This window comes from Streptomyces sp. NPDC026394, assembly GCF_055567735.1.
In genome coordinates this window covers 56,141-99,390 of record NZ_JBVHPX010000028.1, presented here as the reverse complement: position 1 = coordinate 99,390, position 43,250 = coordinate 56,141, and the positions used below count along the sequence as shown (strand labels likewise).

The window sequence follows — 43,250 nt, the reverse complement described above, 5'->3', positions numbered from 1 at the left end:
CCTCAGCCGTACGACCCGACACCACCCACGCACCAGCATCCGCAAGAGCCGCAACCGGCCCCGAATCAATGCCCTCGCTCCCCGCCCCGACCTCGACGTCGACCGCAGGGGCCTCCTCCAGAATCACGTGCGCGTTGGTACCGCTGATACCGAAGGCGGAGGTACCGGCCCGGCGCACCCGGTCGCCGTCGGACGGCCAGGCCACCGGCTCGGTGAGCAGCCGTACCTCACCGGACTCCCAGTCCACGTGCGGCGAGGGCTGTTCGGCGTGCAGGGTCTTCGGAAGCTGCTCGTGCCGCAGCGCCAGCAGCATTTTGATCAGGCCTGCCATGCCTGCGGCGGCCTGGGTGTGGCCGATGTTCGACTTCACCGAGCCCAGCCACAGCGGGCGGCCCTCGGGGCGCTCCTGGCCGTAGGTGGCCAGCAGGGCCTGGGCCTCGATCGGGTCGCCCAGCGGGGTGCCGGTGCCGTGTGCCTCCACCACGTCCACCTCGGCGCAGGTCAGTCCCGCGTTGGCCAGGGCGGCACGGATCACGCGCTGCTGCGAGGGACCGTTGGGGGCGGTCAGGCCGTTGGAGGCACCGTCCTGGTTGACGGCGGAGCCGCGGATGACGCCCAGGACCCGGTGGCCGTTGCGCCGGGCGTCGGAGAGCCGCTCCAGTACGACCATACCGGCGCCCTCGCCCATGCCCATGCCGTCGGCGTCGGCGGAGAACGCCTTGGAGCGGCCGTCCGCCGCCAGTCCACGCTGCCGGGCGAAGCCGACCATCTCCCAGGGAGTGGCCATCACCGCGACCCCGCCGACCAGGGCCAGCGGGCACTCCCCGGAGCGCAGGGCCTGGGCGGCGGTGTGCAGCGCCACCAGAGCCGAGGAGCAGGCGGTGTCCACCGTCAGCGCCGGGCCCTCCAGGCCTAGGACGTAGGAGACGCGGCCGGAGATGATGCTGGTCGCGTTTCCGGTGACCAGGTGGCCTTCCACCTGGGCCGCGCCGTCCTGGCCGCCGAGCTGCATGCTGGCCAGGCTGTAGTGGGAGGAGTAGCCGCCGATGAACACGCCGGTGCGCGAGCCGCGCAGGGTGGCGGGGTCCAGGCCGGCGGATTCCAGTGCCTCCCAGGACAGTTCCAGCATCAGACGCTGCTGCGGGTCCATGGCCAGCGCCTCGCGCGGGCTGATCCCGAAGAAGCCGGCGTCGAAGCCGGTGGCCTGGTGCAGGAATCCGCCTTCGCGGGTGTAGGAGGTGCCGGCGTGCGAGGGGTCGGGGTCGAACAGGGCGTCGGCGTCCCAGCCCCGGTCCTGCGGATAGCCGGAGATTCCCTCGCCGCCGGCGGCCAGCAGGCCCCAGAGGTCCTCGGGGGTGTTCACGTCGCCGGGGAAGCGGCAGCTCATGGCGACGACGGCGATCGGGTCGCGGTCGGTGTGGCCCGTGAGGTCCTGGGCCGGATCCAGGGTCGCGGCGGGGCCGGCGTCCGGGGAGCCGAGCAGCGTGGTGCGCAGGTGTGCGGCCAGGACCGTGGGGGTGGGGTGGTCGAACATCAGCGTCGCCGGGAGGCGCAGCGCGGTCCAGGCGGCGATGCGGTTGCGCAGTTCGACCGAGGTCAGCGAGTCGAAGCCCAGCTCGCTGAAGGCGCGGCCGGGTTCGACCTCGTCGAAGCCGGCGTGGCCGAGCACGGCGGCGGCCTCGGTGCGGATCCGGTCCACCAGCAGCCGGTCCTGCTCGGCCCGCGACAGTCCGGCCAGCCGCCGGGTCAGTTCGCCCGCGGCCGGCTGGGCGCCGCCGTCGGCATGCCGGGCCGTCTTGAGCTGCTGGACCTCTGCCAGATCGCGCAGCAGGGGGGCGTCCAGGGCCTGTTGCTGCCCGGGGGCGGCGGCGAAGGCGGCGAGGTCGAGGTCCATGACGGTCAGCACGGTGTCCGTGCCGGCCAGGGCGGTGCCCAGGGCCTGGACGGCCAGCTCGGGGTCGATCAGGACCTCCCAGCGGTTGCGGCGCAGCCGCTGCCGAGCCGCCTCGGTGGCCTGGGAGACGCCGTCGCCGGCCCAGGGGCCCCAGGCGATGGACAGGGCCGGCAGGCCGCGGGAGCGCCGGTTGTCGGCCAGGGCGTCCAGGAAGGCGTTGGCCGCGGCGTAGTTGGCCTGCCCGGCACCGCCGAAGGTGGCGGCCGCCGAGGAGAACAGTACGAAGGCGTCCAGGTCGCAGTCGGCGGTCAGGGTGTCCAGGTGGGCGGCGCCGGTGGCCTTGGCGGCCAGGGCGTTGGCCAGCCGGTCGGCGTCCAGCCGGTCCAGTACGCCGTCGTCCAGGACACCGGCCGTGTGCATGACGGCGGTCAGCGGCGGTCCGTCGGCGGCGATCCGGCCCAGGAGCGCGTCCAGTTGGGTGCGGTCCGCGCTGTCGCAGGCGCGGATCTCCACGGTGGTGCCGGCGGCGGCCACGTGCGCGGCGAGGGCGGCGGTACCCGGGGCTCCGGCGCCGGAGCGGCCGGTCAGCACCAGCCGCTGGGCGCCGCGGCCGGCCAGCCAGCGCGCCACGTGTCCGCCGACGGCACCGGTGCCGCCGGTGATCAGGACGGTACCGCGCGGGGTCCACGGCCGGACGGTGGCGGGTCGCGGGGCCCGGGCCAGCCTGCGGGCGAGGATGCCGGCGGGCCGGATGGCCACCTCGTCCTCCCCGCAGCCGGCCAGTACCGCGCACAGCCGGGCGGCGGCCCGCTCGTCCAGGGTCGCGGGCAGGTCGATCAGACCGCCCCAGCGCTCGGGCTGTTCCAGTGCCACGACCCGGCCCAGACCCCAGGTGGCCGCCTGTACGGGGCGGGTCAGCCGGTCGCCGGGGGCGGTGGCCACCGCGCCGGTGGTCGCCATCCACAGGGGCGCGCTGACGTCGGCATCGGACAGCGCTTGCAGCAGGGCCAGTGTGCCGGCCAGGCCGCCGGGAACCGCCGGGTGGCCTGCCAGCGGAGTCTCGTCCAGTCCCAGCAGCGACAGCACACCGGCCACCGGCGTCGGGGTGGAGGCGGGGCCTGCTTCGGACGGCGCGGTGTGGCCGGGGCGCAGGGCCTCGGTCAGGGCATCGGCCAGCGTGGCGCGCTCGGTGCCGGTGGCCACCTGGACCACCTGGGTCCGGGCGCCGCGCGCGGTCAGTGCGTCGGTGCACGCCTGGATGAGGTCCGCGGTGCCGGGGGCCGGTGCGGCGGGGGCCGCCACCAGCCAGGTGCCGGACGGGCGGGCCGGGGCCGGGTCGCTCAGCGGGCTCCAGCCGACCCGGTAGCGCCAGCCGGCGGTGACGTCGCGGTCCCGCTCGCGGCGCCGCCAGGCCGCCAGCGAGGCGAGGACCTCGCCGAAGGGCTGTGCGGCGTCCACGTCCAACGTGGCGGCGAGGCGGGGTGCGTCGCCGTCCTCGACGGCCGCCCAGAAGCGGGACTCGGCCTCGATGGCCGTACCGGGCTGGGCGGGGGCGAGGGCGGTGGGGCCGGCCGGGTGGTCGGCACCGAGCCAGTAACGCTGGTCGGCGAAGGCATAGGTGGGAAGCTCGATACGGCGACCGGCGGGCAGCACCCGGCGCCAGTCGACGGCGGTGCCGGCCACGTGCAACTGCGCCAAGGCCGCCAGCAGCCGCTGCGGGCCGCCGTGCTCCCGTTCCAGTGTCGCGGCGACCACCGGGGTGCCGGCCGTGGCCAGCTCCTGGAAGGTCTCGTCGATGGCGGCGGTGAGCACCGGCTGCGGGGAGACTTCGACGAAGGTGCCGTGGCCGGCCGCGGCCAGCTCCTGCACCGCCTGCTGGAAGCGCACGGTGTGGCGCAGGTTGGCGAACCAGTAGCCGGCGTCCAACTGGGGGCCGTCCACCCAGCGGCACTCGACGGTGGAGAACATCGGGGTGTGCCCGGCCTGCGGCCGGATGCCGGCCAGCCGCTCGGCCAGCGCCCCGGACAGCCGGTCCACCTCGGTCGAGTGCGCAACGAAGTCGCCGGCCGGGACCGGCCAGCGCATGGCGCGCCGGGCCGCCAGGGCGGCCCCGAACTCGGCCAGCGCCTGCGGCTGTCCGGAGACCACGGTGGTGGCGGGCCCGTTGACCGCGGCGACGGCCAGCCGGTCGCCCCAGGGCTCCATCAGTTCGCGTACGGCCGCGACGGGCATCACCACGGACAGCATCCCGCCGCTGGTGCCCAGGGCGGACAGCTCCTGGCTGCGTACTGCCACGACGGCGGCCGCGTCCGTGAGGGAGAGGATGCCGGCCACCGTGGCGGCGGCGATCTCCCCCTGGGAGTGGCCCACCACCGCGGCGGGGGTGACGCCCGCGGCCTCCCACACCGCGGCCAGTGCCACCATCACCGCCCACAGCAGCGGCTGCGCCACCTCGGCGCGTTCCAGTCCCGGCGCGCTGTCGGCGCCGGCCAGCGCTTCGGTCGGCGACCAGTGCACGTGCGGGGCCAGCGCCTCGGCGCACTGGGCGAAGCGTTCGGCGAACACCGGTGAGGTGGCCAGCAGTTCGCGTCCCATGCCGGCCCACTGGGCGCCCTGCCCGGGGAAGACGAAGACGGGCCCGGCCTCCTCGGCGCCCTCGGCGGCCGCGGTGGCGCCGGCGATCACCTGGGGGCTGCTCAGTCCGGCGGCGAGCGCGTCCAGTCCCGCGGTGAGTTTTGCACGGTCCTCGCCGCTCACCACGGCCCGGTACTCGTGCACCGTACGGGTGGTGGCCAGCGACCAGGCGACGTCCGCCACCTGCGCCCCGGGGTGGGCCGCCAGGTGCTCCGCCAGACGGGCCGCCTGCCGGCGCAGTCCGTCCGCCGTCCGCCCGGACACCAGCCAGGCGACGGGGCCGGGCGCCTCCAGCAGCGCGGGCGGTACCGCGGCCTGCGCGCCGTCACCGGACGCGCCGGTGGGCAGGGCGTGCAGGACCGGCAGTGCCTGGGCAGCCTCGGGTGCCTGCGAAGTCCCAGGGGACTGCGGGGCATCAGGAATCTCGGCAGCCTCGGGGGCCTCTTCGAGGATGAGGTGGGCGTTGGTGCCGCTGACGCCGAAGGAGGAGACACCGGCCCGGCGTGTCCGTTCGCCACCGGCCGGCCAGGGCTGCGCCTGGCTCAGCAGCCGTACCGCGCCCGCGGTCCAGTCGACGTGCGGCGAGGGCTGTTCGGCATGCAGGGTCTTCGGCAGCTGCTCGTGCTGGAGCGCCAGCACCATCTTGATCAGGCCGCTGATGCCGGCCGCACCCTGGGTGTGACCGATGTTGGACTTCACCGAACCCAGCCACAGCGGATCGCCCTCGCCGCGGTCCTGGCCGTAGGTGGCCAGCAGTGCCTGGGCTTCGATCGGGTCGCCCAGCGGGGTGCCCGAGCCGTGCGCCTCCACCACGTCCACCTCGGCGCAGGTCAGCGAGCAGCCGGCCAGCGCCTCCTGGATGACGCGCTGCTGCGCGGGGCCGTTGGGCGCGGTCAGCCCGTTGGACGCTCCGTCCTGGTTGACCGCCGAGCCGCGCACCACCGCGAGCACCGGGTGGCCGTTGCGCCGGGCCTGGGACAGGCGCTCCAGTACCACCATCCCGGCGCCCTCGGCGATGCCCATGCCGTCCGCGTCGGCGGCGAAGGACTTCGAGCGGCCGTCCGGGGCCAGTCCGCGCTGCTTGCTGACCCAGACGAACAGCTCCGGGGTCGAGGCGACGAACACGCCGCCGGCCAGCGCCAGTGTGCACTCCCCCGAGCGCAGCGCCTGCGCGGCCAGGTGGACCGCCACCAGCGCCGAGGAGCAGGCGGTGTCCACGGTGATCGCCGGGCCCTGGAGGCCCAGGGTGTAGGCGAGGCGGCCGGAGAGCACGCTGGTCGTGGTGCCGGTCAACAGGTGCGCCTCCAGGCCCTGGGCCGCCTGCGGCTGGGAGAGGCCGTAGCCGGAGAAGCTGGCGCCCGCGAACACGCCGGTACGGCTGCCGCGCAGGGAGCCGGGGACGATACCGCTGCGCTCCAGCGCCTCCCAGGAGGTGCCCAGCAGCAGCCGCTGCTGCGGGTCCATGGCGAGGGCCTCGCGCGGGCTGATCCCGAAGAAGCCGGCGTCGAAGCGGGTGGCGTCGTGGACGAAGCCGCCCTGACGCACATAGGCGGTACCCGGCGCGTCCGGGTCCGGATCGTAGAGGGCGTCGAGGTCCCATCCGCGGTCGGTCGGGAAGGCGCCGATCGCATCGGTGCCGCCGGCCAGCACCTGCCACAGGTCCTCGGGGGTCTTGACCCCTCCGGGGAAGCGGCAGCCCATGCCGACGACGACCACCGGGTCGTCCTCCTCCGCACCGGCCGTCACCGGGACCGTGACGGCGGCGTCGGCCCCGGCGGCCGGGCTGCCCAGCAGTTCGGCGGCCAGGTAGCCGGCCAGCACTCTGGGGCTGGGATAGTCGAAGAGCAGCGTGGCGGGCAGCGCCAGGCCGGTGGCGGTGGCCAGCCGGTTGCGCAGCTCCACCGCGGTCAGCGAGTCGAAACCCAGCTCGCTGAAGGCCCGCCCGCTGCCGACGGCCTGTACGGAGGAGTGTTCCAGCACGGCTGCCGCTTCGCCCCTGACCAGGTCGGTCAGGGTGCGCTGCTGCTCGGTGTCGCTCTGCCCGGCCAGTCGGCGCAGCAGCGAGCTGCGCGCCTCGGGGACGGTCTCCGCCTCCTCGGCGGTGCCGGCGGCCAGCGCCGCGGCGACCTCGGGCAGGCCGGCGATCAGCGGGCTGGGGCGGCGCAGTGTGAACGGCGGCGCGAACTGTGCCCAGTTGACATCCACCACCACCGGCCGGCTCTCGTCGCCGTCCAGAATCTGCGACAGCGCGCCGGTGGCCGCCCGGGGATCCAGCAGGCGCAGCCCGCGCCGCTCAAGCTGGACACCGTCGTCGCCGGTGGCGGTGGTGCCCGCGTTCCACGGGCCCCAGGCCACCGCCAGAGCGGCCAGGCCGCGGGCCCGCCGGTGCTCGGCCAGCGCCTCCAGATAGGCGTTGGCCGCGCTGAAGCCGGGCTGCCGACCGCCGCCCCACACGGCGGCGACCGAGGAGAACAGCACGAACGCGTCCAGGTCACAGCCGGCGGTCAGCTCGTCCAGCACCGCCGCCGAGCCCGCCTTGGCCGCCAGGACCACGGCCAGCTCCGCCGCGTCCAGGTCGTCCACCGGCGCACTGTCGACGATCTCCGCAAGATGCAACACCGTGGACAGCGCCGGTCCCCGGTCCCGCATCCACGCCAGTACTCCGGCCGTCTCGGCGCGGTCGCTGACGTCGCAGGCCACGACGTCCACCCCGGCGCCCGCGGCGGCCAGTTCGGCGGCGAGCGCCGCGACTCCCTCGTGCTCGGGGGCGCCGGTCAGTACCAACTGGGCGGCCCCGCGCCCGGCCGCCCAGCGCGCCACGCTCCCGCCGACCGCCGTGGTGCCGCCGGTGACCAGGACACTGCCACCCGGCCGCCATGGCCGGTCCGGCAGGACGGGCTGCGGGGCGTGGGTCAGCCGCCGGCCCAGGATGGCGGCCGCTCGGATCGCCACCTGGTCCTCACCACAGCCGGCCAGTACCGCGCCCAGCCGCGCCGCGATCTGCCCGTCCGGCCCGTCGAAGTCGGCGGGCAGGTCGACCAGACCGCCCCAGCGCTCGGGGTGCTCCAGACCGACGACCCGGCCCAGGCCCCACACCTGCGCTTGCAGCGGGCTGGTCGGCGCCTCGTCGGGGCCGGTGGCGACGGCTCCACGGGTGGCCACCCACAGTGGGGCGTCCACCTCGGCGTCGCCGAGGCCCTGCACCAGGGCGAGGGTGGCGGCCAGACCCACGGTCAGCGCCGGATGGCCCGGCATCGGCGTCTCGTCCAACGCCAGCAAGGACAGAACACCCGCGAACCCGTCCGCCGCCGACACAGCGCGGACCTGATCGGCCACCGCCTCACGGCCGGCAGCCCCGGCCATCTCCAGCACGACAACGTCCGCACCACGGGCGGACAGCACCGCACGGCACTGACGCGCCAACGCCCCGTCGACCTCCTGGGCCGGTACGAGCAGCAGCCAGCGGCCGGCCAACCGGGCCGGTACCGGGTCGGCCACCGGCGCCCAAGTGATCCGGTAGCGCCAGCTCTCGGTAGCCGAACGCTCCTGCTCGCGGCGCCGCCAGGATGCCAGCACCGGGAGAACCTCAAGCAGTTGCCGACGGTCCTCGACGGCCAACGTGTCCGCGAGACCCGAGAGGTCGCCGCCTTCGACGGCGGCCCAGAACCGTGCCTCCACCTCGGTGGGTGCCCCGTCCCCGCCGCCGACGGCGACGGAGGGCTCCAGCCAGTAACGGCGGTGCTGGAACGCGTAAGTCGGCAGCTCCACCACCTCACCGGCCGGCAACACCTTCCGCCAGTCCACCGGCAGCCCCGCCACATGCGCCTGCGCGAAGGCACGCAGCAGCCCGGCCGCACCGGCGTCGGTCTGCGTCAGCGTGCCGATGCTCAGCACCTGCGCTGTGACTGCGGCCGCGGCCTGGGCGGCACCCGTCTCCGTGCTGTGAGCAGTGCCTGTCTCCTGGGCAGTGCTCGCGTCCTGCGCGGTCTCGCTCACCGCGGCCGTCAGCACCGGATGCGGCGAGACCTCCACGAACGCCCCGTAACCCGCCGCCAGCAGACTGCGGACGGCCTCCTCGAAACGCACCGTCTGCCGCAGATTCGCGAACCAGTACCCCGCATCCACCTCCGGCCCGGCCAGCCACTGCCCCGTAACCGTCGAGACCATCGGAACCCGGCCCGCCCGCGGAACGATGCCCGACAGCTCCGCCTGAAGCCGGGCAGCCAGCGGCTCCACCGCCGGCGAATGCGCAACAAAATCCGTCGCCGGAATCCGCCAGCGCAGCACCTTCCGCGCCGCCAGCTCCCGCTCGAATCCAGCCAGCGCCTCCGCTTCTCCGGAGACCACCACCGACGCCGGGCCATTGACCGCAGCCACCGACAACCGCCCGTCGAAACCCGCCACCAACTCACGCACCGCACCAGCCGGCATCACCACCGACACCATCGCCCCAGCCACATCCAGCGACGACAACGCACGCGAACGCACCGCCACCACCCGCGCCGCATCCTCCAACGACAACATCCCCGCCACCGTCGCCGCAGCAATCTCCCCCTGCGAATGACCCACCACCGCATCCGGCACCACACCAGCCGCCTCCCACACCGCGGCCAACGACACCATCACCGCCCACAACGCAGGCTGAACAACCTCAGCCGCCTCCAACGCCGGAGCACCCTCCACACCCGCCAACACATCAGTCAGCGACCAGTCCACATACGGCGCCAACGCCACCGCACACTCATCAAGACGCGCCGCAAACAACGGCGACGAAGCCAACAACTCCCGCCCCATCCCCACCCACTGCGCACCCTGCCCCGCAAACACAAACACCGTACGACCCGTGGCCCGAGCAACCCCCGACACCACACCCGGCGACAACTCACCGGCCGCCAGGCCCCGTACCCCGTCCAACAGCCCCGTCCGGTCACCAGCCACGACCACACCCCGGTGCTCCAACACCGCCCGCGTAGCCGCCAACGACCACGCCACATCAACCGGACGCAACGCAGCACACCCAGCCGCCCACTCCCCCAACCGACCCGCCTGCGCAGCAAGACCCTCCGCAGACCGACCCGACACCAACCACGCCGACGCCCCACCCGCCGCAAGAACGGCAGGCACAGTGTCCGCCGACTGGGACACTTCGCCGGTATCGGCCGACTCGGCCGGGACCTCCGCCTCGCCCGCGTCCGTGGCCGGTCCGTCCTGTCCGGCCGGGTCCGTGGCCTCAACGACCTCCTCGGCCGGGGCCTCTTCCAGGATCACGTGCACGTTGGTGCCGCTCATCCCGAAACCGGAGACACCCGCCCGGCGCACCCGCTCGCCACTGGGCCACGGCACCGGCTCGGACAGCAGCCTGACCTCACCCGCCGACCAGTCCACATGCGGCGTCGGCTCGTCCACATGCAGCGTGCGCGGCAACTGCTCATGCTGAAGAGCAAGCACCGTCTTGATGACACCCGCAACACCGGCAGCAGCCTGCGTATGACCGATGTTGGACTTCACCGAACCCAGCCACAGCGGCCGACCCTCCGGCCGCTCCCGGCCGTAGGTGGCCAGGAGGGCCTCAGCCTCGATCGGGTCGCCCAGCCTGGTCGCCGAGCCGTGCGCCTCCACCACGTCCACGTCACCGGGCGTGAGACGGGCGTTGGCCAGCGCAGCACGGATCACCCGCTCCTGCGACGGACCGTTGGGCGCGGTCAGCCCGTTGGACGCACCGTCCTGGTTGATGGCACTGCCCCGCAGCACGGCAAGTACATGGTGGCCGTTGCGCCGCGCGTCGGAGAGCCGCTCGACCACCAGCAGGCCCACGCCCTCGGCCCAGCCCGAACCGTTCGCGTCCTGGCTGAAGGACTTGCAGCGTCCGTCGGCCGACATGCCCCGCTGCCGGGAGAATCCCACGAACACGGACGGCGCGGAGATCACCGTGGAACCGCCGGCCAGGGCCAGCGAGCACTCCCCCGCGCGCAGCGCCTGCGCGGCCATGTGCAGCGCCACCAGGGAAGAGGAACACGCGGTGTCCACCGTCACCGCCGGGCCCTCCAGGCCGAAGGTGAATGCCAGGCGGCCCGAGGTGACACTGGTGGAGACGCCGGTCAGCAGGTGGCCCTCAAGCCCCTGGGTCCTGACGGAGGGACCGGTGCCGTAACCCTGGCCGTAGGAGCCGGCGAACACACCGGTGGAGCTGCCGCGCAGCGCGTTCGCATCGATACCGGCCTGCTCCAGCGCCTCCCAGGCCACCTCCAGCAGCAGCCGCTGCTGCGGGTCCATGGCCGCCGCCTCACGCGGGCTGATCCCGAAGAAGTCGGCGTCGAAGTCGGTCGCGTCGTAGACGAACCCGCCGTGCCGCGCGTAGGAGGTGCCCGGACGGTCCGGGTCGGGGTCGTAGAGGTTCTCCAGATCCCAGCCGCGGTCGGCCGGGAACGGGCCGATCGCATCGGTGCCCGAAGCCAGCAGCCGCCACAGGTCCGCGGGGCCGTTCACCCCTCCGGGGAAACGGCAGCCCATACCGACGATCGCGATCGGCTCCTGGCTGCGTTCCTCCACCTCGGTCAGCCGACGGCGGACCTGACGCAGATTGGCCGTCACGAGCTTGAGGTAATCGCGGAGCTTGTCTTCGTTGGCCATCAGAAACCCGCCGTCCTGCCTGCCGAGATGCGCCGCTCCGATCTCTGTGACCGCGATGCGGACTGCCCAGGAATTACGCCATACTTCGGTGCGCGGGCAGCACGGGGGAAAACACCCGGGCCCGGCAGTGGAATACCCTCACGCTCTCACTGCGGGAAGGACCCGGCGGGCCCCTGCCGCTCAATGCGCCACCTCACGATTACCGTCAATACGTCCGGACGAAGAAACCGGGTGACGCTGAGGAATTCCCTGAAGGTCGAGCCCACCGGTGACAGGAACCTATCCAGGCCCCACAGGCGCCGCAACGTGTCGGTACGTGTCAGTTGAACGCCCCGTCCGACACCCCACCAGCACTGACACCGGCACCCCCGGCACCCGGCACCCGGCACCCGGCACCCGGCACCCGGCACCCGGCCGAACACGGACACCCCCTCGCATCCCACCGCCACCCCGCACAGACCACGAACCCCGGACACCGCGCCGGCCGGTCGGCCGGCGACCGTACGACAGGGCCAAGCGAAAACACGAACCCCAAGCCCGACAGCAGCCCACAGCCGCCCCATCAAAGAACCCCCACGAAAGGAGCCGCCCTACCAAAGAGCGCCGCACGCAAGGAAACCGGCCGAACCGACCCAGCCCGGCTTCAGCCCCCGCACCCCCGCCCTCCTACCGCCATCACTCCGCTCCCCCACCTGACCGTGCAGACCTACAGCAGCCCGCACCGCCCCAAGCAAAGCACCCCGCGCAATAACGGCCCGAAACGGCAGCCCCGCCGCCGCAGGAAATGAATCGGGACGGCCGGGGCCCCCGGCCGACGCGGGAATGGACGCCTCGTGGAAGGGGACCAGGCCGAGGGCGGGCGGCCGCTCCGCGGCACGAATACCGGCGCGGGGCCGCGAGACGGCTTTCTGTCGCCCCACCGCCCCGCGCCGGTCTCGCTGCCGGATACCGCTTCAGCTTTTCTCCTCACCGGCGTTCTTGGCGTCTTCGCCGCGCAACCACCGGCCCAGCGTCCGCCGGGGGTGGCGGACCACCACGTCACCGCCCTTGAGACGCCCGGTGACGTACACCTCACGTTCGACCGGCGCCTGCGCATCGGAGGCGGGATTGCGGTACTTGACGTCGCCCACCCCCACGCTCAGGTCATCGGTGTGCACCACGATGCCCGGCCGGACCACCAGGACCAGATTCCCGCCGACGCTGATCTGCACATCGAGGTCCAGCCTGGCGTGACTGAACTCGGCCTCGGTGAAGTCGAGTTTCACGTCTCCGCCGTGCATCCGTACGTCCAGGTGGCGCGGGACCTCCCAGGCACCGGAGCGGTGCAGGGTGCCCCACCGCTGGTCGATCTCCACGACGTCCCGGCCACGCCCCGGCTGCTCCCGGGAACCGGCCGGCACCGGGGAGACGGGCAGATCACGGGTCAGCCGGGCGAGTTCGCCGACCGTACGGGCACGCAGCGCGCTCTCCACCCGTTCACTGACCTCCTCCAAGGTCAGCCGCCCGTCCCCGGCGGCGTCCCGCAATATCTCCGCCACCTGCTCCCGGTCCGCGTCCGAAGCCCGCATGGCTGCCTGCTCGTCCTGCGTGCCGTCGTCGGTCGGCACCTTCTCATCGCTCATACCCCCACCCTCTTCCTCCCCCGGCCCAAACTCAAGGCACACCAGCCCGACGCCTCCGCCGGCCTGGCCACAACGGCACCGCCCCTCAGACGTTCAACTGCCGACCGGGCGCGCGTGAACGCCCCCAACCGCCCACGGAACCACCAACGGAACCACCATCGGAGCCGCTGCGGACCACCGCAGCCGGAACATCATCGACCACCGGCACCACCTCCATGGACCACTACCGGCGGCCGACGGCCGGCCCAGGCCGCAAGGCACCGACCGCCCGCGCCCGGCCCGCATGTCTGCCGGGCCACCGAGCAGGCACCCACCCGGCCCCCGGAACGGACAGTCCACCCCCGGACCAGGCAGGGCCGTCGCAGGTTGAACAGTCCGTCCGCAACGGCGGCCCGTCTAGCCTGTGCCGAACAGACTGCGCCCGCACAGCAGCACCACCGCGCCCGGCCCGTGCACCGCCCGGAACACCACCGCAGCCCGCACGGCGGCGTCGTGTGCACCGGTCACCCCGCCCCGCCCCAGGCCGCCACAGCCCGCCCCGCCCGCCCGCGTACCACCGGAACGACACCGGACGGCTCACGGGACGGCCTCGGCAAGGCAGGACGGCCGGGACACCGGCCCGGCATCGGCCACCTGCCGTGACGGCCTTGACCGATTGGAAAACTCGGAAATGTCGTTGATGAACCTGCTCATGGGCGCCATGGCCTCCTCAGCGGTCGGCACCGCCGCCGAACTGGGCATCGCCGACGCCCTGGCCGACGGCCCGGCCACCGCTGCCGAACTGGCCAAGACCGTCGAGGCGGACACCGACTCGCTCGACTCCGTCCTGCAGGCCCTGACCGCTCTGGGCGTCTTCACCCGCGACGCAGACGGCCGCTACGCCAACTCCCCGATGTCCGAACCTCTCAAGAGCGACCACCCCGAATCGATCCGCCACCTGGCCACCCTGCTGTGCGGCCTGTACGGCCAGGCCGCCACCGGCGGCCTCACCCAGGCCGTGCGCACCGGCACCGCCGTGATGCCGTGCACCTTCGGCGTCGGACTCTACGACTACCTCGACGGCCACCCGCACACCGCCCGGATCTTCGACCTCGCCATGCAGGACTGGACCCGCCCGATCGGCACCCTGCTGGCCGACAACCTCCCCCTCGACGACGTGCACACCATCGTCGACGTCGGCGGCGGCAACGGCACCCTGCTCCAGGCCCTCCTGAGCGCCCACCCGCACCTGCACGGCATCTGCGCCGACCGCCCCGACACCTGCCACCGCGCCCAGCGCACCCTGGCCGAATCCCAGAACGCCGACCTCGCCAGCCGCCTCACCTTCCAGCCCACCGACATCCTCCAGGACGTCCCCACCGGGGGCGACCTCTACCTCATCAAGAACGTCCTGCACGACTGGAACACCACCACCAGCGTGCAGATCCTGCGCAACATCCACACCGCCATGACCGCCACCCCCCGCACTTCCGCCGGAGCCCCTCCCAAACTCCTGATCATCGATCCCCTGGCGGAACACGACTCCGGAGCCGCGTTCCGCAACGTCATCAAGATGGTGGTCGGCGAACCCCAGGCCCGCACCCGCAGCGAAGCCGACATGCGCCACGAGGCCACCCAAGCCGGCTTCGACGTCCTGTCCATCACCCCCTGCCCCGCAGACCTCAGCATCACCACCTGCATCCCCACCCTCTAGCCTCCGCATCCAGCCCGCTACAAGCGGTAACAGTGCCGCGAGGGCGGGAGAACCAGAACACCCCCGAAGCAATGTCCCGGACCAACCCAAGGACAGCCCGCCCCGGGCACAGCGGCCCTGGCCAGGGGCAGCCCGGCTCCCGGCCCATGGCCTTGCTTCGGGGACCGGGGTGTCGTCCAGGCCAACGAGCGCGGCTGGCCGCCGCGTGAAGCCGGGACCCGAGTGCCCCAGCCACCGCGCCAGGGATACGAGGGACTCGTCGGCCTCCAGTCCCTCGGAGGCGTAGAGGCGGCGCAAGGCATGAAACCCTCCTACGGCCCGCAGGTCGGCGTCGAACTGCGGGCGGCGCACTCTCGTACGCGGCGGCCGCGCGCAGCAGCGGACAACCTTGCAGCGCAGACACAGCCGCGCGTCCACGGCGACGACGCGCCGCCCGCAGTTGGTCAGCCGTGGGTCTTGTCGGTCAGGGACTTGCCGGTCACGCCCTCTCGCAAGCCCTCCCAGAGCCGTCGTTCGTACGTTGCCGGATCCTCCAGCACGACGGGGGCGGCGTCGCCCAGTCGCATGACGGACCGCCGCCCCCCGTAGGCGGGCCAGTGCGGCAGCGCGCCACCGGAGGCGCCGGTGGGGTGACCGGTCCGGGCGAAGGAGATCCATGCCTCACGCATGCGGTCGGAGAGTTCCTGTTTGGCGCGTTCCTGTTCGGAGAGTTCCTGTGGGGCGTCGGGACCGGTGAGCGGAGCAGCGAGGTTGCCGAAGACGAAGCCGATCTCCGCCATGTGGCAGGCGCCGAGGGCACCGTCGAGGACGGGCGAGCGGCGCGCGAACTCGTACAGGAAGGTGTCCGCTCCGTGGGCGGCGCGGGCCTCGGCCACGCGGAGGGCCGGAATCCGGTAGGCGTGGTCGGTCATGGCCGCGGACAGCAGGTCGCCGGGGGTCGCGCCAGGATGTGCGGCTGCGTACACACGGCGGGCCTCGACGGGATCGAGGCCGAGACCGGCGAGGAAGCCGTGAAGTACGTCGTCGGTGATCCGCGGTCCGATCCCCAGCGGGATGAGGAAGAGACGGAACTCGTCGCTGGTCGTGCCGGTGAGCAGATCGATGTCCCGGCTCGCTCCGTCGGCGAGTGCGTCGATCGGGCGCCGGGGCAGGGTGGTTCCGTCCACGACCGGTAGCACGGTGGTTCCACCGCCTGCCGATTCGCCCCATGGTCCGGGATCGCTCGCCTGCGCGATCTCCCGGCCCAGAGCGTCGTTGGCGGCGATGAGCCGCTCGGGCGGCAGGGCGGCCAGGCCGTCCCGTGTCGGCTGCGCACCGGCGAGGGCGGCCAGCCGCTCGGTGATGCGCCGGCCGATGTCTTCGGGGTGACTGTGGTGGCCGGCACCGCTCTGAGTGATCGCACGGCGAAACAGTCCTCGGGCTCTCGGCATGGTCATGAGCGCGGTGATGCTGATGGCACCGGCGGACTGGCCGAAGACGGTGACGTTGTCCGGGTCGCCGCCGAATCCGGCGATGTTGTCGCGGACCCATTCCAGTGCGGCGATCTGGTCCAGGAGGCCGAGGTTGGCCGTGCCGTCGGGCAGCAGGAGAAAGCCCTCCGCGCCGAGCCGGTAGTTGAGGGTGACGCAGACGACGCCGTCGGTGGCGAGCCGCGCGCCGTCGTAGGAAGACAGGGTGCCGGCTCCGTTGCGGAACGCGCCTCCGTGGATCCAGACCATGACCGGAAGCCGTCCCGCGCTGCGGCCTGGAGCCGGTGTCCACACATTGAGGTTCAGGCAGTCCTCGCCCGGGTTCGCTGCTTCTTCCAGCAGCCCGGCCATCGCGGGCAGGTAACCGGGCTGGGGCGCGCTGGGGCCGGGGACGAACGTGTCGCGTACTCCGGTCCACGGCTGCGGTGGCTCGGGGGGCCGTAGACGCCGCGGGCCGAACGGCGGTGCGGCGAAGGGAACGCCCATGAACGCCGTGACCTCGCCTTTCCGCCGTCCGCGGACCCGGCCTGCGGTGGTGGGGACGGTGATGTGCATGGGGCCTCACAATGTCGCGGCTCTCTTTCGATCATCCTCAGCGCGTCCGCGGCGGACAGACAACTCAATTTCGAGCGGTCCCCTTACGGGGTGTCTGCTCCCCGCCCCAATCGGGTCGCCGCCCAGGTGGCCGGAAGGGACCGACGGGCGGCCCTGTCTCGGGTCCGGAGGCCGGTGGGCCTCGGGGGCGGAGGTCGGTGGGCGCGGCTGTTCGCCCATCGCGTTGCCCTTGTGCTGGGCGCCAGTTCGTCCATGCCGCATCTGAGTCACAAGGTCGTCGAGGTCGCTGACCAGCAGATCACCCACCTGGCCCCCGGCCGACGGAGCTGGGCCAGGAGACCCGTCTGACGGTGTAAGCCTTCACGGACACGGTGCAGAGGATGTCCGAGAAGGCGCGGCCGGGGCGGGGTTCTCACAGGGTGGAGTAGGAGCATGATGGTGGCCAGGTAGATCACGTGCTCCTGGCTGGCGGCGAGGTGTCCGTAAATCTTCAAGAGCCGTCGGTAGCGTCCCAGCCAGGCGAAACCACGCTCTGCCAGCCAGCAGCGCGGGACCACCGTGAAGAGCGGTACGTCGCTGAGACGGGGCGTCGGCCTTGGCCCAGATCCCGCGGAAGCCGCCGTCTCTCCGCCGCACAATCTGAACCGCGATCCCGGTCGCTATTCAGCCGCATCACCTCGCCTCTATCGCCGTCCGCACCCGGTGGAGCCCCCGGAGGGACCGGGGGGAAAGCGTTCGCCGAGGGCTATGGGCTCGCGCGGATTTCCCCATACTCCTGGGGTCGGCCCGCTCTTGTAGAGCGACGGCTGCTGCTTCGGCTGACGTCACTCGTCCGTGATTCCCTTTACGTGGTGTCCCCGTCGAGCGGATTTTGTCGGCTCGGAGGTGCTGTTCAGTGGTGTGGACCGTAGCCTTCGCAGTCACCCCGAATCCTGATCGCGATCCAGCCTTTCGTAGCAGTCGTAGTTCCGCTGGGCGCAGATCTTGCCGTCCCGGAATTCGAGGAAAACCGCGATACGCGCTCGCAATACGTGGCCGGCGGGCAGGGTTCCCATCGGGACGGCGAGAGTTCCGGACCAGGTCACCTCCACAGCCACCTGGTCGCCGGCCGCGACCGCGTTGTGTACGTCGAACCGCTGGTGGGCAAGGAGCGCCCGGCCCCGCTCAACGCTCTCCAGTACGTCGGACAGGTCACGTCGGACGCCGTCGGGGAACAAGGCGTTGGGGAACTCCTCCTGCACCACGTGCTCGTCGAAGTAGCGAGCGAGCTCCTCGCCCACGGCCCCGTGGGCGACAGCCTCGTGGTAGCGGACCGCTGTCTCGACATGAGGGTGCTGCGGCAGACCCGGCATGACAGGCAGGGTAGTTGAGATCGGGGCTTGGCGCCGCAGTGGGTGATCGAACGGACCTTGCCCTGGCTGGCTGCCGCAGGCTCATCCCCCGCTACGAACGAGGCCCTCGCGACTACCTGGTCTTCCTCGGCCTCGCCGCAGCCCTGCCCTGCCCTGCCCTGCCCTGCCCTGCGGCCGGTGTACCGGTGTGGGCCGGCGCCTACACTCCGCCCGTGGTCCGGACCGCTTCGGACGCAATCTCTGTCAGCAAACCGGAGACGGTCTCAGGCTCGCTGATCATGAGATCGTGTCCACTGTCGATCTCCCAGAAGCGACCTTCAGAGCGCGCCTTGGCTATCAGGTCCTGGTTGTGGACACCGAGATCCAGACTTGCGGTGGAGACGATCCGGTACTGCGGTGTCGCCTCCAGTGTTGGCTCGTCGCTCAGGACGAGCGGCTGCTCAAGGGTTTTCCACGGGTGCGGGGTGAGGCGTGGCAGCATCCATTCGATGTCCTTGGGGTCCGTGACCCCGAAGAACCTCACCAGGTCCTCGCTGGGAAAGAGCACTAGCTCGACACCGTCGATCACCTGGCCGTTTTCTCTCTCCTTGAGGAGCGCCGGGAAGGCCTCGATCTGCGATCGGCCATCGGGGGCGTCGAGAAACACGAGCTTCCCGACCCGGTCACTGACGCGATCAGCGGCTCCCCGGATCACTGTGCCACCGTAGCTGTGGCCGACGAGCACCACGTCTCTCAGGTCCTCGTAGAAAAGGAGGTTGACCACTTCGGTGATGTGCATGTTCAGATCGACATCGGGGCTCACAAGATGCGACCGATCACCCAATCCGGTCAGGGTCGGGCAATACACGGTGTGGCCCGCGGCCTCCAGCAGACGAGCAACCTTCTGATAGCACCAACCGCCATGTCCGGCGCCGTGGACCAGTACGTAGGTGGTCATGATCTCCCCTTCTGCTGTGCGTTGATCACAGGTAACTAAGAGACCACACAACGTTGTTGCGCCGCCTCTGACATGACGTGGGATGTTCCGGCGGGCCACCCTTCGCGGGAGGGATGATTCGCCGGCGCTTGCTGGACTGCTGCCGTGCGGCGGCAGGCCCGGTGCCATTGCGGGGTCAGTTCTTGTCGGCGTGGGGCCGCGTTTGTGCCGCGCCGAGACCGATTCGCTTGGTGGCCTCGCTGGTGGCCTGGGTGAGCAGAGCAAGCGCGGCCCGCGAGGGCGAGCCCGCTTCTGTGGTGGCGACCACTACGGCGGGCCCCGGCCCGTGGCTCAAGGTTTGCAGGATGACGGTCAGGGGCCCGACCAGTGGATGACGCATCTCGTAGGAGGCGACGGTGCAGGGTTTGACACGGTGTTCGGCCCACATCGCGGCGAACTCGGCACTCTTCGCGGACAGTTCACCCAAGAGTGCGTGCAGCGCCACGTCCTCCGGATGCTGGGCCGCCACCAGACGCAGGTTAGCGACCACCGCCCTGGCCCTGGTCGGCCAGTCCACGTACAGGTCGCGGACATGGGGGTCGAGGAACAGCAGCCTGGCCATGTTGGGACGCCGTGTCGGCAGGTCAGGAGCTCCGGGGTCCAGATGCCCGGCGAACAGCGCATGCCCCAGGCGGTTCCACGCCAGTGCGTCGCTGCGTCGGCCGAGCACGATCGCGGGCACCTCGCCCAGCGCGTCCAGCAACTGGCGCATCGCCTCCGACACTCGTTCCGGCGCCGGCGGTCGGCCGCGGGTACGCTGTCTGTCCACCCGACCGAGATCGTGCAGGTGCCGCCGCTCGGACTCGTCCAGCCGCAGAGCCCCGGCGATCGCGTCCAGGACCTCAGGCGATGCGCTCAGCGACTGCCCCTGCTCAAGCCGGGTGTAGTAAGAGGTGCTCACACCCGCCAGCATCGCCAGCTCCTCACGCCGGAGCCCCGGCACACGCCGGGGCTCCCCATAGGTGGGCACCCCGGCATCCTCCGGGCCCAGCCGGGAGCGCCGCGCCCGCAGAAAGCTCCCGAGCTGCGTTTTTCCATCCATGGCTGCGAGTATGGACGGACTCGCGCCACCTAGCCTGACCCAACTGTGGATAGGCAACGGCGGGGCCGGCTTCCGGCCCGCACTCGTCGATGAAGTGGCTGGCAGCCCGGGGCGACCGGACACGTCGTGCACTGCCCAGCGGCCTCGGCCCGGGCGCTGGGCGGTCTCGGTGCCCTTGCGGGCGATGCTGCGGCGGATGTGCCGCAGAGAGAGCCAGCTTCGCAGGTGGGGCGGGTAGCAGGTGGCGCAGACCTCTCCCTTGTCGCCGTGGAGATTCGCGAGTCGTCGGTGCCAACACTCCTCCTGTCCGGCCCGCTACGCGAGGCCACCGTTGCTCATCAACAGCTGACCATTGATCCACCCGCCTTCCCGGGAGCACAGGAAGTCCACCAGGTGCGCGGTGTCCTGCGGCGTGCCCAGCCGGCCGAGCGGGGTGCTGCGGGCGCAGTGCTCCCGGACTTCCTCGGACATCCAGCCGGTGTCGACCGGCCCGGGATTGATCGCGTTGGCGGTCACTCCGAGGTGGGCGAGTTCGTGAGCGGCGGCCAGGGTGATGCGGTCCAAGGCTCCCTTGCTCGCCCCGTACGGCAGGTTGCCGATGGTGTGATCACTGGTGAGGCTGATGATCCGGCCGGTTCCCCGTGCCGCGGCGAACCGGCGCCCGAACTCGCGGATGAGCAGCCAGGTGGCGCGCGCGTTGACAGCGAAGTGCCGGTCGAAACTCTCGATGGTGGTGTCGAGCAACCCGGAGTCGACGGACTCGCAGTGGCTCATCACCAGCGCGGTGACACCACCCATCCGCTGCTCGACCTCGTCGAAGACGCGCGCCGAGGTGCCAGGGTCAGCGAGGTCCGCCTCGATCGCGATGGTGGACGCGCCCTGTTCGGCGAGCTGTTGGCTGATCGCTTCGGGGGCGCCGGGCTCGCTGCCCCAGCTCATACGATCGTCATAAGAACTCCAGTAGGTGAAGGCGATGTCCCAGCCGGAAGCGGCCAACCGGCGGGCGATGCCCGCGCCGATCCCGACCGTGCGCCCCACGCCGGTGATCAAGGCGAGTGGACGGCCGGCCGGAGGGCCTTGTTCAGGGGCGCGTTCGTCATGGTCGGTACTCGTCGTCACGGTCCGGAATCGTTCACGAACGGCACCGGACCGTCAAACGCTTTCCGCGTCTCCACGTATCCGCGCCTCCGCCAGAAGCGAGGGCGGGGGGCGTTGAGATATGCGTTCTTCGAGTGTTGCAATCGGCTTCCGGCGGCAGCTCTTGCGATCCTGGCGTGGTTGTATCGCCCACCCTGGAGCACGCGCATGCGCCATTTCGTCACTGCGGCGGTCTCCGTCGCAGCTTTGGCTCTGTCCACGCCGTTTGCGGTTGCGGCACCTTCGACACCGATTCAAGGCGACGGCAAAGTCTGCTTCTACGCGGAACCCGAATACCGAGGCGCGTCCTGGTGCTACCGCCCGTCGGGCTATGCGGAGGTACCGGATCGGCTCCATGGCCGTGCTCGGTCTTTCAAAGCCACCTCCAGCCTGATCGTGTACGCGATCGACCACGGTCGCGGTGGACGGTGCTTCGCCCGGAAGATCTGGGTCGACGACCGGTCCACCGACTGGGCTTGGGGCAGCAGAATGGACGGCGTCAGTACCGACCGACAGGGCTGCGACACGAGCTGAGGCACCGGAAACAGCCGGGGGCGGCGCCTCGGAATTCGGGCCGGCCGATGTCTGGACGAGGTCGCGGCCGCGCATGGTACAGCGGCGGCCGCATTCGTCGTTGGTGACGTGGGAGCCGCCGTACCAGGCGCCGTTGAGGCCGGTGGCGACCATGAAGGCGGCGAAGGCCCGTGGTGGAGCGGGTACGGGACCGAGACCTCACCGCGCCGGGGACTTGGCCGTCGTGTCGTACGACGACGAAGTCGTCACGGCGTCCGGTCTGCCCCTGACCCCCTGGCCGCGGCACGCCCGCAGAAGCGCCGACTCGGCGCTCTGGCCGCCGAGGTGGCCTTGTCCCGCATGACCGGCCGGCGGAACGCCCCGTGCACCGCCCCCAGTTGTTCGCCACGCTCGTGGTCCGCGTGTGCTGCTGCGGCGAGGGCCCGGTCTCTTCCTAGAAGAGCATCGTGTAAGCGTTCCAGCCGCCGCCGATCGGCAGGGCCCCGTCCATGGGGAAGACGATGCCCTGGCTGCGTACGCCATGGTGCAGCCACAGCTTGCCGTCGGCGTCGCGGGCCACCACGTCTGCCAGCTTGTCGCCGTCGATGTCCCGGACACCGACGAAGTCGGTGTAGCGGCTCCAACCGGACCCCACCTGCACACGACGGTAGAACGGCTCGTCGGGGCGGCTGGAACCGGTGGTCTTGTAGGCCCACAGGACGCCGTCGTGGTCGCGGGCCAGCACGCCCTCGCTGTAGGTGGTCACGATGTCGTACGCGTTCCAGCCGCCGCCCACGCGCACCGGGGGCGCGAAGGGGGCGCTGGGGTCGCCCGTGCCCGCGTAGAACCACAGGACGCCCTCGCGGTCGCGGGCCACCAGGTCGTTCTTGCCGTCGTTGTTGGCGTCCGTGGCGCCCGCGATGCTGACGTACCGGTCCCAGCCGCCCCCGACCTTGATGCGCCGGGCGAAGGGGGCGGAGGGGTTGCCGGTGCCCTGGTAGAAGTACAGCGTCCCGTCCCGGTCGACGGCCGCCAGGTCGCCCTTGCCGTCGGCGGTCGTCCCCGCGAGCGAGGTGACCTGGCGGTAGGTCCAGCCGGAGCCGACCCGCACCGGGGTCTTGAAGGGCTTGGCCGAGTAGCCGGTGCCCTCGTACTGCCACAGCACTCCGGACTGGTCCCTGGCGTACAGGGCCGGCCGTTCGGAGGCGGGCAGCTCCGCCCGCACCGCGGGTGCGGTGACGGGGGCGCCGGCCGGGGCGGCCGTGGCGGCGGCCACCGGCAGGAAGGTCGCGACGGCCGTGGCGGCCGCGGCCAGCGCCAGGCGGGTACGGCGACGTGCTCGGTTCGTTCTTAACACGGTTTCCCCCCCAGGGGAGCGCGCCGCTCTGACTGGTTATATCCGCAATACAGGCGGCATCGGTCGTTTTTCGCGACAATACCGCCAGTTGGTCGGGTAGTTGGCAAAACGTTTGGTACGTGCGGCGATATAGCCAAGTCGGCGGTCGCAGAGGGAGCGGGAGCGGGGCAGGGGCGGGGCGGACGTCGCCGGTCGCTGGGCAGCACGGCGTCCCTTCGGCGCGAGGGGGGCGGTGTTGGTCGGCGCGTACGACCGGCGGGTAGCGTCCCGTCGGAACGGCTCGCCGCCGGGAAGCAGACCATCCGTACGCCTGGAGTACCCGTGACATCAGCAGTGGACCACGTCCGTACCACCCTGACCGCGCACGGCCACGTGGGTGGCATCACCGAACTGCCCGGCCCGGCACCCACCGCAGCGGCCGCGGCGGAACTGCTGGACTGTCCGGTCGGCGCCATCGCCAACAGCCTTGTCTTCGAGGCCGACGGCGCACCGCTGCTCATCGTGGCCAGCGGCGGTCACCGGGTGGACCTGAAGAAGGCGGCGGCCCACGTCGGCGTACGCAAAGTACGCCGCGCCACCGCGGAATTCGTTCTGGCGGCCACGGGCCAGGAAGTCGGCGGCGTGGCCCCCGTCGGCCATCCCGCGCCGCTGCGGACCCTGGTGGACACCGCGCTGGCCGACCACGACCAGGTCTGGGCCGGCGGCGGGCTGCCGCACGCCATGTTCCGCACCACTTTCGCGGAACTGCTCGACCTGACGGGAGGCGAGGCCGTCGCCGTGGGCGCCTGATCGGGCAGGGACCTGGCCCCACCCCCCGCGCCCTCCCCGTCGCCGGCCGCGCCGATGGGCGGGCCGGGGCCGTGCAATCCGGACGTGGGCCGCCAGGCGGAAGGTGAGGGGCTTCGAGAAGAGGGTGCGGAAGGCCATCAGTGGGAAGCTCGCGCTCTCCACGGAACGCCGGTACGCGCAGGAACCGCCCTCGCCGCATCTCCGCAGTCGACGAGGCGACGACATCGCACTCACCCAGGCCAGGAGGGGCGACTTCTTCGGCATCCGGTGGAAGCTCGTCAACACCTTCGTCCACGGCCATTTCACATCCGCTTTCAGCGCCGGTGACCAGTCCCACTTCGAGCACCGCGCGAACGGTGCGGTGCGCGGCAAGCTCGGATGCATCAACTTCACGGCCGAAGCGAAGCCGGGAGAGAGTTGCTTCTCCTCACACAGGGCCTGGACCTCCCGGCGGCCGAAAGCGGTCTGCGGTTCTCGGCCCTGCCACCCCGGTAAGGACGCGCCGACGCGCATCGGTCGCGTACCGTGCGAGCGGCGCCGGACACGCGTCCTCCGGCGCTTCCTCAACGACCGCCTTCGCAGGCCGCGTTGAGTTTCGAGCCCGCGCCCGCAGCCGGATCGCGTCATCTTCAAGTACCTCGCCATCCCTCGGTCGAACAGACGACCTGCGCCGTCTCAAGGGGCGGTTGGTGCCGGAGTGGCTGGTTCGCTCTCTTGCGATGCTTACGTTCATGGGTCGGTGGCACGTGCAACTGCACACCGCAAGCAGCAAGGGAGACTCATGCACAGCAGTGTTGCGTCACCGGAGCACGAGTCCGCCAACGACGCCCTGTACGCCCCGGGCGTCGACCACTACACCTCGCCGCACCGTCGCGATCCCGTCAAGAAGCTCTGGGAGGAGCCGGTCACTTTCGCCATCCTGCAGGCCGCACTCGCCGAGGTGCCGCAGCGGCAGGACCTGAGCGTGATGGACATCGGGTGCGGCGCGGGTGAGGGGCTGCACCTGCTGCGGGCCCTGAGCGCCACCCGCGATCTGTCCGGCCTGCCCCGCCTGACCTACCGGGGACTCGACCTCGACGAGGGGCTGTTGAGCCTGGCGGCCCGTACGCATCACGAGGAGGACGACGCCGAGTTCTGGCACGGTGACGTCCGTACCGATCTGCCCGAGACACCGTTCGACCTCTACCTGTCCTGCGGCGTGCCGTACTCGCACCTGACCGAGGACGAGCTGCAGGCCACCTTGACCCGGCTGTTCGACATCGTACGGCGCAACCACACCCGGTCCGTGGCCGTCATCGACGTACTCGGCCGCCATTCCCTGGAGTGGCTGCCCCAGTGGGGCCGCACCCGCTGGCCGTACCGGATGAGTTTCTTCCAGAGCGACCGGCGGACCCAGGACGTCCCCATGACCTTCTGGGACGCACACCACCTCAACGCCTGCATCAGCGCGGCGGCGGCGGACGCGGGCTGCCAGGTCCGGCGCCGCAGGCTGTTCGACCGTTCCATCATGGTCGGCCGCCACACCGCCACCGGCCACTTCAACCCCGGGCTGCCGCCCTACCGCTCGCTGATCAACCAGCTCGAGTCGGGGACGATGGTGCCGCTGGAGCAGCTGCGCGCACCGCGGGTGCCGGACGACTCGCCCGAGGCGGTGCGTGCGTTCTTCGGCCGGTTCCGTTCCCAGTGGAACGCCGTCCTGGACGCGGCCGCGTCGCAGGATCCCACGGGACACCTGCCGCCCGACGTCGCCGGGCCGATGCTCGCGCGCGGGCTGCGGGCCGTCGAACACCGGCTGGCCTGCGGCCTGGGCGTCGGACACTCACTGACCGCCGTGATCACCGTGAGCGAGAGGACGTGACATGCACCGCCTGCTCGAACGCCGCGAGCTGAGCAGCATCACCGGCCACGCGTACGACGTCGACGCCGTGTGCGACCTCGGATACGCCCGCTACGAGCACGGCTATCCGGCGGACCTGCTCGCCACCGTCCTCGACGAGGCCCGCGCGCTGGCCCGGACCGAGTGGGAGGCGCAGAGCGCCGACCGCTATCTGGGGCTGCGCCACCTGCGCGCCGCCCACGAGGCCATTCCGGCGGTGAAGACGCTGATGCACGACCGGGACCGGTTGCGCGCGCTGAGCGAACTGGCCGGTACGGAACTGGAGCCGTACCCGATCACCCGGGCCGCCTCGCACATCAACTTCTACCGTCCGGGCGAGGTGCCCATCGACCACCACACGGACGGGGCCGCCCTGGTCGAGCTGATTCCGCTGCACACCGCCGGCCCGGACCGGGGCGGCTCCACGCTGATCTTCCGGGGGAGCCCGGAGCGCGGGCGGCGGCTGCTGGAGCAGGGGCGGCGACTGTCCTCCGAGGAGCATGCCGCCGTGCCGCAGCGCACCGGGCACGCGGTGCTCATGCAGGGACGGCGGCTCCTGCACACCGCCCAGCCCCTCCAGGACGGGGAGCGGATCACGTTGGTGCTGGTGATGCGTTCGGCCGCCGAGCCGTGGAAGGACGGCAACAGCCTGGCCCGGCTCCTGCTCGACGACCCGCTGGCGGCCGTGCACGACGAATGGGTGCGTGACCAGGAACATCAGGCGGCACGTTTCCGCGCCGCCGCCCGCTGACGTACACCGAGGAGGAGCAGTGACGACCACACTCGCCACCGAAGAGACACGCGTCGCGACGATCACCACCGGCCTGGACCGGCTCCGGAGGTCCCTGCACACGGGGTCCCGCATCGCGGCACCGTACCGGGCCGCGGCGGAACCTGCCTGGCATTCGTCCTATGTCGCTCCCGCGGCGGAACGGCCCCCCGTCGCGGCCCGGATGGCCTCGTTCGGCTACGGGGAGAGCGAACTGCACGGCCGGGCGGACCTGGTCGACGACCTCGCCATGACCGGCCCCGTACGGCTGCTGACCCCGGACGGCGCGGCGGCGCTGCGCGGCATCTGCCAGAACCTCGAAGCCAGCGCCGTCCACAACGACTACGTCGTCTCCCGGCGGCTTCGCGGGGTCGAGTCCCTGTCCCCGTTCGTGCACGCCATGGTCCGCGACCCGGTCTTCCTGGACACCGTCTCGCGTCTGGTCGGAGTGCCGCTGATCCCGCACCCGCTGCGCGACGCCGGCGTGCAGATCAACTACTACGAGGCGGCCGCCGACGCCTCGCGGGCGCCGCTGGTGGCCAAGTGGCACCTGGACGGCATGAACTACGTCTTCACCATGACCCTGTCGGACCACGCGGAACACCAGGGCGGCGACTACATCTACTACCGCGGGCACCCGCGGGACTTCGAAGCCCGGCGAGAGGAGATCACCGGTCAGGGGCCCCGGCACCCCGATGTGCACGTCGCGCCGTTCCGGCACGTCGGCGACACGATGTTCACCCGGGGCAGCAGGGTCTACCACGCCGTCACCCCGGTCACCCGCGGCCATCGCATCACGCTCGCCGTGTCGCTGTTCTGCCCGCTCCTCGGTGACCAGGACGAGAACCGGTTCTGGCACAGCGCTCCGGACGACGGGCTGGTCCGCACCCTGAACAACTGGAACGCGCTGCGGCGCGCCGTCCGCCGCCCGGCGTCCTACTGCCGCCGCGAGGACATACCGATCCGTCCGCTCGCCCGCCGTTCCGCGGCGCGCGGCTGACCCCTGCTCCCCCGAGCGGCCCGCGCGTGCGGGCCGCTCACCGGTTCTCCGTCGCCAGCCAGCCGGCCAGGCCCCACATCGCGACGGCGGTGACCACGTCCAGGCGCCGCCGGGTGCCGCTGCCGATCCCCGCTTTCTTCAGCCGGCCGCCGAGGGCGGCATATCCCCAGGCGCAGCAGAATTCCACCGCGATATAGGCGAGGCCCAGGGCCAGCAGCGGAGCGGTGACCCGGTGGGCGTCGCGGGACAGGAACTGCGGCAGGAATACGGCGAACAGGATCAGCGCTTTGGGATTCGTCACCGCCACGATGAACTCCTGCCGCGCCAGCCGCCATCCCGGTACCTTCCGGCGCGCGTTCTGTTCTCCTTCGGGGCTTTCCGGTTCTTCATTCCCGGGCCCGGATTCCGGGGCGTGCTTCGCGCGCAGCGCCGTACGCAGGGTCTGTAGTCCCAGCCACAGCAGGTAGGCCACCCCGCACCACTTGATGACGTTGAAAGCCACTGCCGACCTGGTCAGGACGGCGCCCAGCCCGGCGGCCACGGCGATCACCATCAGGGTGAACGCGGTGAACCGGCCGAGCGAGGCGCCGAGCGCCGGACGTAACCCGTGCCGGACGCCGTTGCGCAGCGCCAGCAGCTGATTGGCTCCGGGCGTCGCCGCCAGCAGCAACGCGGAGGGGAAGAAAGCGGCCCAGGACACATCGGAAAACATGAAGGACGTATACCCCCGACTTCTCGCGTCTCTCACCCCGGTGTCTTTGTGGTGCGCGGCGGCGCGGCATTTCTCGCCGCGCCGATCCGGCGTACGACTTCGTGCGCGTCGAAATGCGCGTGTTCGGCAATCAGCAGTTGCCCCGAACGGACGGCCCGCGGACATCCGCGGGCGGCCGCTCCGGTGACCGCGACGCACCGCATCCCGGCCCGCAGGGCCGCGACGACCCCCGTGGCGGCGTCTTCCACGGCCACACACGCGTCCGCCGGAACCGCCAGTTGCCGTGCGGCCTCCAGGAAGACGGCCGGGTCCGGCTTTCCTCTGGGGACGTCCTCGACCGAGACACACACGGTGAAGAGCCGGTCCAGGCGGCCGGACGTCAGCACCGTGTCGATCACCTGGCGCGAGGACCCCGACGCCACCGCCAGCGGCACACCGGCTTCGTGCAGGAGTTCGGCCAGGTGCACGGTCCCCCGGTGGAGCGGCACCGAGCGCCGCATCCGGTCCAGGTACAGCCGGTTGCTCAGCTCCAGCAGCTCGTCGGCACCGGCCGCCACGCGGCGCGTCGCCACGACGCGCTGCCACATCTCGCGCATGCCCACCCCGACGAACTCCGCGTGGTCGGCGGCGGTGAAGTGGCGGTACCCGAAGTGGGCGAGGGCCTGTTGCTCCGCGGCGAGGTACGCACTCCGGCTGTCGACCAGCGTGCCGTCCAGATCGAAGATCACCGCCGCCGGGGGGCCGGGTGTCGTCGCCATCGGCATCGTGCCGCCTTCCTTGTCGGTGACCGCGGCCGAGCCGCTGTTCCGCGTCTGCCCGCGTGAGCGCGGCCGCCCGTCCCCGTCCGCACCATGGCGAGAAGATTGGCGTGAACATGCGGTCCGCCGTGAAGGAATCGATGACCATACGGGGGTCCTACAGGCCGAAGCGGCGCGGGAGCCGATTGGCGGCGATCGACGACGCCACCCAGAGGCTGTCGAGGCCGGTGATGCCGCCGGGCAGCCGACAGGCCCCCCTCTTCCACGATTCCCCGATCGAGAGGGCCGGGCCTTGCCATACCGAGGCCCCACTGGGCTTCTTCGGCGACGTCAGCGCATCCTGACCAGCACACCACCGCAGCACAAGCGGCGGTAACCCTAATGGGCTACGCCGACGGTGCGGGAAAACAGATTTTCGGATCGCCTGCCGAAATCTCCGGCCGCGGTCGTGTTTCCGTGCCGACGAAATATCATCACGCCGAGCCGTCACCTGTGTGCCGCAGACTCGTTGAGGGTGACGCCTCGGTCTCACGGAACCGGATTGGGGTCCCGGTGCGCCGGCTGTTCTCCGCCGTCTTCCTGATGATTGCCCGGAACGTACTCAGGAAGGCGCAGGGCGTGTGGGTGTGGTGGCAGAACGGCGGGCGCGGTGGGCGCCCGCGCGCGAAAGCACGACGGGGCCGGGCCCCGGGCCGATGGACGAAGACCGCCGTCGCCGCGACCGCGTCGGGGGCCGGCATGAACGCCGCAGCGGGTGCACAGAATCAGGGTCCGGGTCCAGAACCGGGCCGGGACAAGTATGAGCTTTTCCTGTCTTCCGATGTGACACCTCGCGGTATTCTCCGGGTACTTGCCGTGCGGCAAGGTGACGAGGTGTCGGCGTGAGGCACAGGTGTGCACGCCTTTGAGGCAGGGACCACAGCGCCGTCGTGCCCTGCGCAGGGGGTCCGGTAAGTGGAACGAGGTCGGGGCATGGCTGCAGGGGCGGCGGACGACAACGCACATCCGGTGTCGCGGACGAGGCCGGGGCGTACGGGAGAAAGAGTCGGTGAGCCGGAGCTGCGGCAACTGCTCGCGGGGCTGACGGCCGTACGCGACGGGAACTTCGGGACGCGGCTCCCGGAGGAGGACGACGGACTGCTCGGCGAGATCGCGACCGTCTTCAACGGCATGGTCGACCAACTGTCCCAGTTCACCTCGGAAGTGACCCGGGTGGCGCGCGAGGTCGGCAGCGAGGGCCGGCTCGGCGGCCAGGCCGAGGTCCCGGGCGTCTCCGGCACCTGGGCCGACCTGACCGACTCGGTGAACGTGATGGCCGGCAACCTGACCACCCAGGTGCGCGACATCGCACAGGTGGCCACCGCGGTCGCCCGGGGCGACCTGTCGCAGAAGATCGACGTCGATGCGCAAGGCGAGATCCTGGAGCTGAAGAACACCGTCAACACGATGGTCGACCAGCTCTCCGCCTTCGCCGACGAAGTCACCCGCGTCGCCCGCGAGGTCGGCAGCGAGGGGCGGCTCGGCGGGCAGGCCGAGGTGCCCGGGGTGGGCGGCACCTGGCGGGACCTGACCGACTCGGTCAACTTCATGGCCGGAAACCTCACTTCGCAGGTGCGCAACATCGCGCAGGTGACCACGGCGGTAGCCCGGGGCGACCTGTCGCAGAAGATCACCGTGGACGCCCGCGGCGAGATCCTGGAACTGAAGACCACCATCAACACCATGGTCGACCAGCTCTCCGCCTTCGCCGACGAAGTCACCCGCGTCGCCCGCGAGGTCGGCACCGAAGGACGGCTCGGCGGCCAGGCTCAGGTGCCCGGGGTGGGCGGCACCTGGCGGGACCTGACCGACTCGGTCAACTTCATGGCCGGAAACCTCACTTCCCAGGTCCGTTCCATTGCGGCGGTCGCGACCTCGGTGGCCCAGGGCGACCTGTCGCAGAAGATCACCGTGGACGCCCGCGGCGAGATCCTGAAGCTGAAGAACACCATCAACACCATGGTCGACCAGCTCTCCGCCTTCGCCGACGAAGTCACCCGCGTCGCCCGCGAGGTCGGCACGGAGGGGCGGCTCGGCGGCCAGGCCGACGTCAAGGGCGTCTCCGGTACGTGGAAGGACCTGACCGAGTCCGTCAACGTGATGGCGGACAACCTCACGGCACAGGTGCGGTCCATCGCCGAGGTCACCACCGCCGTGGCGCAGGGCGACCTGTCACAGAAGATCCGCGTGGACGCCCGCGGCGAGATCCTGGAGCTGAAGAGCACCATCAACACCATGGTCGACCAGCTCTCGGCCTTCGCCGACGAGGTGACGCGGGTGGCCCGCGAGGTCGGCACCGAGGGCAACCTCGGCGGGCAGGCCACCGTACGGGGCGTGTCGGGCACCTGGAAGGACCTGACCGACAACGTCAACGTGATGGCCTCCAACCTGACCGGGCAGGTGCGCTCGATCGCCCAGGTGGCCGCCGCGGTCGCCAAGGGTGATCTGTCGCAGAAGATCATGGTGGAGGCGAAGGGCGAGGTCGCCGCGCTGGCCGGCGTGATCAACACGATGGTCGACACGCTGTCGGCCTTCGCCGACGAGGTGACCCGGGTGGCCCGCGAGGTCGGCACGGAAGGGATGCTCGGCGGCCAGGCCCGGGTACCGAACGTGGCCGGTACGTGGAAGGACCTGACCGACAACGTCAACTCGATGGCCAACAACCTGACCGGGCAGGTGCGCAACATCGCCCAGGTCACGACGGCCGTGGCCAACGGTGACCTGTCGAAGAAGATCGACGTCGACGCCCGGGGCGAGATCCTGGAGCTGAAGACCACCATCAACACCATGGTCGACCAGTTGTCCTCCTTCGCCTCCGAGGTCACCCGTGTCGCACGCGAGGTCGGCAGCGAGGGGCGGCTCGGCGGGCAGGCCGAGGTCGAGGGCGTGTCGGGCACCTGGAAACGCCTGACCGAGAACGTCAACGAGCTGGCCGGCAACCTCACCCGGCAGGTACGGGCCATCGCCGAGGTGACCAGCGCGGTCGCCGAGGGCGACCTGACCCGCTCCATCACGGTGGACGCCTCGGGCGAGGTCGCGGAGCTGAAGGACAACATCAACTCCATGGTGCGGTCCCTGCGCGAGACCACCCGCGCCAACCAGGAGCAGGACTGGCTCAAGAGCAACCTGGCCCGCATCTCCGGGCTGATGCAGGGCCACCGGGACCTCGCGGTCGTCGCCGAGCTGGTCATGGACGAACTGACCCCGCTCGTCTCGGCCCAGTACGGCGCCTTCTACCTGGCCGAGGAGAACGGACAGGGCACCGTGCTCCGGCTCGTCGGCGCGTACGGCCGGCCCGCCGACAGCACGGGGCACGACCGCTTCGGGCTGGGCGAGTCCCTGGTCGGCCAGGCCGCCCGCAGCCGCCGGCCGATCGTCGCCGACGGCGTGCCGGCCGACTACATCAGCATCTCCTGCGGCCTGGGCCAGACCGCGCCGGGCAGCCTGATCGTGCTGCCGATCATTGTCGAGGACCAGGTCCTCGGCGTCATCGAGCTGGCGTCCTTCACCCTCTTCACGCCGGTGCACCGGGACTTCCTCGAACAGCTCATGGAGATGGTGGGCGTCAACGTCAACACCATCGTCGCCAACGCACGTACCGACGAGCTGCTGGAGGAGTCGCAGCGGCTGGCCGGGGAGTTGCAGGCCCGCTCCGGGGAGCTGACCCGGCAGCAGGAGGAGCTCCAACGTTCCAACGCGGAGCTGGAGGAGAAGGCGGAGCTGCTCGCCTCGCAGAACCGCGACATCGAGACCAAGAACCTGGAGATCGAGCAGGCGCGGCAGGAGCTGGAGGACCGGGCGCGGCAGTTGTCGCTGGCGTCGAAGTACAAGTCGGAGTTCCTGGCCAACATGAGTCACGAGCTGCGGACACCGCTCAACAGCCTGCTCATCCTGGCGCAGTTGCTGGCGCAGAACCCGACGCGCAACCTCACGCCCAAGCAGGTCGAGTACGCGGGCATCATCCACTCCGCCGGCTCGGACCTGCTCCAGCTCATCAACGACATCCTCGACCTGTCGAAGGTCGAGGCGGGCAAGATGGACATCACCCCGGAGCGGGTGGCGCTGCGGCAGCTCCTGGACTACGTCGAGGCGACGTTCCGGCCGCTGACCACGCAGAAGAGTCTCGATTTCAGCATCAGTGCCGCGGCCGGGGTGCCGATGGACCTGCTCACCGACGACGCGCGGCTGCGTCAGGTCCTGCGCAACCTCCTGTCCAACGCGGTCAAGTTCACCGAGCAGGGCAGCGTCGAGCTGCGGATCGAGCCCGCCGCCGACAGGGAACTGCCCGAGACCGTCCTGCGCGGCGGCCCCGTGGTCGCCTTCCGCGTCCAGGACACCGGTATCGGCATCGCCGAGCAGCAGCTGGACGTGATCTTCGGGGCGTTCCAGCAGGCGGACGGCACCACCAGCCGCAAGTACGGCGGCACCGGCCTGGGGCTGTCCATCAGCCGCGAGATCGCGCACCTCCTGGGCGGCGCCGTGACCGCCGAGAGCACGCCCGGCCGGGGCAGCGCCTTCACCCTCTACCTGCCGGTGGCACGCGCCGACTTCCAGGAGCAGACCGGCCCGGCACCGGCCCTGGAGGCGGCGGACGCGCGGGACGAGGAGCGCGAGCGTCAGCCGCGTACGCCCGTCGCGGCTCCCGCGCAGCCGCGCCGGCTGCTGGTGATCGAGGAGCGGGCCCGCGGGCTGCTCTCCCATGTGGCCGACAGCGCGGTCGCCGAGTTCACCGGCGGCCAGGACCTGGGCGACCGCCAGGAGCACATCGAGGTCGTCTCCGCGGTCGGTGCCCATGAGGCCGCCGGGGCGCTGGCCGCCGGGCCGTTCCACTGCGTGGTGCTCGACCTGGACATGGCCGACGGTGAAGCCCTGCGGTTCCTGGACGCGATGGACGGTGACGCCGCCGTACGCACCGTCGCCGTCCTCGCGCACAACAGCAGGCGCCTGGAGGCGGAGCAGGAACGCGTTCTGCAGGCGCGTGCCGGTACCCAGCCGCTGGAGCTGCTCTCCAGCCTCGACGAGCTGCGGGAGCGCATCGCCCTGCACCTGTCCGCCGAGCAGCCCGGTGACGTCCTGCCGCTGGTACGGCCGGAGGAGCCCGTACAGCAGGCTCCGCAGCCCGTCGACGACAGCCTCAGCGGCCGTACGGTCCTCGTCGTCGACGACGACGCCCGCAATCTGTACGCGCTCAGCAGCATCCTGGAACTGCACGGCCTGAACGTCCGCCACGCGGAGGACGGGCGCAAGGGAATCGAGACGCTGATCGAGCATCCGGACATCGACCTCATCCTGATGGACGTGATGATGCCCGAAATGGACGGCTACACCGCGACGGCGGAGATCCGGCAGATGCCGGCCCACGCCCATCTGCCCATCATCGCCGTCACGGCCAAGGCCATGCCCGGGGACCGCGAGAAGAGCCTCGCCTCCGGGGCCACCGACTACGTCACCAAGCCGGTGGACACCAACGACCTGATCGCCTGTGTCCGCCGGTGGCTGACCCCCTGAAGGCGGTGTCCGGCCAACCGGGCGCCTCCCCCGACCTGCTCACGAAACGCACCTCTCGCATCGAAGAATCGGCAGCATCATGAGCACTTATGAGCACGTCGGCACCCCGTCCGGGGACGGCGTCTCGCCGGGGTCCGGCCCCGTCCCGGCAGACGCCCGGTCCGATCAGATATCAGCCGTCGGCCGCCTGGCCGCCACGGTCGAGCGGCTGCGCAGCGAAGTCCAGGCGGCGCACGCGGCAGCCGACGGGCGTGCGCTGATCGAACTCGCCAAAGGCATCATGATCGAGCGGCTGCACTGCGGGCCGGCCCAGGCGACCCGGCAGCTCACCGAGCTCGCGGAGCAGGCCGCCGTCTCCCAACTGGAGCTGGCCGTGGACCTCATCAACCAGGCGGCCCGCGACCGCGTGGCGGACCTCGCCGACGCCTTCCTCCAACGCACCCGGGCCGGGCACGACGAGACGGACCCGGCCGTCGCGGTGCGGTTGCGTACCGCCGAGAGCGCCGCGCTGGCCGCCGACGACACCCAGGCCGTCGCCGACTCCCTGCTGCAGCACGCGCTGACTCCGCTGGGCGCGACGGCCGTCGCCATCTGGGCCGCGGGCTCGGACACGTCCCTCACCCTGGCCGGGCACGCGGGGTTCCCCGCCGACGAGGCGATGCGCTGGCGCTACGTACCCCCCGGGGTGGTCACCGTCGCCCGCCAGGCGCTGACCGAACGGGACACCGTCCGGTTCGTCTCGCTGGCCGAGACGGGCATCCCGTCGATCGGCCGGCCGCACCATCCGCTCGGCGGCCGGGTGGCGCTGCCCGCCGGAACCGGCGGCCGTATCCACGGTGTCCTGGAGATCTGCTGGCAGCAGCCGCTTCCCGCGCAGCCACCGGTGATCATGCGTCAGATCGAGGCGCTGGCCCAACTGTGCGCGCACACCCTCGAAGGCACCCCGGACGCGCGGAAGCACGGTCCGTCCGCCGCCCGGCTCTCCCCCGCCGTGGCCGAGCTGGTGGACCTGGCGGACGGGCTGCACGACCCGGCGCTCGTCCTCACCCCCCATCTCGCGGCCGACGGGCACCTCACCGACTTCCGCATCCACCACGTCAACGAGCGCTTCATGGACCCGGCGGGCCGCCCCCGCGGCTTCGTCAACGGCGCGCTGCTGCTGGAGGCGTACCCGATGGCCGCCGACGACAGTGAACTGTTCGACAAGGTCCAGCGCGTCTATGCCACGGGAGAGCCCTTCCGCGCCCAGCGGATGACCCTGACCGCGCTGGTGGACCAGGTGCCGCTCGCCGCCGTCGCCGACATCAGCGTCAGCCGGCACGGGAACGGTGTGCTGCTCATCTGGCGTATCGAGGACGAGACCGCCCGGCTGGCCAGCCTCCTCCAGCACGCCCAGCGGCTCGGCCGGATCGGCGGCTTCGAGGAGAACCTGCTGACCGGCGAGATCACCTGGAACGCGCAGCTCTTCGCCCTGTACGGCCGGCCGGCCACCGACGCCCCCGTGTCCCTGCACGACCTGACCGCCCACGCGCACCCGGACGACAGCGTCGCCATCGGCCGTTTCCAGCGCGCCGTGCTGCACCACCGGCGCCCGGCCTCGGCCGCCTTCCGCCTCCGGCGTCCCGACGGTGTCACCCGGCACATCCGGGTGATCGCCGAGCCGGTCCTCGACGCGGACGGCGGGCTGCTCTCCGTCCGCGGCGCCTACCAGGACATCTCCTCCCAGCACTGGACGGAGGTGGCGCTCGCCGCCACCCGCGACCAGCTCGCGCACACCGAGCAGCAGTCCGCCGAGCGCAACCGCCTCGCGCTCCAGCTCCAGCAGGCCATCATGCCGCCGAGCCGGGGGCCCATGGACGCTCCCGGCCTGCAGGTCGCCGTGCGCTACCGGCCCGCGGAGACCGAGTCCCTGGTGGGCGGCGACTGGTACGACGCCGTCGTGCTGCCCTCGCAGCGCGTCCTGCTCTGCGTCGGTGACATCGCGGGGCACGGCATCGAGGCCGCCACCGGCATGGTGGTGCTGCGCAACGCCCTGCGCGGCCTCGCCGTCACCGGAGCCGGTCCGGGCCAGCTACTGTCCTGGCTGAACATCGTGGCCCACCACCTCACCGACCAGGTGTCCGCCACGGTCGTCTGCGGCGTGTACGACCCCGAGACCCGCACCCTGCGCTGGGCCCGGGCCGGGCACCTGCCGCCCGTGCTGGTCCGCGGTCACGAGGCGAGCCGGCTGCCGCTGGTCCGCGGGCTGCTCCTGGGAGCGCTTCCGGAGGCCACGTACGAGGAGGCGGTGCTCCAGTTGGCGTTGGACGACACCCTCCTGATGTACACCGACGGCCTGGTCGAGCGGCGGGACACCGCCCTCCACGAGTCGCTGGCCCAGTTGCTCGCCACCGCCCGGGCTCCGGCGGCCTCTCTGGAGCACCGGCTCGACCGCCTGCTGACCCACAGCAAGTCCGACACCGACGACGACACCTGCCTCATCGGCGTCCAAGTGGTCTGAGACGGTTCCGGCGGGGCGCGGACCGGACCGCCCCGCCCCCCGTCGGCCGGGGCGGGCCGGTCCGCGCTGTCACACCCCTTCGACGGCCGGGAGGCCGAACTGCGCCTCCAGGGTCCGGAAGAGGACCTGCCAAGTCTTGAACTCGGTGTTGGTGTGCAGGGCGATCGTCTGTTCGCCGTCGGGGGTGCCGACGACGGCGAAGTGGGAGCCCTGCATGCTGCCGCCCAGGCCGCGGAGCGTGTGGCCGCCGGTCACCGCCGGGTCCAGTTCGAAGACGCCCAGGCCGTACGCGGCGTGCGGCATCCAGTGGGCGCCCTCGGTGGAGACCAGGGACCACATCGCACGGTGCTGGGCTTCCGGCAGCAGGCTGCCGGAGACGAACGCGTCGCACACCTTGATCATCTCGCTGGTGGTGGAGATGACGTTGCCGGCCGACCAGGCCCAGGAGCTGTTGTATTCGGTGGTGTCGAGGAGCGGCAGGCCGGGCTCCTCGAACATCGACTCCCAGTTCTCCGCGGTGACGTCGGCGGGGTCGACCCCGTCCTTCAGGAACAGGCTCGAATACGCCCGCGGGTGCGGCTCCGGGTAGCCGGTCTCGTCGGCGGGGCGCACGTAGGTCTGGGTCAGGCCGAGGGGCTCGGCGATGGTGCGGGCGACCTCCTCCGCGTAGGTGTTGCCGGTGACCTTTTCGATGATCATGCCGGCGAGGTAGAAGCCGCCGTTGGAGTAGGCGAAAGCCGTGCCCGGTTCGTGGATGGGGGGCTGGGACACCGTCAGCGCCAGCAGTTCGTCCACGGTCCAGGAGTCGAAGCGGTGCTCGGCGAACGTGGAGCGGGTGGCGTAGCGCTCCGACAGTTCGGGCGCGAGCCCGGTGATGAACAGGCCGCTGGTGTTGCTGAGCAACTGCCTGATGGTGATCTTGTTGCCGTCGTAGCCGTTCACGTCCAGCGCGCCGGGCAGCCACTTCTCGACCGTGTCCTCGATGCTCAGCCGGCCCTCGGCCTCCAACTGGAGCACCGTGGCGGCGGTGAACGCCTTGCCGGCGCTGCCGACGTGCAGGTGCTCGCCCTCCTGGCGCGGGCGGCGGGACTCGATGTCCGCGACTCCGGCCGAGCCGAACCAGGTTCCGTCCGCGTCGCGGACCTCGGCGACGATGCCGGGCACGTCCACCTCTGCCACCAGCCGGTCGAGCACCTGCTGAACCTTCTCGCGCCGGATGTGCACGGAGTTCGTCATGTCTGTTCCTTCCCCTCGGGCGCCGCGGCCCCCTCCTGGGGTCCGGCTGTCCGCCCGCTTCTCGGTACGGGGAAGACGGTGCCGCCCGGCGATGACAGGGCTCTGACCGTCCACTGACAGCGCGGCCGGGCCGCTGTCAGGGGCCGTCAGCCGCTGTCGGCCACCGCACGCAGGCGGTCGAGCGCCTCCTGCCGCGGCGTGGCGGCGCCCAGGCCGTACGCCGTGTCGTACGCCGCGCGGCCGAGCCGCCGCACGAGTTCGGCGGTGAGTTCGCGCAGCTCGGAGTCGCCCTCGTCGAAGGCGCCACGGATGGCCCGGCTCGTGCCGAGCGCGGTGACCGCACCCGCCGCGTCGCCCTCCGCCAGCAGCAGCTTGGCCAGTTGCTGCGCCGCCGGGGCGGCGTCCCGGTGCGCGAAGGCGACTTGTACGGTCCTGGGCAGCAGCTCCCGAGCCCGTACGGCGTCGCCGGCCGCCAGGAGGTTGGCCATCCTGGCCGGCACGGTCCAGTCCGCCACCGCTTCGTCGGCCAGACAGGCCGCTCGGCCGATCGCCGTCATCCGGTCCAGTTGCCGGTCTGCCTCGTGCAGTTCCCCGGCGCGGCGGTGCAGGTCGGCCCGGCAGGCCAGGGCCCCGATGCGCAGGAGGTCGTCGCCACGTTCTCGGGCCGCCTGTTCGGCGGTGTCGATGTCGTGCCGGGCGCCCGTCAGGTCGCCGCCGCGCATCCGTTCGGCGGCGAGACCGAGCCGGTACTGGATCTCGTCCTGGGGTACGAGGGCGAGACCGCGCCGGTAGGCGGCGACCGCCTGGTCGTGCTCGCCACGGATGGAGTGCACCTGTGCCGTGCCGGCCAGCGTCATCGCCGTGCACAAGGGGTCGCCCGCCGCCTCGAACTCGCGCAGAGCGGCGGCCGTGGCGCTCACCCGGCCCGCCCAGTCGCCGCGGTCGTGCCGCGTGAAGGCTTCCACCAGGTACGTGCACCCGACGGCCCACCGGTCCCGGCGCCCGCGCACCTCCCGCGTCAACTGCCCCACCGATTCGTCGAGGCCGTACAGAAAGCCCGTCGGCAGGATCACCAGGAGCAGCATCGGGTAGCGCTCCAGCGCGCCGGTGCGCGCACAGTCCTCGATCAGGGCGCGCACCCGCTCGGCGTCGGGGGCCGGGCCGCCCGTGCCGGTCAGGAGGCGGATAGCGGTGAAGGCGGCACGGGCGTCCGCGGGCAGCGCGTCGCCCAGTTCGCACACTCCGGCCACGAGGGCTTCGGCCCGTGCGTCATGACGCAGCGTGTTCCAGTACCAGTAGAGCGGGCCGACGAGCCGGGTCGCGGCGTCCGCGTCCCCTGCGTCGACGGCCGTCCGCAGCGCGAACAGCAGGTTGTCGTACTCGGCGGTGAACAGCGCGAAGGAGTCCTGCTGGCGGGCGGAGCGCAGCAGCGGCTCGTGCTCCGCGGCCACGTCGGCGAAGTGCCGCACGAGGCGACCCCGGACCGCTTCCCGCTCGCCCGCCCGGAGGAGCCGCTCCGCCGCGTACGCCCGTACCGTCTCCAGCATCCGGTAGCCGTCCCCGGTCCGCTCCACGAGAGACTTGTCGACCAGCGAGCCGAGGAGGTAGGGGATGTCCCCGGCCGTCAGCGTCCCGCCCGGACAGACCGCCTCGACGGCCTCGGCTCCGGCCGGTGCCGGGAAGACCGCCATCCGCCGGGCCAGCGCCTGTTCCTCGCCGGTCAGCAGCTCCCAGCTCCACTCGATCACCGCGTGCAGTGTGCGCTGGCGCGGCTGGGCCGCCCGGTTGCCCGTGGACAGCAGCCGGAACCGGTCGTCGAGCCGCCGGGCGACCTGTTCCGCGCTCATCGACCGCAGCCGGGCGGCGGCCAGTTCGAGGGCGAGCGGCAGGCCGTCCAGCCTGCGTACCACCTCGGTCACCGCGCCCAGGGCGGACGCGTCAGGGGTGAAGCCGGGGCGTACGGCCGTCGCCCGGTCGACGAAGAGCCGTACGGCGGCCGACGCGGCGGCCTCGGCCGGGTCCGCGCCCGGGGGCGGCAGGGGCAGCGGGCCGAGGCGGCAGAGCGACTCGCCCATGACGTCCAGGGGTTCCCTGCTGGTGGCCAGGACGGTCAGCCGCGGGCGCCGTTCGAGGATGCCCTGCGCGAACGCGGCGACGGCGTCGACGGCCTGCTCGCAGTTGTCCAGGACGAGTACGGCCGCGCCGCCGCCGAGCAGTTCGGCCACCTGGTCCAGCGGTTCCGTACGGCTGTCGCCGGGCGGCCGTGGCGCGTTCGGGGTGCTGAGCGTCCCCAGTACCGCGTCGGTCACCTCGTCGGAGACGCGCGCCGCGGCCAACGGGACGAGCCACAGCCGGCCCTGCCGGTGGGCCCGGTGCCGGGATGCCGCCTCCACGGCCAGCCGGGTCTTGCCCACGCCGCCGGGGCCGACGACCGTGACCAGCCGGGAGGTCTCCAACAGGCTGTCGAGCAGCGCCGTCTCGCGATCCCGGCCGACGAACGAGGTGAGCCGGGCGGGTAGCCGGCCGGGCGCCGGACCGGACCGTACGACGGGTGGCTCCGCGCCGCCGCGCAGCACGGCGAGGTGGGCTTCGCGCAGTTCGGGCGAGGGGTCGACGCCCAGCTCGTCGGCGAGCCTGCCGCGGACGTCCTCGAACACGGCCAGCGCGTCGGACTGCCGGCCTGCGGCGTGCAGCGCGCGCATGCGCAGCGCGGCGGGCCGTTCCCGTAGCGGATGGTCCGCCGACGCCGCCTCCAGGTCGGCCAGGACTCCGGTGTGGCGGCCGAGTCGCAGCTCCGCCTCGCAGCGGTTCTCGAACGCCGCGTTCCGCAGTTCCTCCAGCCGGTCCCCGGCCGGGCCGGCGAACGGGGCCTCCCGTACGTCGGCCAGCGCGGACCCCCGCCACAGCGCGAGCGCCTCGCCGAGCAGCGAGGACGCCTCCTCGGGTGACCCCACGGCGAGTTCCCGTCCGCCGCGGGCCGCCAGCGCTTCGAAGCGGGCGGCGTCCACGTGCTCCTTCGGTACCGCGAGGCGGTACCCCGCCCCCGACGACTCCAGCAGTTCACCGTCGGGGAGGGCTTTGCGCAGCCGGTAGACCAGCGCGTGCAGCGAGTTGAGCGCGTCGGCGGGAGGCCGCGTGCCCCACAGTCCGTCGATGAGCGCGGCGGGTGTCACCATGTCGCCCGCCGTCAGGGCCAGTCGGCCGAGCAGCATGCGTGGTCTCGCGCCCCCGATGCCGACCGGTGCCCCGTCGCCGTCGAAGACCCGTACCGGTCCGAGCACCGCTATCCGCATTCCCACCGGCCCAGTATCCCCCGGGCCGGTGGGCGCGCGGTGCGACGGGGAGCGACGCGGCGGCCGGGGTGCCGTCGGCGGCCGGTATGCCGTAGGCGGTGTTCGCCGTGCGGGCTTTCCGGCGCGCGGAGTCGGTTGCGTCGAAGCTTGGGTGCTTGGGGGCCGAATCTTTGCGGAAACGTTCACGCACCGCACCCGCCTTCCGGCTTTCGCGTAACCACTGTTCACCCGGCGGCCTTTCGGCAATGCTGGTCCGGCCGTGACTTTTCGGGCAGCGAACCACCTCGGGGGAAGCGTGTTCTACAAACGCGAAGTGATCAATGTCCAGGTCAGCCGACGGGTCCTCTGGGTCGGTACCGCGGCGTACCCGTTGCACAACATCGCCTGCGTGACGACGGTCAAGCTGAAGCCCGGACTCTGGCTGATCCTGAAGCGCGTCGGCCCCTGGGGCTTCGCGGTGTGCGCCGTGTTCATGGGAATGCTGCTGTACAGCACCGGCGGGCGCGTAGCACTCGCGATGCTCGTCGGCCCGCCCGTGCTCGCCGGCGCGGCCGTGCTGGTCGTCTCGGTCCTCGTCCGGCTGATCATGGCGGCGACGCGGAGTACGCTGCACCGGCTCAACATCGAGACGGCGGGCGCGCCCTACGCCGTACTGACGAGCCCCGACAAGAACCTGGTGGCGCAGATATCGCACTCCATCATGGCTGCGATCGACAATCCGCAGGCTGAGTTCCAATTCCAGGTGGAGAACTTCCACATCGGCGACAGCATCAAGCAGTTCGGCAATCAGAACACGGGCAAGGTGACCCGATGAACGAAATCCCGTCGCACTTCGGCGACAAGATATTTCAGATCGGCGACGGTAATGCGGGCAAAGTGCAGGGGCCGGTGACGTACGGCAATGTCGTGAAATCGCAACTGGCCTGGGGCGACGGCGCGGAGAACACCGCCCGGAAAGCCGGACGGAAGATCGCTCCGGAATTCGAGGTCCTGGTCGAAGCCGTCGCCGACACCCTGCGCCAGTTGCCCTCCCTGGCCGTCGCGGAAGAGGTTCTGGAAGACGCCGCGGCCATCGAGGCGGCCATCCTCGACGAGGCCGGCCGGGACCAGCCGGACCGCGGCGCGGTGCGGCGCGCGGTGGCGGCGCTCAAGGGGTATCTGGCCCCGATCGCCGTCGCGCGGTCGCGGCCGGTGCCGCCGCGGGCGGTGACGAGACGGCGCGGGCGCTGATCGAGCGCCTCACTGATGCGTTCTGAGGACGTTGCGGACGTGCCGCGAGGGGGCGCCCAGGTGCGTCGATGTGCGTCACATCCGGCGCGTAGGAGTTCAGCAGGCGAGGAACGCGGCCCCCGGGTAGCGCGCGGTGTACGCCGCGCGCACCGCCGCCTGGGCCCGCCGGTCGCCGGAGCGCCGGTTGACCCGTATGACAAACAGCTCCTCCGGCGTCTTCACGGCCGGCATCCCCGACAGCCGGACCGTGTCCGGGGAGGTCCACGGCGAGGGCCCGGTGGCCGCGCGAGGCCGGCTCGCGTACGGCTCCCGCCCAGTCGGCGGACGAGCCGTAGCCGCCGTGGACCAGGACGAAAGCCGGTGAACCGGCATCGTGGGGCAGTGGCACGGCGGACCTCCCTGTACGCGGGATGCCGACACGCGCGGTGCAGGCCGGTTTGGGGCCGGCCTGCCGCGCCCACCCTACGTTCGCGCGCCCGCGCCCGCTTCCGGAGGCCACCTCGCGGGCGCGGACCGGCTGCCCGTACGCCGCTTCCTCAGCCCCCGCACACCCCGTCGCAGTTCTGCTGCCACAGCCACCCGCAGCCCGAAGCCTGCGGGGTGCAGGGCACGGAGTTGCCGCATGAACTGCAACCGCTGGCACCCTTGTGGCAGTCGCAGTTCATC

The 43,250-nt window shown here is 71.7% G+C and carries 24 protein-coding genes and 3 pseudogenes (1 of these 27 cut by a window edge); 12 read left to right on the top strand and 15 right to left on the bottom strand.

Annotated features, from left to right (window positions below; all coding sequences use genetic code 11):
- Both ACZ4QV_RS37560 and ACZ4QV_RS37555 read right to left on the bottom strand, forming a co-directional pair.
- Positions 1–11,158 (bottom strand): type I polyketide synthase (locus ACZ4QV_RS37560; protein WP_467764065.1); only part of this gene is annotated, 11,158 nt, incomplete at its 3' end.
- Between the two features lie 953 nt (positions 11,159–12,111).
- The gene (locus ACZ4QV_RS37555; RefSeq protein ID WP_361158250.1) at positions 12,112–12,780 is read right to left on the bottom strand and encodes a DUF1707 SHOCT-like domain-containing protein; all 669 of its coding nucleotides are present in this window, start codon (positions 12,778–12,780) and stop codon (positions 12,112–12,114) included.
- Between the two features lie 670 nt (positions 12,781–13,450).
- On the opposite strand from ACZ4QV_RS37555, the gene ACZ4QV_RS37550 reads away from it, so the two are divergent.
- Positions 13,451–14,473, top strand: a complete 1,023-nt coding sequence (locus tag ACZ4QV_RS37550) for a methyltransferase (protein WP_361158248.1) — start codon at positions 13,451–13,453, stop codon at positions 14,471–14,473.
- A 443-nt stretch (positions 14,474–14,916) separates the two neighbouring features.
- Here ACZ4QV_RS37550 and ACZ4QV_RS37545 read toward each other — a convergent pair whose 3' ends face one another.
- A complete protein-coding gene (locus ACZ4QV_RS37545) occupies positions 14,917–16,497 on the bottom strand; it encodes a carboxylesterase/lipase family protein (RefSeq protein WP_361637503.1) in 1,581 nt (526 codons plus the stop codon).
- A 252-nt stretch (positions 16,498–16,749) separates the two neighbouring features.
- On the opposite strand from ACZ4QV_RS37545, the pseudogene ACZ4QV_RS37540 reads away from it, so the two are divergent.
- Positions 16,750–16,850, top strand: a pseudogene (locus ACZ4QV_RS37540) (VWA domain-containing protein); the annotation flags it as partial.
- 567 nt (positions 16,851–17,417) lie between these two features.
- Here ACZ4QV_RS37540 and ACZ4QV_RS37535 read toward each other — a convergent pair.
- On the bottom strand, positions 17,418–17,849 hold the full coding sequence (locus ACZ4QV_RS37535) for a nuclear transport factor 2 family protein (RefSeq protein WP_361590740.1): 432 nt from the start codon (positions 17,847–17,849) through the stop codon (positions 17,418–17,420).
- 36 nt (positions 17,850–17,885) lie between these two features.
- Here ACZ4QV_RS37535 and ACZ4QV_RS37530 point away from each other — a divergent pair.
- A pseudogene (locus tag ACZ4QV_RS37530) lies at positions 17,886–18,001 on the top strand (IS5/IS1182 family transposase); the annotation flags it as partial.
- A 47-nt stretch (positions 18,002–18,048) separates the two neighbouring features.
- On the opposite strand, the gene ACZ4QV_RS37525 reads toward ACZ4QV_RS37530, so the two are convergent.
- The 3 genes from ACZ4QV_RS37525 to ACZ4QV_RS37515 form a co-directional block, all read right to left on the bottom strand.
- Positions 18,049–18,786 carry an alpha/beta fold hydrolase gene (locus tag ACZ4QV_RS37525; protein WP_361590737.1) on the bottom strand — a complete coding sequence of 246 codons (738 nt, stop codon included), beginning with the start codon at positions 18,784–18,786 and terminating at the stop codon, positions 18,049–18,051.
- A 175-nt stretch (positions 18,787–18,961) separates the two neighbouring features.
- Entirely contained in the window at positions 18,962–19,867 is a 906-nt protein-coding gene (locus ACZ4QV_RS37520; protein WP_361590734.1) for a helix-turn-helix domain-containing protein, read from the bottom strand.
- 315 nt (positions 19,868–20,182) lie between these two features.
- Entirely contained in the window at positions 20,183–20,986 is an 804-nt protein-coding gene (locus ACZ4QV_RS37515; protein ID WP_361637498.1) for an SDR family oxidoreductase, read from the bottom strand.
- 186 nt (positions 20,987–21,172) lie between these two features.
- On the opposite strand from ACZ4QV_RS37515, the gene ACZ4QV_RS37510 reads away from it, so the two are divergent.
- Positions 21,173–21,538: a hypothetical protein gene (locus ACZ4QV_RS37510; RefSeq protein ID WP_361159265.1), complete on the top strand. Its 366-nt coding sequence runs from the start codon at positions 21,173–21,175 to the stop codon at positions 21,536–21,538.
- Positions 21,539–21,971: 433 nt separating this feature from the next.
- On the opposite strand, the gene ACZ4QV_RS37505 is transcribed toward ACZ4QV_RS37510, so the two are convergent.
- Entirely contained in the window at positions 21,972–22,874 is a 903-nt protein-coding gene (locus ACZ4QV_RS37505; protein ID WP_361590728.1) for an FG-GAP-like repeat-containing protein, read from the bottom strand.
- Positions 22,875–23,195: 321 nt separating this feature from the next.
- On the opposite strand from ACZ4QV_RS37505, the gene ACZ4QV_RS37500 reads away from it, so the two are divergent.
- The 4 genes from ACZ4QV_RS37500 (at position 23,196) to ACZ4QV_RS37485 (ending at position 27,308) form a co-directional block, all read left to right on the top strand.
- Positions 23,196–23,663, top strand: a complete 468-nt coding sequence (locus tag ACZ4QV_RS37500) for a YbaK/EbsC family protein (RefSeq protein WP_361590725.1) — start codon at positions 23,196–23,198, stop codon at positions 23,661–23,663.
- A gap of 781 nt (positions 23,664–24,444) precedes the next feature.
- The gene (locus ACZ4QV_RS37495) at positions 24,445–25,521 is read left to right on the top strand and encodes a class I SAM-dependent methyltransferase (RefSeq protein ID WP_361590719.1); all 1,077 of its coding nucleotides are present in this window, start codon (positions 24,445–24,447) and stop codon (positions 25,519–25,521) included.
- Position 25,522: 1 nt separating this feature from the next.
- A complete protein-coding gene (locus ACZ4QV_RS37490) occupies positions 25,523–26,290 on the top strand; it encodes a hypothetical protein (protein WP_361590716.1) in 768 nt (255 codons plus the stop codon).
- 19 nt (positions 26,291–26,309) lie between these two features.
- Positions 26,310–27,308: a hypothetical protein gene (locus ACZ4QV_RS37485; protein ID WP_361159282.1), complete on the top strand. Its 999-nt coding sequence runs from the start codon at positions 26,310–26,312 to the stop codon at positions 27,306–27,308.
- 37 nt (positions 27,309–27,345) lie between these two features.
- Here the strand turns inward: ACZ4QV_RS37485 and ACZ4QV_RS37480 are convergent, their stop codons facing one another.
- Together ACZ4QV_RS37480 and ACZ4QV_RS37475 are read right to left on the bottom strand one after the other, a co-directional pair.
- Positions 27,346–28,020 (bottom strand): LysE family translocator, encoded by a 675-nt coding sequence (locus ACZ4QV_RS37480; protein ID WP_361590713.1) that lies wholly within the window; start codon positions 28,018–28,020, stop codon positions 27,346–27,348.
- Positions 28,021–28,052: 32 nt separating this feature from the next.
- Positions 28,053–28,784, bottom strand: coding sequence for an HAD family hydrolase (locus ACZ4QV_RS37475; protein WP_467764064.1), 732 nt, complete (start codon positions 28,782–28,784; stop codon positions 28,053–28,055).
- A 966-nt stretch (positions 28,785–29,750) separates the two neighbouring features.
- Here ACZ4QV_RS37475 and ACZ4QV_RS37470 point away from each other — a divergent pair.
- Both ACZ4QV_RS37470 and ACZ4QV_RS37465 read left to right on the top strand, forming a co-directional pair.
- Positions 29,751–34,325: a HAMP domain-containing protein gene (locus ACZ4QV_RS37470; RefSeq protein ID WP_361590707.1), complete on the top strand. Its 4,575-nt coding sequence runs from the start codon at positions 29,751–29,753 to the stop codon at positions 34,323–34,325.
- A 79-nt stretch (positions 34,326–34,404) separates the two neighbouring features.
- Positions 34,405–36,825 (top strand): SpoIIE family protein phosphatase, encoded by a 2,421-nt coding sequence (locus tag ACZ4QV_RS37465; RefSeq protein WP_467764063.1) that lies wholly within the window; start codon positions 34,405–34,407, stop codon positions 36,823–36,825.
- A 69-nt stretch (positions 36,826–36,894) separates the two neighbouring features.
- Here ACZ4QV_RS37465 and ACZ4QV_RS37460 read toward each other — a convergent pair whose 3' ends face one another.
- Positions 36,895–38,061 carry a serine hydrolase domain-containing protein gene (locus tag ACZ4QV_RS37460; protein WP_361637485.1) on the bottom strand — a complete coding sequence of 389 codons (1,167 nt, stop codon included), beginning with the start codon at positions 38,059–38,061 and terminating at the stop codon, positions 36,895–36,897.
- A 146-nt stretch (positions 38,062–38,207) separates the two neighbouring features.
- Complete coding sequence (locus tag ACZ4QV_RS37455) at positions 38,208–41,354, bottom strand: AfsR/SARP family transcriptional regulator (protein ID WP_361637511.1); 3,147 nt, start codon at positions 41,352–41,354, stop codon at positions 38,208–38,210.
- A gap of 313 nt (positions 41,355–41,667) precedes the next feature.
- On the opposite strand from ACZ4QV_RS37455, the gene ACZ4QV_RS37450 reads away from it, so the two are divergent.
- Both ACZ4QV_RS37450 and ACZ4QV_RS37445 read left to right on the top strand, forming a co-directional pair.
- The gene (locus ACZ4QV_RS37450; protein ID WP_361590701.1) at positions 41,668–42,168 is read left to right on the top strand and encodes a DUF6232 family protein; all 501 of its coding nucleotides are present in this window, start codon (positions 41,668–41,670) and stop codon (positions 42,166–42,168) included.
- Positions 42,165–42,584 (top strand): hypothetical protein, encoded by a 420-nt coding sequence (locus tag ACZ4QV_RS37445; RefSeq protein WP_361590698.1) that lies wholly within the window; start codon positions 42,165–42,167, stop codon positions 42,582–42,584. Before ACZ4QV_RS37450 ends, ACZ4QV_RS37445 begins: the two co-directional genes overlap by 4 nt.
- Before the next feature lie 96 nt (positions 42,585–42,680).
- On the opposite strand, the gene ACZ4QV_RS37440 is transcribed toward ACZ4QV_RS37445, so the two are convergent.
- The 3 genes and pseudogenes from ACZ4QV_RS37440 to ACZ4QV_RS37430 form a co-directional block, all read right to left on the bottom strand.
- Entirely contained in the window at positions 42,681–42,806 is a 126-nt protein-coding gene (locus ACZ4QV_RS37440; RefSeq protein ID WP_361159305.1) for a hypothetical protein, read from the bottom strand.
- Between the two features lie 34 nt (positions 42,807–42,840).
- Positions 42,841–42,972: pseudogene (locus tag ACZ4QV_RS37435) on the bottom strand (alpha/beta hydrolase); the annotation flags it as partial.
- Positions 42,973–43,120: 148 nt separating this feature from the next.
- Positions 43,121–43,250, bottom strand: the final stretch of a protein-coding gene (locus ACZ4QV_RS37430; protein ID WP_361590695.1) for a bacteriocin fulvocin C-related protein. It continues 803 nt past the right edge of the window; the window shows 130 of its 933 coding nt (coding positions 804–933); the start codon falls outside the window, past its right edge; it ends in the stop codon at positions 43,121–43,123.

Bases quoted from the DNA above. Each gene is read 5' to 3' on its own strand.
- ACZ4QV_RS37445 (WP_361590698.1), top strand. From the start codon at position 42,165: ATGAACGAAATCCCGTCGCACTTCGGCGACAAGATATTTCAGATCGGC.
- ACZ4QV_RS37545 (WP_361637503.1), bottom strand. From the start codon at position 16,497: ATGCACATCACCGTCCCCACCACCGCAGGCCGGGTCCGCGGACGGCGG.
- ACZ4QV_RS37455 (WP_361637511.1), bottom strand. From the start codon at position 41,354: ATGCGGATAGCGGTGCTCGGACCGGTACGGGTCTTCGACGGCGACGGG.
- ACZ4QV_RS37495 (WP_361590719.1), top strand. From the start codon at position 24,445: ATGCACAGCAGTGTTGCGTCACCGGAGCACGAGTCCGCCAACGACGCC.
- ACZ4QV_RS37470 (WP_361590707.1), top strand. From the start codon at position 29,751: ATGGCTGCAGGGGCGGCGGACGACAACGCACATCCGGTGTCGCGGACG.
- ACZ4QV_RS37525 (WP_361590737.1), bottom strand. From the start codon at position 18,786: ATGACCACCTACGTACTGGTCCACGGCGCCGGACATGGCGGTTGGTGC.
- ACZ4QV_RS37510 (WP_361159265.1), top strand. From the start codon at position 21,173: ATGCGCCATTTCGTCACTGCGGCGGTCTCCGTCGCAGCTTTGGCTCTG.
- ACZ4QV_RS37475 (WP_467764064.1), bottom strand. From the start codon at position 28,784: ATGCCGATGGCGACGACACCCGGCCCCCCGGCGGCGGTGATCTTCGAT.
- ACZ4QV_RS37550 (WP_361158248.1), top strand. From the start codon at position 13,451: ATGTCGTTGATGAACCTGCTCATGGGCGCCATGGCCTCCTCAGCGGTC.
- ACZ4QV_RS37555 (WP_361158250.1), bottom strand. From the start codon at position 12,780: ATGAGCGATGAGAAGGTGCCGACCGACGACGGCACGCAGGACGAGCAG.
- ACZ4QV_RS37520 (WP_361590734.1), bottom strand. From the start codon at position 19,867: ATGGATGGAAAAACGCAGCTCGGGAGCTTTCTGCGGGCGCGGCGCTCC.
- ACZ4QV_RS37490 (WP_361590716.1), top strand. From the start codon at position 25,523: ATGCACCGCCTGCTCGAACGCCGCGAGCTGAGCAGCATCACCGGCCAC.
- ACZ4QV_RS37535 (WP_361590740.1), bottom strand. From the start codon at position 17,849: ATGCCGGGTCTGCCGCAGCACCCTCATGTCGAGACAGCGGTCCGCTAC.
- ACZ4QV_RS37465 (WP_467764063.1), top strand. From the start codon at position 34,405: ATGAGCACTTATGAGCACGTCGGCACCCCGTCCGGGGACGGCGTCTCG.
- ACZ4QV_RS37460 (WP_361637485.1), bottom strand. From the start codon at position 38,061: ATGACGAACTCCGTGCACATCCGGCGCGAGAAGGTTCAGCAGGTGCTC.
- ACZ4QV_RS37480 (WP_361590713.1), bottom strand. From the start codon at position 28,020: ATGTTTTCCGATGTGTCCTGGGCCGCTTTCTTCCCCTCCGCGTTGCTG.